This window comes from Kitasatospora cineracea, from assembly GCF_003751605.1.
Classification (GTDB): Bacteria; Actinomycetota; Actinomycetes; order Streptomycetales; family Streptomycetaceae; genus Kitasatospora; species Kitasatospora cineracea.
On the sequence record NZ_RJVJ01000002.1, the window covers coordinates 510,179 to 567,207 of the forward strand.

47 protein-coding genes and 1 pseudogene (2 of these 48 running past the window's edge) are annotated in these 57,029 nt (G+C 75.2%); 14 read left to right on the forward strand and 34 right to left on the reverse strand.

Features of this window, described 5'->3' with window-relative positions; all coding sequences use genetic code 11:
- A protein-coding gene (locus EDD39_RS28780; protein ID WP_123561670.1) for a sensor histidine kinase crosses the window boundary here: on the reverse strand, positions 1–1,980 show its 5' portion. It extends 681 nt beyond the left edge of the window; the window shows 1,980 of its 2,661 coding nt (coding positions 1–1,980); the start codon lies at positions 1,978–1,980; its stop codon lies off the left edge, out of view.
- A 376-nt stretch (positions 1,981–2,356) separates the two neighbouring features.
- On the opposite strand from EDD39_RS28780, the gene EDD39_RS28785 reads away from it, so the two are divergent.
- Positions 2,357–4,177: an AMP-dependent synthetase/ligase gene (locus EDD39_RS28785; RefSeq protein WP_123561672.1), complete on the forward strand. Its 1,821-nt coding sequence runs from the start codon at positions 2,357–2,359 to the stop codon at positions 4,175–4,177.
- A 150-nt stretch (positions 4,178–4,327) separates the two neighbouring features.
- The gene (locus EDD39_RS28790) at positions 4,328–5,443 is read left to right on the forward strand and encodes a polysaccharide deacetylase family protein (RefSeq protein WP_123561674.1); all 1,116 of its coding nucleotides are present in this window, start codon (positions 4,328–4,330) and stop codon (positions 5,441–5,443) included.
- Between the two features lie 101 nt (positions 5,444–5,544).
- On the opposite strand, the gene EDD39_RS28795 is transcribed toward EDD39_RS28790, so the two are convergent.
- Together EDD39_RS28795 and EDD39_RS28800 are read right to left on the reverse strand one after the other, a co-directional pair.
- Positions 5,545–6,342 (reverse strand): SGNH/GDSL hydrolase family protein, encoded by a 798-nt coding sequence (locus EDD39_RS28795; RefSeq protein ID WP_030462675.1) that lies wholly within the window; start codon positions 6,340–6,342, stop codon positions 5,545–5,547.
- 258 nt (positions 6,343–6,600) lie between these two features.
- Entirely contained in the window at positions 6,601–7,194 is a 594-nt protein-coding gene (locus EDD39_RS28800) for a hypothetical protein (RefSeq protein ID WP_198545062.1), read from the reverse strand.
- Between the two features lie 196 nt (positions 7,195–7,390).
- Between EDD39_RS28800 and EDD39_RS28805 the strand changes: the two genes are divergently transcribed.
- Both EDD39_RS28805 and EDD39_RS28810 read left to right on the forward strand, forming a co-directional pair.
- Complete coding sequence (locus EDD39_RS28805) at positions 7,391–8,563, forward strand: exonuclease SbcCD subunit D (RefSeq protein WP_123561677.1); 1,173 nt, start codon at positions 7,391–7,393, stop codon at positions 8,561–8,563.
- Between the two features lie 34 nt (positions 8,564–8,597).
- Positions 8,598–11,627, forward strand: coding sequence for an AAA family ATPase (locus EDD39_RS28810; protein WP_123561678.1), 3,030 nt, complete (start codon positions 8,598–8,600; stop codon positions 11,625–11,627).
- Between the two features lie 13 nt (positions 11,628–11,640).
- On the opposite strand, the gene EDD39_RS28815 is transcribed toward EDD39_RS28810, so the two are convergent.
- From EDD39_RS28815 to EDD39_RS28840, 6 genes are all read right to left on the reverse strand, one after another.
- Positions 11,641–12,072 carry a hypothetical protein gene (locus tag EDD39_RS28815; RefSeq protein ID WP_123561680.1) on the reverse strand — a complete coding sequence of 144 codons (432 nt, stop codon included), beginning with the start codon at positions 12,070–12,072 and terminating at the stop codon, positions 11,641–11,643.
- Between the two features lie 13 nt (positions 12,073–12,085).
- The gene (locus EDD39_RS28820; RefSeq protein ID WP_123561682.1) at positions 12,086–12,907 is read right to left on the reverse strand and encodes an alpha/beta fold hydrolase; all 822 of its coding nucleotides are present in this window, start codon (positions 12,905–12,907) and stop codon (positions 12,086–12,088) included.
- A 3-nt stretch (positions 12,908–12,910) separates the two neighbouring features.
- Complete coding sequence (locus tag EDD39_RS28825) at positions 12,911–13,168, reverse strand: hypothetical protein (RefSeq protein WP_148089552.1); 258 nt, start codon at positions 13,166–13,168, stop codon at positions 12,911–12,913.
- A 79-nt stretch (positions 13,169–13,247) separates the two neighbouring features.
- On the reverse strand, positions 13,248–13,670 hold the full coding sequence (locus EDD39_RS28830; RefSeq protein ID WP_030462680.1) for a secondary thiamine-phosphate synthase enzyme YjbQ: 423 nt from the start codon (positions 13,668–13,670) through the stop codon (positions 13,248–13,250).
- Between the two features lie 286 nt (positions 13,671–13,956).
- A complete protein-coding gene (locus EDD39_RS28835) occupies positions 13,957–14,232 on the reverse strand; it encodes a hypothetical protein (protein WP_030462681.1) in 276 nt (91 codons plus the stop codon).
- Between the two features lie 327 nt (positions 14,233–14,559).
- Entirely contained in the window at positions 14,560–15,462 is a 903-nt protein-coding gene (locus tag EDD39_RS28840; RefSeq protein WP_123561686.1) for a hypothetical protein, read from the reverse strand.
- Between the two features lie 629 nt (positions 15,463–16,091).
- Between EDD39_RS28840 and EDD39_RS28845 the strand changes: the two genes are divergently transcribed.
- The 3 genes from EDD39_RS28845 (at position 16,092) to EDD39_RS28855 (ending at position 19,965) form a co-directional block, all read left to right on the forward strand.
- Positions 16,092–18,272, forward strand: a complete 2,181-nt coding sequence (locus tag EDD39_RS28845) for a bifunctional glycosyltransferase/CDP-glycerol:glycerophosphate glycerophosphotransferase (RefSeq protein WP_208765678.1) — start codon at positions 16,092–16,094, stop codon at positions 18,270–18,272.
- A 237-nt stretch (positions 18,273–18,509) separates the two neighbouring features.
- The gene (locus EDD39_RS28850) at positions 18,510–19,181 is read left to right on the forward strand and encodes a lysophospholipid acyltransferase family protein (protein ID WP_030462684.1); all 672 of its coding nucleotides are present in this window, start codon (positions 18,510–18,512) and stop codon (positions 19,179–19,181) included.
- Positions 19,182–19,302: 121 nt separating this feature from the next.
- Positions 19,303–19,965 (forward strand): NADPH-dependent F420 reductase, encoded by a 663-nt coding sequence (locus EDD39_RS28855; protein ID WP_123561688.1) that lies wholly within the window; start codon positions 19,303–19,305, stop codon positions 19,963–19,965.
- A gap of 67 nt (positions 19,966–20,032) precedes the next feature.
- Here EDD39_RS28855 and EDD39_RS28860 read toward each other — a convergent pair whose 3' ends face one another.
- The gene (locus EDD39_RS28860; RefSeq protein WP_123561690.1) at positions 20,033–21,082 is read right to left on the reverse strand and encodes a nuclear transport factor 2 family protein; all 1,050 of its coding nucleotides are present in this window, start codon (positions 21,080–21,082) and stop codon (positions 20,033–20,035) included.
- A 143-nt stretch (positions 21,083–21,225) separates the two neighbouring features.
- On the opposite strand from EDD39_RS28860, the gene sigJ reads away from it, so the two are divergent.
- Positions 21,226–22,119: an RNA polymerase sigma factor SigJ gene (gene sigJ / locus EDD39_RS28865; protein WP_244257338.1), complete on the forward strand. Its 894-nt coding sequence runs from the start codon at positions 21,226–21,228 to the stop codon at positions 22,117–22,119.
- Between the two features lie 8 nt (positions 22,120–22,127).
- Here the strand turns inward: sigJ and EDD39_RS28870 are convergent, their stop codons facing one another.
- The 6 genes from EDD39_RS28870 to EDD39_RS28895 form a co-directional block, all read right to left on the reverse strand.
- Positions 22,128–23,948, reverse strand: a complete 1,821-nt coding sequence (locus EDD39_RS28870) for an ABC transporter ATP-binding protein (RefSeq protein WP_123561692.1) — start codon at positions 23,946–23,948, stop codon at positions 22,128–22,130.
- Between the two features lie 246 nt (positions 23,949–24,194).
- On the reverse strand, positions 24,195–25,790 hold the full coding sequence (locus EDD39_RS28875; RefSeq protein WP_123561694.1) for a glycerol-3-phosphate dehydrogenase/oxidase: 1,596 nt from the start codon (positions 25,788–25,790) through the stop codon (positions 24,195–24,197).
- A 158-nt stretch (positions 25,791–25,948) separates the two neighbouring features.
- The gene (gene glpK, locus EDD39_RS28880; protein WP_123561696.1) at positions 25,949–27,466 is read right to left on the reverse strand and encodes a glycerol kinase GlpK; all 1,518 of its coding nucleotides are present in this window, start codon (positions 27,464–27,466) and stop codon (positions 25,949–25,951) included.
- A 61-nt stretch (positions 27,467–27,527) separates the two neighbouring features.
- Positions 27,528–28,247 (reverse strand): MIP/aquaporin family protein, encoded by a 720-nt coding sequence (locus EDD39_RS28885; RefSeq protein ID WP_244257339.1) that lies wholly within the window; start codon positions 28,245–28,247, stop codon positions 27,528–27,530.
- 314 nt (positions 28,248–28,561) lie between these two features.
- Complete coding sequence (locus EDD39_RS28890; RefSeq protein WP_123563423.1) at positions 28,562–29,326, reverse strand: IclR family transcriptional regulator; 765 nt, start codon at positions 29,324–29,326, stop codon at positions 28,562–28,564.
- Between the two features lie 156 nt (positions 29,327–29,482).
- Positions 29,483–30,256 (reverse strand): SDR family NAD(P)-dependent oxidoreductase, encoded by a 774-nt coding sequence (locus tag EDD39_RS28895; protein WP_030462158.1) that lies wholly within the window; start codon positions 30,254–30,256, stop codon positions 29,483–29,485.
- Positions 30,257–30,753: 497 nt separating this feature from the next.
- Between EDD39_RS28895 and EDD39_RS28900 the strand changes: the two genes are divergently transcribed.
- On the forward strand, positions 30,754–32,814 hold the full coding sequence (locus EDD39_RS28900) for a discoidin domain-containing protein (RefSeq protein WP_208765679.1): 2,061 nt from the start codon (positions 30,754–30,756) through the stop codon (positions 32,812–32,814).
- A gap of 58 nt (positions 32,815–32,872) precedes the next feature.
- Here EDD39_RS28900 and EDD39_RS28905 read toward each other — a convergent pair whose 3' ends face one another.
- From EDD39_RS28905 to EDD39_RS28940, 8 genes are all read right to left on the reverse strand, one after another.
- Positions 32,873–34,006, reverse strand: coding sequence for an FAD-dependent monooxygenase (locus EDD39_RS28905; protein ID WP_123561699.1), 1,134 nt, complete (start codon positions 34,004–34,006; stop codon positions 32,873–32,875).
- A gap of 63 nt (positions 34,007–34,069) precedes the next feature.
- The gene (locus EDD39_RS28910; protein ID WP_123561702.1) at positions 34,070–34,633 is read right to left on the reverse strand and encodes a GTP-binding protein; all 564 of its coding nucleotides are present in this window, start codon (positions 34,631–34,633) and stop codon (positions 34,070–34,072) included.
- Between the two features lies 1 nt (position 34,634).
- The gene (locus tag EDD39_RS28915; protein WP_035956428.1) at positions 34,635–34,991 is read right to left on the reverse strand and encodes a DUF742 domain-containing protein; all 357 of its coding nucleotides are present in this window, start codon (positions 34,989–34,991) and stop codon (positions 34,635–34,637) included.
- Between the two features lie 65 nt (positions 34,992–35,056).
- Entirely contained in the window at positions 35,057–35,494 is a 438-nt protein-coding gene (locus tag EDD39_RS28920) for a roadblock/LC7 domain-containing protein (RefSeq protein ID WP_030462163.1), read from the reverse strand.
- The gene (locus EDD39_RS28925; RefSeq protein ID WP_244257340.1) at positions 35,491–38,100 is read right to left on the reverse strand and encodes a sensor histidine kinase; all 2,610 of its coding nucleotides are present in this window, start codon (positions 38,098–38,100) and stop codon (positions 35,491–35,493) included. Before EDD39_RS28925 ends, EDD39_RS28920 begins: the two co-directional genes overlap by 4 nt.
- A gap of 315 nt (positions 38,101–38,415) precedes the next feature.
- Positions 38,416–39,306: an SDR family oxidoreductase gene (locus tag EDD39_RS28930; RefSeq protein ID WP_030462165.1), complete on the reverse strand. Its 891-nt coding sequence runs from the start codon at positions 39,304–39,306 to the stop codon at positions 38,416–38,418.
- Positions 39,303–40,346 (reverse strand): alpha/beta fold hydrolase, encoded by a 1,044-nt coding sequence (locus EDD39_RS28935; RefSeq protein WP_123561706.1) that lies wholly within the window; start codon positions 40,344–40,346, stop codon positions 39,303–39,305. The genes EDD39_RS28930 and EDD39_RS28935 overlap by 4 nt, the downstream gene beginning before the upstream one ends.
- On the reverse strand, positions 40,343–41,893 hold the full coding sequence (locus EDD39_RS28940; protein WP_244257341.1) for a flavin-containing monooxygenase: 1,551 nt from the start codon (positions 41,891–41,893) through the stop codon (positions 40,343–40,345). Before EDD39_RS28940 ends, EDD39_RS28935 begins: the two co-directional genes overlap by 4 nt.
- A gap of 202 nt (positions 41,894–42,095) precedes the next feature.
- On the opposite strand from EDD39_RS28940, the gene EDD39_RS28945 reads away from it, so the two are divergent.
- Complete coding sequence (locus EDD39_RS28945) at positions 42,096–42,857, forward strand: MerR family transcriptional regulator (RefSeq protein ID WP_123561708.1); 762 nt, start codon at positions 42,096–42,098, stop codon at positions 42,855–42,857.
- A gap of 103 nt (positions 42,858–42,960) precedes the next feature.
- A pseudogene (locus EDD39_RS42795) lies at positions 42,961–43,614 on the forward strand (inositol monophosphatase family protein); the annotation flags it as partial.
- A gap of 177 nt (positions 43,615–43,791) precedes the next feature.
- Here the strand turns inward: EDD39_RS42795 and EDD39_RS28955 are convergent.
- Genes EDD39_RS28955 through EDD39_RS28965 form a run of 3 tightly spaced genes read right to left on the reverse strand, consistent with a single transcriptional unit; the run spans position 43,792 to position 47,465 of the window.
- Positions 43,792–44,517: a hypothetical protein gene (locus tag EDD39_RS28955; RefSeq protein WP_148089553.1), complete on the reverse strand. Its 726-nt coding sequence runs from the start codon at positions 44,515–44,517 to the stop codon at positions 43,792–43,794.
- Between the two features lie 9 nt (positions 44,518–44,526).
- Positions 44,527–46,074 (reverse strand): pyridoxal phosphate-dependent decarboxylase family protein, encoded by a 1,548-nt coding sequence (locus EDD39_RS28960; protein WP_425269770.1) that lies wholly within the window; start codon positions 46,072–46,074, stop codon positions 44,527–44,529.
- Between the two features lie 14 nt (positions 46,075–46,088).
- The gene (locus EDD39_RS28965; RefSeq protein ID WP_123561713.1) at positions 46,089–47,465 is read right to left on the reverse strand and encodes a diaminobutyrate--2-oxoglutarate transaminase family protein; all 1,377 of its coding nucleotides are present in this window, start codon (positions 47,463–47,465) and stop codon (positions 46,089–46,091) included.
- 259 nt (positions 47,466–47,724) lie between these two features.
- Here EDD39_RS28965 and EDD39_RS28970 point away from each other — a divergent pair, with 259 nt between their 5' ends.
- The gene (locus EDD39_RS28970; RefSeq protein WP_123561716.1) at positions 47,725–48,348 is read left to right on the forward strand and encodes a class I SAM-dependent methyltransferase; all 624 of its coding nucleotides are present in this window, start codon (positions 47,725–47,727) and stop codon (positions 48,346–48,348) included.
- A 46-nt stretch (positions 48,349–48,394) separates the two neighbouring features.
- Here the strand turns inward: EDD39_RS28970 and EDD39_RS28975 are convergent, their stop codons facing one another.
- Positions 48,395–49,099 carry a response regulator gene (locus EDD39_RS28975; protein WP_244257344.1) on the reverse strand — a complete coding sequence of 235 codons (705 nt, stop codon included), beginning with the start codon at positions 49,097–49,099 and terminating at the stop codon, positions 48,395–48,397.
- The gene (locus EDD39_RS28980) at positions 49,096–50,751 is read right to left on the reverse strand and encodes a sensor histidine kinase (protein WP_123561718.1); all 1,656 of its coding nucleotides are present in this window, start codon (positions 50,749–50,751) and stop codon (positions 49,096–49,098) included. Before EDD39_RS28980 ends, EDD39_RS28975 begins: the two co-directional genes overlap by 4 nt.
- A gap of 217 nt (positions 50,752–50,968) precedes the next feature.
- Here EDD39_RS28980 and EDD39_RS28985 point away from each other — a divergent pair, with 217 nt between their 5' ends.
- Positions 50,969–52,360 carry a cation:dicarboxylate symporter family transporter gene (locus EDD39_RS28985; protein ID WP_123561720.1) on the forward strand — a complete coding sequence of 464 codons (1,392 nt, stop codon included), beginning with the start codon at positions 50,969–50,971 and terminating at the stop codon, positions 52,358–52,360.
- Positions 52,361–52,394: 34 nt separating this feature from the next.
- On the opposite strand, the gene EDD39_RS28990 is transcribed toward EDD39_RS28985, so the two are convergent.
- The 5 genes from EDD39_RS28990 to EDD39_RS29010 all read right to left on the reverse strand — a co-directional run bounded on the left by EDD39_RS28990 (position 52,395) and on the right by EDD39_RS29010 (position 55,811).
- The gene (locus EDD39_RS28990) at positions 52,395–52,820 is read right to left on the reverse strand and encodes a hypothetical protein (RefSeq protein WP_123561722.1); all 426 of its coding nucleotides are present in this window, start codon (positions 52,818–52,820) and stop codon (positions 52,395–52,397) included.
- 112 nt (positions 52,821–52,932) lie between these two features.
- Complete coding sequence (locus EDD39_RS28995; protein WP_123561724.1) at positions 52,933–53,340, reverse strand: hypothetical protein; 408 nt, start codon at positions 53,338–53,340, stop codon at positions 52,933–52,935.
- Positions 53,337–53,897, reverse strand: a complete 561-nt coding sequence (locus tag EDD39_RS29000) for a hypothetical protein (protein ID WP_123561726.1) — start codon at positions 53,895–53,897, stop codon at positions 53,337–53,339. Before EDD39_RS29000 ends, EDD39_RS28995 begins: the two co-directional genes overlap by 4 nt.
- Before the next feature lie 58 nt (positions 53,898–53,955).
- Positions 53,956–54,660 (reverse strand): response regulator, encoded by a 705-nt coding sequence (locus EDD39_RS29005; protein WP_123561728.1) that lies wholly within the window; start codon positions 54,658–54,660, stop codon positions 53,956–53,958.
- On the reverse strand, positions 54,657–55,811 hold the full coding sequence (locus EDD39_RS29010) for a sensor histidine kinase (protein ID WP_123561730.1): 1,155 nt from the start codon (positions 55,809–55,811) through the stop codon (positions 54,657–54,659). The genes EDD39_RS29005 and EDD39_RS29010 overlap by 4 nt, the downstream gene beginning before the upstream one ends.
- 202 nt (positions 55,812–56,013) lie before the next feature.
- On the opposite strand from EDD39_RS29010, the gene EDD39_RS41495 reads away from it, so the two are divergent.
- Positions 56,014–57,029, forward strand: the 5' portion of a protein-coding gene (locus EDD39_RS41495) for a DUF2306 domain-containing protein (RefSeq protein WP_244257345.1). It continues 295 nt past the right edge of the window; the window shows 1,016 of its 1,311 coding nt (coding positions 1–1,016); the start codon lies at positions 56,014–56,016; its stop codon lies beyond the right edge, outside the window.

Below are 57,029 nucleotides of genomic sequence, written 5' to 3' on the forward strand. Positions count from 1 at the left end.
GGTGGCGGGCGCGGGCGGACGGCGGTGGGTGCCGGTGTCCTCGCCGCTCTGCCGGGGGGCGTCGGGGGCGGTCTCGACGGTCTCGGCGAGCAGTTCGCGCGGGACCAGCACGACCGCGGAGGTGCCGCCGTAGGGGCTGGGCCGCAGGTGCACCCGGATGCCGTGCCGGCGGGCCAGCCGGGAGACCACGAACAGGCCGAGCCGGTCGGTGTCGGCGAGGTCGAACTCCTGCTCCACGGCGAGGCGCTGGTTGATCTCCTCCAGGTGCTGCTCGCTCAGGCCGAGGCCGCGGTCGTCGATCTCCAGGCAGAAGCCGTGCGCGACCACCTCGCCCTGGACGGTGACCTGGGTCTGCGGCGGGGAGAACACGGTGGCGTTCTCGACGAGTTCGGCGACCAGGTGGGTGACGTCGGCGACGGCGGAGCCGAGCAGGCCGGTGCCGGGGAACGGGCGGACCTGGACCCGGGCGTAGTCCTCGACCTCGCCGACGGCGGCGCGCACCACGTCGACCATCCGGACCGGCTTGCGCCAGGCGCGGCCGGGCGAGCCGCCGGAGAGGATGATCAGGCCCTCGGCGTGCCGGCGCATGCGGGTGGTGAGGTGGTCGAGCCGGAACAGGTCCTCGAGTTCGCGGGGGTTCTCGGTGCGGCGCTCCATGGTGTCGAGCAGGGTGAGCTGGCGGTGCAGCAGCACCTGGGAGCGGCGGGCCAGGTTGACGAAGACGGCGGAGACGCCGCGGCGCAGTTCGGCCTGTTCGACGGCGGCCTCGACGGCGACCCGCTGGACTTCGTTGAAGGCCCGGCCGACCTGGCCGATCTCGCCGGTGCCGAACTCGAGTTGGGGCACTTCGGCGACCACGTCGACGGCGTCGCCGCGGCGCAGCCGGAGCATCACCGAGGGCAGCCGGGTGGCGGACAGGTCGGCGGCGGCGTTGCGCAGGCCGACGAGTTCGCGCACCAGGCGGCGGCCGGTGCGGTAGGAGATGACGAGGGACAGCACGACCGCGGCGAGGCCGATCAGGCCGGCCGTGCCGCCGCGCACCAGCGCCCGGATCGCGCTGTCGCGGGCCTGGGTGCCGAGGTCGGCGGCGAGCCGGGCGTTGATCGCGTCGATGTCGGTGAGGACGGCGGTCGCGGTCTCGTCCCAGTAGTCGACGGAGCCGCCGCGCACTTCCAGGGCGCGGTCGGCGGCCTTGTCGAAGCCGGTCTCGGCGGCGGTGAGCAGGCTCCAGTTCTGGCCCAGGCGCAGCGCGTTGTAGGACTGCCGGTCCTGGGTGTCGAGTTCGGCGATGTAGATCCGGAACAGGGCCTGCTGGGCGTTCGTGGCGTCGAGCGCGACCTGCTGCTTGCGGGGGTCGGAGGCGGCGGCCGCGCTGCCGGCCCGCAGGGCGCGCATCGCGGCGCTCTCCTGGGAGAGGTACTCGCCGGCCCGGGAGAGCTCGACCAGGATGGTGCCCTGGCGGGGCAGCGAGCCGGTCTGCTTGGCGATGAAGGAGGAGCGGAACGCGAACACCGGGGTGATCAGGTCGCTGTAGTCGCGCAGGGCGCCGTCCCAGCTCTGCTTGTACTGGCCGATCTGGCTGCGGATGGCGCCGAGTTGGTCGGCGACCGAGAGCACGTCCTGGTAGCGGGCGCGCTGGTCGGCGTCGAGCTTGCCGGCGTCGTGGCTGCTGCCCTGGTAGCGCAGCAGCTGCAGGTCGCGGTCGGTGGTGGTGCGGGCCTTGTCGTAGGCGGCGGCGTAGTCGGCGTTGCCGGGGGCGGCCAGCCGCAGGACGGCGGCGGAGCGTTCCTGCTGGAGGTCGTAGGCGTACTGGTCGGCGGGGTCGCCGAAGGCGGTGTAGGTGGAGCCGAGGTCGAGCTGGTTCCACACGTCGCCGGTGGTGACGAGGGTGGCGTACACCCACAGGCCGCTGAGCGCCGCGAGGGGCACCAGGAGCAGCGCGACGATCCTCGCGCGGATCGAGCTGCGGCGCAGGCGCATACGGGTCCTTAGTGGTCCTCGGGCGGGAAGGTCGTGGGACGCGGGTGGGCGCGGCCGGGCGCGCGCGGGCAGGGGCGGGTACCGGAGGGTTCGAGAGCCGCGAGCCTACTACTTCCTGACCATCCGTTCGTAGGGTGGAAGTGCATCGTGATCGGCTGTTGTCCGGATCGTCCTTTAATTTCCCCGCCGGGTCCTGGCATGGCCCCGACCTGCGGGCCTTCCTCCGGTGCGGGGTGTTGCCGGTCGGTGACTCTGGGCAGCGCCGCGCCGATCGGGTAGCTTCGCCGGTACCGCGGTCCGGCCGCCGGCCGGCCGTGCGGGCCGACCCGGCGGGCAGGGTCCGGACCGGCGGACCGGGGCGGGATCGGGGGGTACCGTGCGAGAGTTCAGCAGCCCCGCGGCGGGCGGCGCGCCGACCGGCGGCCTGGCCGACTCGGTGTTCGACCGGGCGGAGCGGGAGCCGGGGCTGGTGCTGATGTCCCGGCTGGTGGACGGCGTCTGGGAGCCGGTGACGGCGGCCCGGTTCCGCGACGAGGTGCTGGCGCTGGCCCGGGGCCTGCTGACCCGCGGGGTGCGCTACGGCGACCGGGTCGCGGTGATGTCGGCGACCCGCTGGGAGTGGACGCTGTTCGACTACGCGCTCTGGTCGGTCGGGGCGATCCCGGTGCCGGTGTACCCGACGGCCGCGCCGGACCAGGTGCGCTGGATCCTGGCGGAGACCTCGGCGGTGGCCTGCGTGGTGGAGGACGAGGACCAGGCGATGACGGTCGGCGCGGTGTGCGACGCGCTGCCGGAGCTGACCGGCATCTGGCAGCTGGACCGCGGCTGCGTGGCGCAGTTGGCGGCGGACGGCGCGGGCGTGCCGGACGCGCTGGTGCACCGTCAGCGGCTGGGGGTGTCGCCGGACTCGCTGGCCAGCGTCATCTACACCTCGGGCACCACCGGCCGCCCCAAGGGCTGCCTGCTGACGCACGGCAACTTCGCGTCGGTGGCGGACGCCGTGCTGGCGGGCTGGGACGAGGTGATCCGGGACACCGGGGGCGAGCAGCCGGCCACCCTGCTGTTCCTGCCGCTGGCGCACGTGTTCGGGCGGCTGACCCAGGTGGCGGCGGTGCGCGGCGGGATCCGGATCGGCCACCACGCGAAGCTGGCCTCGGAGAGCCTGCTGCCGGCGCTGGCCGCCTTCCGGCCGACCTTCCTGCACGCGGTGCCGTACATCTTCGAGAAGATCCACCGCCGGGCCCGGGAGGCCGCCGAGGCGGCCGGGCGGCTGGAGCTGTTCGAGCAGGCCGAGCGGGTGGCGGTGGAGTGGGCGGCGGCCTGGGAGCGCCGGGCGCACCGCACCGGCCCGGGCCCCTCCCCGGCGCTGCGGCTGCGGCACGCCGCGTACGAGCGGATGGTGTACCAGCGGGTGCGGGCGGTGCTGGGCGGCCGGGTGCGGGCGGTGATGACCGGCGGGTCGATGCTGGGCCGGGAGCTGGGGCTGTTCTTCGCGGGCGCGGGCATGACGGTGTACGAGGGCTACGGCCTGACCGAGTCGTCCGCGCCGGTGACCGCGAACCCGCCGCGGCGGCCGAAGTTCGGCACGGTGGGCCGTCCGCTGCCGGGGTCGACGGTGGCGATCGCCGAGGACGGCGAGGTGTGGGTGAAGGGGCCGGGCGTGTTCTCCGGGTACCTGAACCACCCGCGCTGCTCGGACGAGGCGCTGTGCCGGGGCTGGCTGGCCACCGGGGACCTGGGCGAGCTGGACGAGGACGGGTACCTGACGCTGACCGGCCGCAAGAAGGAGGTGATCGTCACCTCCAGCGGCAAGAACCTGGCGCCGGCGGTGCTGGAGGAGCGGGTGCGGGCGCACCCGCTGATCGCCCAGTGCCTGGTGGTGGGCGACAACCGGCCGTACCTGGCGGCGCTGATCACGCTGGACCCGGTGGCGCTGGCGCACTGGCTGCGGGCCCGCGGGCGGCCGCCGCTGGAGGTGCGGCAGGCGCTCACCGATCCGGAGCTGCACCAGGAGGTGCAGCGGGCGGTGGGGGCGGCGAACACCACGGTGTCGCGGGCCGAGTCGATCCGGGCGTTCCGGCTGCTGCCGCGCGAGTTCTCGCTGGAGGAGGGGCTGTTGACGCCCTCGCTGAAGATCCGCCGGACGGCGGTGGCGGAGCGCTACGCGGCGGACATCGAGGAGCTCTACGCCGGTTGACCGATCTCGGCCGCCTCTTGAGCGGTACCGCTTGACCGCCGGGATTGGTCCAGTCCATTGTGTGCACCGGCCTGGTGCGGCAGGGCCCCCACCGACCCCCGCCCCTCCGGGAGTCGATCCTCCGCCCGTCCCCCACACTGGAGTTGACCCGTGATCGGTTCCGCCCGCCGCCGTCTCGCGGCCCTCGCCGCCACCGCCGCGCTGGCCTCCCTCGCCACCGCGCCGGCCGCGCACGCGGACGCCCCGGCCCCCGCGCCGAACCTGGCCACCAACCCCGGCTTCGAGATCCCCACCCTGCCGCTGGCCGACTGGGGTTCGGTCCCCGGCTGGCACTGCGCGCCCGGCGAGGGCGCGGTCACCGCCGCCGCCCGCACCGGCGGCGCCGCGCTGGCGATCACCCCCGCCTCGGCCGACTCCACCGGCCGGTGCACCCAGACCCTCGCGGTGCGCCCGAACACCGCCTACACGTACCGCGCCTGGGTGCACGGCTCGTACGCCTTCCTGGGCGCGAGCGGCACCGGCCACGACGTGCCGCCCGCCTGGACGGCGTCCACCGGCGACGGCTGGCAGCAGCTGTCCACCTCGTTCACCACCGGAGCGGCCACCACCTCGGTGCAGCTGTACGTGCACGGCTGGTACGGGCAGGGGCCGGTGGCGGTGGACGACGTCTCGGTGACCGGCGACAGCCCGGCGCCCGCGGCGTTCGCCGCCGACGTGCCGACCACCGACAGGGTGGTCTTCCTGACCGTCGACGACGGCTGGTTCCGCACCCCGGAGGCGGCGCAGCTGATCGCCGACCGGAAGCTGCCGGTGACGGTCTTCCCGCTGCCGATGCCGGAGGGCTTCGAGCCGGACTACTTCAGCCGGGTCACCGCCGCCCCCGGCTCGGCGATCGAGGACCACAGCGTCTCGCACCGGGACCTGACCACCCTGTCGCCGGCCGAGCAGCAGGCCGAGATCTGCGACGCCCGGGACGCGGTCACCGCGCACTACGGCACCGTCCCGACCGTCTTCCGGCCGCCGTACTTCGCCGTGGACGCCGACGTCCTGCAGGCGGCCGCGAACTGCGGCATGACGCACGTGCTGACCGCGAGCGCCGACTTCACCTCGGGCGCCTCGACCATCGCCCACCCCGGCGGGCTGCAGCCCGGCGATGTGATCATCATGCACTTCACCGATACCCTGGCCGACGACCTGCGGCGCGCGCTGGACGCCGCCGAGCAGGCCGGCCTGCGGCCCGCGGCGCTCACCGACCACCTGCGCTGAGCCCGGGGGGACACAGACGCCGGTGGCCGGGCTCCTCGCACGAGCCCGGCCACCGGTCGTTCGTCCCCCACGGACGTCTTGCGGGCGCTACCCCCGGCAGGTCACGCCGCGGCGCTGAACGACGGCAGGTAGCCGCTCGCCTGGCCGCTCGCGTTCGGGTGGTAGCTGTCGCTGATCGGCAGCGTGGTGCTGTTCAGCCACTGGGTCGAGGAGCCGCAGATCTCGTGGCCCGCGAAGACCGTCCGGACGTCCTTGAAGGTGAACCCGGCGTTCGCCGCCTGCTTGGCGATGACCGTGTCCAGGGTGTCCGCCGCGCTGTTGATCGCGGTCCGCTTGGTGTCCGAGATCCCGAAGATGCAGCTGCCGGGCACCTGGTAGAGGTGCGGGTAGCCCAGCACCACGACCTTCGCGTTCGGCGCCTTCGACTTGATCTGCCCGTAGAGGTTGGAGAGCTTGCCCGGCAGGGTGGTGGTGGCGTAGCTCTTGGCGGTGTCCACCGCGCTCAGGCAGGAGCTCTCGCTGTTGAGCACGCAGGTCTGCATCGTCGAGGCGAAGCCCGCGTCGTTGCCGCCGATGGTGATCGACACCAGCGTGGTCGAGGTGTTCAGCACGCCCAGCTGGTTGGCGATCACGTCGCCCGTGGTCGCGCCGGAACAGGCCACGAACGAGAACGAGGTGGGGGCGTGCGCGGCGTTCCACAGGTACGGGTACGCCTTGGTGCTGCGGCTGCAGCTGCCGCTCTCGCTGGTGTAGCTGCCGGAGCCGACACCGGCCGAGTAGGAGTCACCGAGTGCGGCGTAGCGCACCCCGGCGGCGTTCGCCTGGGTGGCGGCGGCGAGGGTGGTGATGGACAGGGCCGCCGCGGTGAGGGCGACGGATACGACACGGACGCGAGACATCTGATCCTCCATGAGTGACGCAGGCCACACATTGGATACCAGCCAGTAGCCTCGGGGGGAAGCGGTCATGCCAAAGAAATTGACGAACACTCATCGAACAGCTCCCGAACGGGTGCTACGCGCGCAGACCCATCCCTGACCTGGGCTGCAGAAATAACCCGGACGATCTGTCCGGTCACCGGAACCGGTCCGCGCCCGCCGCGAGCCCGCCCCGGCCCGACGCGAGCCCGTCGCCGCCCCGCGCGCCCTCCGCCGCCGTCAGCGCAACCGGCAGCCCGCGGACGGCAGTTCCTCGATCGTCTCGTCCGCCCGCACCGGCGCCCCCCACCACGCGGCCGCCGCCGCCACCGCCGCCCGCGCCTGCCGCAGCCCGGGCAGCCCCCAGCCGAGCAGCTCCACCGCCAGCCCCGGCGCCACCAGCAGCCGCCGGTAGTGCCGCCCCGAGGCCGGGTCCGGCGCCGAGGGCCCCACCCCGCGCAGCGCCGCCGCCATCCGCACCCGCGCGCACTCGTGCCCGCCGTTGGCCGACCCCACCCGGTCGTACAGGTACCCGAGGTAGACCGGCCCGTCGATCACCGCCTGCGCCTCCTCCGCCGCCTCCCGGGCCAGCGCCCGCCCCGGGTCCCCCGCGTCCTCCGGCTCCAGCGAGCCGCCCGGCAGGCTGACGATCCCGTCCCGCGGGTTCACCAGCGTCAGCACCCGCCCGTCCGGCGCGAACAGCCACCCCCAGGACTGCTTCACCGGCAGCCCCGCCGGCACCGCCTCCCCCGGCCGCCACGGCCACCCCGCGTTCGGCCGCCGCCGCACCCGCCCGAGCAGTGCGGAGATCTCCGGGCTGTACTCGATGCCCATCCCACACCCTCCTCCGGCCGCCCGCGGCACCATCCGATGATCTTCCCCGAACACCCGACCGATGAACAGTCCCGACCGCCACCCGGGTCACCGCCCGCCGCCGCACGCGTCCGGAGCGCTGTCCGCCACCTGTGATACTCGTACCGGAGCACCGGCGAGACGAGGGGTGGCGGGACATGCTGCGGGGAGCGTCGGCGTGAGGCTGTTGCACACCTCGGACTGGCACCTGGGGCGGTCCTTCCACCGGGAGAACCTGCACGCGGCGCAGCGGGTCTTCCTCGACCACCTGGTGGCCACCGCGGCCGCCGAGCAGGTGGACGCGGTGCTGGTCGCGGGGGACGTCTACGACCGGGCGCTGCCCGGGCTGGAGGCGGTCGCGCTGTTCGACGAGGTGCTGTGGCGGCTGGCCGAACTGGGCGTGCCCACCGTCTTCGTCTCCGGCAACCACGACTCGGCCCGCCGCCTCGGCACGGCCTCCCGGCTGATCGACCGGGCCGGCATCCACCTGCGCACCGACCCGGACGCGCTGGCCGACCCGGTCCTGCTCGCCGACGCGCACGGGCCGGTCGCGGTGTACGGGCTGCCCTACCTGGAACCGGCCCTGGTGCGCGAACGGCTCGGGGTCGAGCGGGGCGGCCACGAGCAGGTGCTGGCCGCCGCGATGGACCGCGTCCGCGCCGACCTGGCCGGCCGCCCCGCCGGCACCCGCGCGGTGGTGCTCGCGCACGCCTTCGTCACCGGCGGCGCGGCCAGCGACAGCGAGCGGGACATCGCGGTCGGCGGCGTGCAGTCGGTGCCCGCCGAGGTGTTCGACGGCGTGCACTACGCGGCCCTCGGCCACCTGCACGGCTGCCAGACGCTGGCCCCGCACCTGCGCTACTCGGGCTCCCCGCTGGCGTACTCGTTCTCCGAGGCCCACCACGAGAAGTCGATGTGGCTGGTCGACCTGGACGCGGCGGGCGCCGTCGAGGCCCGCCGGATCCTCTGCCCGGTGCCGCGCCGGCTGGCCCGACTGGAGGGGCGGCTGGACGACCTGCTGACCGACGAGCGGCACGAGTACGCCGTCGACCGCTGGGTGCAGGCCACCCTGACCGACCCGGTCCGCCCGGCCGACGCGATGGAGCGGCTGCGGGCCCGCTTCCCGCACACCCTGAACCTGCTGTTCGAACCGGAGGGCGGCGAGCGGGCCGCCGAGGCGTCCTACGCCCGGCGGGTGCGCGGACGCACCGACCAGGAGGTGGTGGAGGGCTTCGTCGCCCACGTCCGCCCCGGCCGGGAACTGGACGGCGACGAGCAGTCCTGGCTGCTGGAGGGCCTGGAGTCGGTGCGCCGCGCCGCGGCCGGCCGGGCCGAGGAGAACGCCCGATGACACCCCCTCACCCCGCCACCCGGGAGCGCACCCGATGAGGCTGCACCGGCTCACCGTCACCGCCTTCGGCCCGTTCGCGGGCACCGAGCGGATCGACTTCGACCTGCTCTCCGCCGCCGGCCTGTTCCTGCTGCGCGGGGCCACCGGCGCGGGCAAGAGCAGCGTGCTCGACGCGGTCTGCTACGCGCTGTACGGCGAACTCCCCGGCACCCGCCGCAGCAACGGGGTGCGCAGCGACCACGCCGCGCCCGGCGTGCGCACCGAGGTGGTCCTGGAGGCCACCCTCGGCGGGCGGCGGCTCGAGGTCACCCGCAGCCCCGAGCAGTGGCGGCCGAAGAAGCGCGGCACCGGCCTGACCGCCGACAAGGCGCAGACCCTGCTGCGCGAGTGGGCCGCCGACACCGGGCAGGGCGAACCCGGCTGGGTCGCGGTCAGCAAGTCCCACCAGGAGGCCAGCGAGGAGCTCACCCGGCTGCTCGGCATGAGCCGGGACCAGTTCTGCCAGGTCGTGCTGCTCCCCCAGGGCGACTTCGCCCGCTTCCTGCGGTCCGACTCCAAGCAGCGCGCCGACCTGCTCGGCCGGCTCTTCGACACCGGCCGGTTCGAACAACTGGAGCGCTGGACCGCCGAGTTGCGGCTCCGGCACGAACGCGACGTGCACGGCGGCCGGCAGCGGATGCACGCCCTGGCGGCCCGCGCCGAGGAGGCCGCCGGCCCGCCGGCCGCCGACGCCGCCGACCACCGCCCCGGCGAGGACACCCCCGTCGCCGACGTGCTCGCCTGGGCCGCGATGCTGCGGGGCACCGCCGCCGAACGCGCCGAGGCCGCCGCCCTGCGGCTGGCCGCCGCCGAGACCGCCCGGACCGCCGCCCGCACCCGGCTCGAAGCCCAACACGCCCTGGCCGAACGGCAGTCCCGCTACCACCGGGCCCGGCAGGAACTGCTGCGCCTCACCGACCGGTCCGCCCGGTCGGCCCCGGCCCGGGCCCGGCTGACCTCCGCCCTCGCCGCCGAGGCCCCCGCCCTGCTGCGCGCCCCGCACCAGCAGGCCCGGGCCGCGCACGCCGCCGCCACCGACGCCGAGGGCGCCCGCCGAGCCGACCTCGCCGCCCGCGCGGCCGCCGCCGGCTGGACCGGCCCGCTCGACACCGCCGACGACCTGCTCGCCGTCGAGGACGCGGCCCGCGCCGAGGCCGCCCGGCTGGAGGCCGCCCGCGCCGACGAGGCCCGGCACGGCGCCCTGCTCGCCGAACGGGCCCGGCTGGAGCGCCGCCGCGCCGACGCGGAGGACCTCGCCGACGAGGCCCGGCGCTGGCTGGACGCCTACGAGGACCGGCTCGCCCGGCTCCAGGAGGAACGCGACGCCGCCCGCGAGGCCCGCACCGAACTCGACCGGATCGACACCCGGCACGCCGAACTCTCCCGCCGCCGGGACGCCGCCGCCCGCCACCTGCGGCTGCTCGGCGAGCACACCGCCGCCCAGGACCTGGCCCGCACCCTGACCGGCGCCGCCCAGGACGCCCGGCAGCGCGCCCTCGACCTCCAGGAACGCCGACTCGCCGGCATGGCCGCCGAGTTGGCCGCCGCCCTGGCCCCCGGCGCCCCCTGCCGGGTCTGCGGCTCACCCGAGCACCCGGCCCCCGCCGAGCCCTCGGCCGACCAGGTCACCGCCGAGGACGAACGCCGCGCCCGCGCCGCCCAGCACACCGCCGAGGCCGAACTCGCCGCCGCCACCGAACGGGCGGGCGCCCTCGCCGCGCAGGCCGCCGCCGCCGAAGCCGCCGCCGACGGCCGCACCCCCGACGAACTCGCCGCCGAAGCCGAGGAACTGGCCCACCGGCGGCGCACGGTGCTGCACACCGCGGAACGCTGGCTGCCCCTCGGCCAACAGCTCGACCAGCTCGAACACGACGGCGCCACCCGCCGCGAACAGCGCCGCCAGGCCGGCGAGCTGACCGCCCAGCTGACCGGCCAACTGACCGCCCTGACCACCGAACTCGCCACCCTGGAGGGCCGGATCGCCGCCGCCCGCGGCGACGCCCCCAGCGTCGCCGCCCGCGCCGCCGCCGTCACCGCGCTGGCCGGCGCCGCCACCGCCGCCCTGAACGCCGCCCGGGCCACCGCGCACGCCGCCGACCGCCGCACCGAGACCGCCGACGCACTGCGCCGCGCCGCCCTCGCCGCCGGCTTCGCCGGCCTGCCCGAACTCGACGCGGCCGTCCTGCCCCCCCACGAACTCGACGCCCTGAAACGACAGTTCAAGCAGCTCGACGCCGACCTCGAACTCGCCGCCGCCCAACTCGCCGACCCCGCCCTGCGGGCCGCCGCCGAACTCCCGCCCGCCGCCGCCGAATCCGCCCGCACGGCCGCCGCCCGCGCCGACGAACACCTCGCCCGCGCCCGCTCCGCCCACGACCAGGCCCGCCACCGGGTCGCCGACCTGGCCCGGATCGGCACCGCCCTGACCGCCCTGGCCACCGAACTCGCCCCAGTCCTGGACGCCCACGCCCGGATCAGCCGCCTCTCCGCCCTGCTCGCCGGCGCCCCCGCCGAGAACGCCCTGCGGATGCGCCTGGAGTCCTACGTGCTGGCCGCCCGCCTCGAACAGGTCGCCGCCGCCGCCAGCCGCCGCCTGCTCAAGATGTCCGGCGGCCGCTACACCCTGGTCCACAGCGACGGCCTGGTCTCCGGCAACCGCCGCTCCGGCCTCTCCCTCCACGTCGTCGACGCCTGGACCGGCCGCGAACGCGACACCGCCACCCTCTCCGGCGGCGAGTCCTTCTTCGCCTCCCTCGCCCTCGCCCTCGGCCTCGCCGACGTCGTCACCGACGAGGCCGGCGGCATGCCCCTGGACACCCTCTTCATCGACGAGGGCTTCGGCACCCTCGACGAGAACGCCCTCGAAGAGGTCATGGACGTCCTCGACTCCCTCCGCGAACGCGACCGCGCCGTCGGCATCGTCAGCCACGTCCCCGACCTCCGCACCCGCATCCCCGCCCAACTCCTGGTCCGCAAACACCGCACCGGCTCCACCACCCACCACACCACCCGCGAAGACACCTGACCGGCTCGCGGGTTCAGGCGGTCCAGCCGTTGCAGGGCTCGAAGCCGGTCTCCACGGTGCCGCGGAAGGCGAGTGCCCCGGAGCCGAGGCCGAGCGCGGCGAGCAGGACGGCGAGGGCCGCGTCGTGGTCGGTGACGGCGCGGTCGACGTGGACGGAGGTGTGGTCGCAGCCGTCGTCCTGGCTCAGGCCGAAGGTGGTGCGCTCGATGCGGAACATCGCAGCGCTGACCTGCCCCAGGCCGCCCCAGCCCCGCTCCACGGTCAGGCGCAGCCGGGCAGCCAGCGGTGCGAGCGGTGTCCGCAGACCGCCGATCACCCGGCAGGTGCCCAACGCGTGGGCCAGCAGGCTCTCCTGGAAGGCCGGGTTGCTGTGGGGACCCCGGAGCAGGGGGACCGCCGCATCCGCCCACTCCGGCTCGGGGCCCGGCACTTCGATCGTTCCCATCGCGCTACTCCCCCTACGCCAGGAAGTCCGCCGCCAGGCGGTCCCAGGTGCGGACATCGGCGAGGGTGCGGGAGATGTGCAGGTGGGCGTCGGGGAGGTGGGTGGCGAGGGTGTGGGCGGTGGGGAGGGGGTGGAGGGGGTCGGTGTCCCAGGCCAGGAGGAGGGTGGGGTGGGGGAGGTGGCGGAGGGTTTCGGGGGCGGGGAGGTCGGATTCGGCGGCGGCCCGGAGGGCGGCCGGCAGGAGCGGGTCCGCGAGGTCGAACTCGGTGGTGTACTGCGGGACTTCGGCGAGGACGGCGGGCGGGCCGGAGATCCTGGCGGCGGCGTCCAGCGCGCCCCGCCCGCGCCGTTCGACCAGGGTCGCGGCGGCCCGCAGCCCGTTGCGGCGGGGTTCCCGGGCGGTCCAGGCGACGGCGGGGATGGCGAGGACGAGGCGGTCGAAGCGTTCGGGGCGGGCGAGGGCGGCCCACAGCACGGTGGCGGTGCCCATCGACGCGCCGAAGGCGGTGACGGGTGCGTCCGGCGAGAGGTGGTCGCAGAGGGCGAGCAGGTCGTCCGCGAGCGAGGCGTAGCGGTAGTCGGCGGGCACGGCCCGTCCGGTCGACTCCCCGTGGCCGCGCGCGTCGTAGCGGGCCATCCGGTGCGTCGCGCCGACGGCGGCCCAGTCGAACAGTCCGGCCCGCCGCTCGTGGGCCCGGCTGGACAGTGCGCCGTGGGCGTGCACGGCGAGCGGGGCGCCGTGGTGGCCGGTGACGGAGTACGCGAGGGTGGCGTGCGGCCGCTCCAACGTCCCTGCGGCGGCGGCCCGTTCGGCGGGCGGGAGGGCGGAGGTCACGGTTCAGCCGGAGCAGGCGGCGCGCTGGGCCTGCTGCCAGGTGCAGACGGGGCAGAGCGGGCTGCCGGGCGCGTCGGCCGGGTACTCGGTGGGTTCGCCGCACAGGACGCACGCGGCGCGCTCCCCGGGGCCGCCGGGCCGCAGTCCGCGCAGGGACCGTTCGGGATCGGCGGACACCTCGCAGACCGGCACGTCCACCGGGGAGGAGGACGAGGGCGAGGAAGGGGACGGGGGCTGCTGGTCCGCTGCGGGTTCTCCCATGGGTCCCAAGGGTACGGCCCCGCCCGGCCGGGCCCCCGCCCCACCCGGCGGGCCCGGCTGTCCGGGGTGCGGGTGGGGGTCAGCCGAGGAAGGAGAGGCGGAGCTTGCGCTGCGGGTTGTCGCCGTTGGTGTCGATCAGGACGACGGACTGCCAGGTGCCGAGGGCGATCCGGCCGTTGATCACGGGCAGGGTGGCGTGCGGGGCGACCAGGCCCGGCAGGACGTGGTCGCGGCCGTGGCCGCGGCTGCCGTGCCGGTGGTGCCAGCGGTCGTCGGGGGGCAGCAGGGCGCGCAGGGTGGCGAGCAGGTCCTCGTCGCTGCCGGAGCCGGTCTCGATGACGGCGATGCCGGCGGTGGCGTGCGGGACGAAGACGTTGAGCAGTCCGTCGCGGCCGTCCGCGACTTCTCTGAGGAAGGTGTGGCACCGGTCGGTGACGTCGAGGGCGACCTCGTCCCGGCCGGTGGCGATGTCGAGGGTCTGGGTGTGGAAGGTGTCGGACATGGGGCCATCCTGGCCGATCTTGGTGCGCGCCCCGTAGGGGCACCGGCCGATCGCCACCCGACCGCCAGGGTGCTCGCCAGGGCGCGCCAGCACACCGCCACGGCGCGCCAGCCCGGCCCCGGGGAGCGTTCCGACCTGCCTCCGGGACAGCGTGCCGGCCCGCCTCCGGGAAGCGCGGACCGGCCCCGGGGACGCCGAAGGCCCGACGGACTGCCGGTCCGTCGGGTCGTGGCAGCGGTCGGTGGTCCGGCGCTCCCGGGCGCTCGCGCGCCCGGTGGGCGCCGGGTCAGCGGCGGTTGCCGAACAGGCTCCGCTTGAGGCGGCGCAGCGGGGCCATCAGGGAGACCCGGGCGCTGCGGCGCGGCGAGGCGGCCGCGGCGGGGGCGCTGGGCCCGCGCGGGGTCAGTTCCCTTATCAGGCCGAGCGCCTCCGCGGTGTCCACCGCGGAGAGCGCGGGCGCGCCGAGGACGGCCAGGTGCCGGTCGATCCGGCGGCCGGTCGTGCCGACGCCGCACTGGATCGCGGGCACCCGGGGCCGCGGCCGCACTTGCATCTGTTCCATCTGTTTCCCACCCCTACGAGGCGCCAGGGCCGTGAGGCGAAGACTATCCGGCTATGACGGCCTTCACACAACCGTCCTGGTGTTCTGCCACCGTATCGTGCGAACGCAACTGACGCTTCACCAGGGCCCGGTGGTCTCGGTCACGACTGAGCATCGGTTGATGGTGCACCATCCAAGCGCTGAAGGGGCGTCAGGCGCTGCGGCGGTCCGGGGCGTTGCCGGGGCGTGCCGGCGCCCGCGGGTGCGCCGGGCGCGCGAACGGCCGCCGGGCCCGCACCAGTTCGACCGTTTCGACCGTTTCGACCGCGGTCCGGGCGCCCGGGGCGGTCAGCGCAGTTCGACCTCCTCGACCCCCTCGACCTGGCCGGCCGCCCGCCGGGGCGCGGCGCCGGGCGGCGGGTCGAGCAGCGCGGAGAGGCCGAAGCCGCACAGGCCGAGGCCGAGCAGGGCGGTGAGCACCAGGACGGTGAGCCAGGCGCCGGGCCGGTGCCAGGCGACCAGTGCGCCGTAGCGGACCAGGCCGGTCAGGCCGAGCAGTCCGGTGAGCACCATGGCGGCCATCCCGCCGCGGACCCGGCGCAGTTCGGACTCGCGGGCGGCCGGCAGCAGGGCGGCCCCGAAGGTGAGGGTCCAGGCGCCGAGGGCGCGGACGTCGAGCGGGCGGGCGGTCCAGGGCCAGTGCGCGGCGAACGGGCCGGGGCGGACGGCGAGGGCGAGGCCGAGCAGGGCGAGCAGGGTGCCGCCGCAGGCCATCGGGGCGGCGACCCACCAGGGCAGCCGGGGGGTGCGGGCGGGGGCGGGGCCGCGGGTGCGGAGCTGGGCGGCGAGGGCGGCCAGGCCGATCGGCGGGGCGGCGAGGTGGGCGGCGAGCCAGCCCCAGGCGGCGAGGAAGCCGAGCAGCGGGCCGCCGTCGAGGTGCAGGTCGCGGCGGCCGGCCAGGGTGGTGGCGAGCATCAGCGGCACCAGCAGGCAGGTGGCGGCGGTGGTCACCCGGACCTCGGCCCAGCCGCGGGCGCGGGCGGCGAGGGCCAGCATGGCGGCGGCGCCGCCGTAGCCGGAGCCGAGCAGGGCGGCGGTGACGGGGGACATCGCCCAGGCGAACAGTTCGTCGGTGGCGCCGGCGGCGGGCCACAGGACCAGGAAGGCCCAGCCGGCGGCGAGGGCGAGCGGGGCGAGCAGGAGGGCGCGCAGGAGCGGGCTGACCGGGCGTACGGGCGCTGTGGCGGCCATCCTCGACCCACCCCCACTTGTGAGACGTGGCGTCAATATAGGAGCGGCTCGCGGGCCGGGCAATGCCCCGCACACGCCACCCCCGCAGCCAGGACATCCCGAGTTCAGAAATTGAACACAGACGAGGGATTGACGTGGCTGAAACCTCCAAGCAATATCTGTACCGACACGGGATAGCGGGGAACACCCACCCATCCCCGGTCGGGTGATTTCGAGTATGAACGAATCACCCGACCATCCCGTTACACTTCCGACACCACGGTGAGTCACTTTCCGGCCGTCTCGACGCTGCGGCGGCCCGACTCCGACGTGGTGGACGGACCGGCGGTCGATCGTTGAGGGTCGGTCGGACCGCCAACCGGGCTGCCGGTGCCGCCGCTGGTACGGCGCGGCACCGGCGGTCGCGTTTCTGCCGCCCGCGACACCCCGGTCCACCCCGACCACCTGCGCCCGGGGTGCCGCGGCCCGGCCCCTCCCCGGCTCCCCCGCCGTTCCCCGCGCCTCCGCCCGTTCCCCCGCGCCTTCCCGCGTTCCCGACCGCTCCCGGGGAGTGCCCCGCCCCGCTCGGTAGAGTGTCCGTACCGGGCGACCAGCCGGCAGCCACCCCATCCTTCGCGGAGTGAACGCACGTGCCACCCCTGCTCAGCATCGTCCTGCCCGTTCACGGCGTGGAGCGCTTCCTGCCGCAGTGCCTGGACTCGCTCCGGGCCGACGGCGCCGCCCCCGGCGAGGTCGAACTGATCGCGGTGGACGACCGCTCCCCCGACAACTGCGGCGCCCTGCTGGACGCGCACGCCGCCGCCGACCCGCGGATGCGGGTGCTGCACCTGGCCGAGAACCGGGGCCTCGGCGGCGCCCGCGCGGCCGGGCTGGCCGAGGCCGCCGGCACCTACGTCTGGTTCGTCGACAGCGACGACTGGCTGCCCGAGGGCAGCATCGACGCGGTGCTCGGCGAACTGCGCGCCGAGACGGCCCGCGAGGTGCCCGCCGACGTGCTGCTCACCGACTTCACCCACGTCTACCCCGACGGCGGCCGGGAGCCGAACCCCTGGCGCCGGGTGCTGGCCGGCTCCCCGCTGGTGTCCGGCTGCACCGCCGCCGAGCACCCCGCGCTGTTCAACGCGGTGCTCGCGGTGTGGAACAAGGTGATGCGCCGCCAGTACCTGCTCGGCCTGGACGTGGAGTTCGGCCGCGGCTACTACGAGGACATCTCGGTCACCTACCCGCTGCTGCTCGCCGCCGACCGGCTGCTCTACCTCGACCGCCCCTGCTACAACTACCGGCGCGGGCGCCCCGGCGCGATCACCGCCACCTCCTCCGCCAAGCACGCCGACGCCTTCGCCCAGTACGACGCGATCTTCGCCTTCCTGGACCGCGACGACCGGGCCGACGCCCTGCGCACCCTGGTCTTCGACCGCACCGTCAAGCAGGCCCTGACCGTCTACGACACCCCCGGCCTGGTCCCGGCCGGGCTGCGCCCGGAGTTCTTCGCCCGGATCACCGGCCACTTCGCCAAGCACCGCCCGGCCGGCTACCGCTACCCGCCCGGCGTGCGCGGCGTCCAGTACCGGCTGGCCGCCCGCGGCTCCCGGCGGGCCTACGCCGAGCTGCGCCGCGGCGGCCGGCTGCCGGGCGCGGTCAAGCGCGGGACGAGGGCGGTGGCGCCCGGGGTGAAGAAGGTGGTCCGCAGCGGCGCCCGGTTCACCGCGTACAACGCCTTCAAGCGGCTGCCGGTCGACGAGAACCTGGCCGTGTACGCGGCGTACTGGCACCGCGGGTACGCCTGCAACCCGGCGGCGATCTACGCCAAGGCCCGGGAGCTGGCCCCGCAGGTGCACGGCGTGTGGGTGGTGGAGAACGCCGAGCGGGCCGCCACGCTGCCCGCCGGGGTGCCGTACGTGATCGTCAACACGCCCGCGTACCTGAAGGCGATGGCCACCGCCAAGTACTTCGTCAACAACGTCAACTTCCCGCACACCATGACCAAGCGGACCGGCACCGTGCACGTGCAGACCCAGCACGGCACCCCGCTGAAGGCGATGGGCATGGACCTGGTGGACCGGCCGCTGGCCGCGGACGGGATGGACTTCGAGCGGCTGCGCGAGGTGGTCGGGCGCTGGGACTACCTGGTCTCGCCGAACCCGCACACCAGCAAGCACTTCGCCCGGGCCTTCCCCGGCACCTACCAGATCCTCGACACCGGCTACCCGCGCAACGACCGGCTGGCGCTGGCCACCCCCGAGCAGTGCGTCGACGCCCGCCGCGCGGTGGGCGTCGCCGACGGGCAGCGCACCGTGCTGTACGCGCCGACCCACCGCGAGTCCCGCGGCGGCTACCTGCCGCTGCTCGACCTGCCCGCGCTGGCCGAACGGCTCGGCCCCGGCTGGACGGTACTGGTGCGCACCCACTACTTCCACGAGGGCGGCGCGGGCGACCTGACCGCCGCTCCCGGCTCGGCGACCCTGCTGGACGTCTCCGACCACCCCGTCGTCGAGGACCTCTACCTGGCCGCGGACGTCCTGGTCACCGACTACTCCTCGATGATGTTCGACTACGCGGTGCTGGACCGCCCGATCGCCGTGTACGCCCCCGACTGGGAGGAGTACCAGGAGGTCCGCGGCGTGTACTTCGACCTGATGGAGGAGCCGCCCGGCGCGGTCACCACCGAGCAGGACGCGCTCACCGAGGCGCTGCTGGCCGGCGACCCGGAGCCGGAGGCCCGGCGGCGCTTCCGCGAGCGGTTCTGCCCGTGGGACGACGGCCGGGCCGCCGAGCGGGTGGTCAGCCGGATCTTCCCGGTCCGGGCCTGAGACCGACCCCCCGTCCCACTCCTTGGGACGGCGGGCGTCCACGGGCCGGGCGTGACAAGGATCGCAGCGCCGCGGCGGTCGCCGGTGTGGACGGACCGCGGGGTGCATGTCGTAGTCTGCGGTCCGTTACCCAGTGGTTTGGTTCTCGTCCGAGCCGCGTGCCTCGCCCCGCGGCGAGACCCCGGCCGGGGGCGTCCCCCGGCCTGCTCCGTTTGTCCGGCCAGGGAGGGCCACACCGTGATCGACCTCGTCACCAAGCTCGTGCTCAAGCCGCTCGCCAAGGCCCTGTACCGGCCGACGATCGAGGGCCTGGAGAACGTGCCGCGCAAGGGCGGGGTGGTCCTGGCCAGCAACCACCTGTCGTTCGTGGACAGCGTGGTGATCCCGCTGGCCGCGCCGCGCCAGGTGTTCTTCCTCGCCAAGGCCGAGTACTTCACCGGCACCGGCGTCAAGGGCGCGGTCTCCCGGTTCTTCTTCACCCACGTGATCAACGCCGTCCCGGTGGAGCGCGGCAGCGTCCGGGCCGCCACCGCCTCGCTGGACGAGGGCCTGGAGATCCTCAACTCCGGCCGGGCGTTCGGCATCTACCCGGAGGGCACCCGCTCGCTGGACGGCCGGCTGTACCGCGGCAAGACCGGCGTGGCCTGGCTGGCGCTGACCGCCGGCGTCCCGGTGGTGCCGGTGGCGCTGGAGGGCCCGCAGCACATCCTGCCGGTCGGCAAGCGGATCCCCCGGCTACGGAAGATCACCGTGAAGTTCGGCGAGCCGCTGCACTTCGACGAGCTGCACGGCCAGGCCCGCTCGGCCAAGGCCCGCCGCCAGGTCACCGACGAGGTGATGGCCGCCATCCAGGCGCTCTCCGGCCAGGAACCGGCCGAGCAGTACAACGAGTCCCCCAAGGCCGCCTGACGTCCCGTCAGGGATGTTCGCCCGCGCCGGGAACAACGGCGCGGCCGCGCCGGTTCGGCTTCCTCGTGGGCGTCCCTCCCGGCGCCCGCGACACGGACCCGACAGGCACGGAGCGCATCCCATGAAGATCGGCATCATCGGCGCGGGCAACATCGGCGGCAACCTGGCCCGGCGCCTCACCTCCCTCGGCCACCAGGTCGCGGTGGCCAACTCGCGCGGCCCCGAGACGCTGGCCGACCTGGCCGCCGAGACCGGCGCGACGCCCGTCCCGGTCGGCGAGGCCGCCGCGGGCGCGGAGCTGGTCGTGGTGACCATCCCGCTGAAGAACGTCCCCGCCCTCCCGAAGGACCTGCTCGCGGACGCGGCCGAGGGCTTCGTCCTGCTCGACACCAACAACTACTACCCGCGCGAGCGGGACGGCCGGATCGACGCCATCGAGGACGGCGGGCTGACCGAGAGCCGCTGGGTCGAGCAGCAGCTCGGCCACCCCGTGGTCAAGGCGTTCAACGGCACCTACGCCCAGGACATCCTGGACGCGCCCCGCCCGGCCGGCGACCCCGAGCGGATCGCCCTCCCGGTGGCGGGCGACGACCCGGCCGCCAAGCAGCTGGTGCGCGAGCTGATCGACGCCCTCGGCTTCGACACCGTCGACTCCGGCGGCATCGACGACTCCTGGCGCCAGCAGCCCGAGACCCCGGTCTACGGCCTGCGGGCCGGCGTCGAGGGCGTCACCGGGGCGCTCGCCGCCGCCTCCCCGGAGCGCCCGGCGAACTTCCGCGGCTGACCACCGGCCCGACCACCGGCCCGATCACCGGCCGCCGGCCCGGGGCGCCCGGGCCGGCGGCCGCCGCTCAGTAGCCGACCGCCTCGCGCAGCAGCAGGACGGTGCCGCGGGTCGGCCGCGGCGGGGCGTTCAGCACCAGCAGCTGGTTGACGGCGCTGGGCTGCCCGTACGCGGCCTCGGTGCGGGCGCTCTCCAGCGGGAGGGCGTGCTGCTCGATCCGGCGCAGCGCGGCGGGCAGGTCGGGGACGAGCTTCTGGGCGCCGACCACCCAGATCGCGTGGGCCGCGCCGCCGCCGTTGGCGGGCAGTTGGCTGCCGGAGCCGGAGGCGAGCACCAGGGCGCCGGTCTCGACCACGGCGGCGACGCTGCCGAGCACGACGTCGGGGGTGGCGAGCAGGCGGCGCAGCTCGTCGGCCTCCCGGTCCCGGTCCATGGCGAGCAGCCGGGGCTTGAGCGCGCCGGGGCGGGCGTTGACGTCCTCCTCGATGCCGGAGCGCCGGAGCGTCTCGCTGGCGGTGGTGAGCACGCTCGCGCCGGCCGGGAGGAGTTCCCCGATCCGCTCGCGGGCGGCCGCGGCACCGTCCAGGAGTTCGACCGCGAAGCCGTGCCCGGACAGCGCGGCGGCGGCCCGCTGGAGCCGGTCCTCGGCGGCGGGGGCGGTGTGCCGCCCGGGGGCGGTGGCGCCGGGGGCGGCGCCGGTCAGCGGGGTGGTGTCGAGGTAGCGGATCTCGTAGACCCGTTCGGTGAACCGCCAGCCCTGGCCGGTGCGCCGGTAGCGGTCGTGGTAGATGGCGTAGTTGAGGCCCTGCAGGCCGTCGCGCAGCCGGACCACCTCGTGCATGTGGGCCCGGCCGGTGGCGGTGTCGCCGTCGATCCGGACCGCGCCGGGGTGGGTGTTCTGCACGAAGAACTCCCACTGCTCCTGGAGTTTCTCGCCGCCGGTGCGGATCTGCTCGGGCCCGGTCAGCTCGACCGGGACGTCGGGCATCCGCAGCACCCCGTCGGGGGTGAACAGGGCGGCCAGCCGGGCCCGGTCGCGCATCATCGCCGCGTCGGTGAACTCGGCTTGCAGGGCCAGGATCTCGACCCGGTCCGCGATCTGCCGGAAGGTGTCCATCGCTCTCTCCGTCCGTCCGTTTCCTTCTGCCGGTACGACGAAACGGCGGCCCGGAGTGTGAGGTGCGGGCCGGATGTCACGTTCCGGGGCGCTGTCCGGTCCTCCTGACGGAGCGGGACGGCCCGAGCAGGAGGAGCGGAGACGTGGAGGACACCGTGGAGGACCGGCGGGACGGGGCGCTGCGCGCGGTGGCGGCCGAGCGGCGGCGGCTGACCGACCTGGCGTACCGGCTGCTGGGCTCGCTGGCCGACGCCGAGGACGTGGTGCAGGAGGCGTACGCCCGCTGGTACGCGCTGCCGCCGCAGCGCCGGGCGGAGGTGGTGGCGCCCGGCGGGTGGCTGACCACGGTGGCGGGGCGGATCTGCCTGGACCTGCTGGGTTCGGCCCGGGTGCGCCGGGAGCGGTACGTGGGCGCGTGGCTGCCGGAGCCGCTGCCGGGGGACGGCGCGGCCGGGGACCCGGCGGAGCTGGTCACGCTGGACGAGTCGGTGCGGATGGCGTTCCTGGTGGTGCTGGAGTCGATGACCCCGGCGGAGCGGGTCGCCTTCGTGCTGCACGACGTGTTCCGGTACCCGTTCCCGGAGGTGGCGGCGGTGGTCGGCCGGTCGGCGGCGGCCTGCCGGCAGTTGGCGGCCTCGGGGCGGCGCCGGGTCCGGGCGGCCGGGCCGCCGGTCGAGCCGGCCGGGGAGCGGGCGCTGCTGGTGCGGGAGTTCAAGCGGGCCTGGGAGGCGAAGGACGTCCGTTCGCTGGTGCGGCTGCTGGACCCGGACGCCACCGTGGTGGCGGACGGCGGCGGGCTGGTGCAGGCCCGGCCGGAGCCGCTGTCGGGCGGCGGGTCGATCGCCCTGGCGGTGGCGGCGTTCGCCCGGGCGCAGCCGCGGATCGAGCTGCGGGAGTGCGCGGTGAACGGGGAGGCCGGGCTGGTGGCCCGGTTGGACGGGGCGGTGGTGGCGGTGTTCGCGTTCCGCACCGCGGGGGGCCGGATCACCCACGTGTGGGGGGTGCGCAACCCGGAGAAGCTGCGGCCCTGGGCCTGACCCCCCGCTCAGGCCGCGGCGGCCGGCACCGCGGCGGGCACCGGGGGCGCCTCGCGGCGGAGCAGCGCGGCGTAGCGGCCGTCGCGGGCCAGCAGTTCGTCGTGGGTGCCGAGTTCGGCGATCTCGCCGCGGTCGAGCACGGCGATCCGGTCGGCGTCGCGGACGGTGGAGAGCCGGTGCGCGATGGTGAGGGTGGTGCGGCCGGCGGCGAGGGTGTCCAGGGCCTGCTGGACGGCGTGCTCGGTCTGGTTGTCGAGGGCGCTGGTGGCCTCGTCGAGGATCAGGATCGGCGGGTTGCGCAGCACGGTGCGGGCGATCGCCAGGCGCTGCTTCTCCCCGCCGGAGAAGCGGTAGCCGCGTTCGCCGACCATGGTGTCGTAGCCGTCGGGGAGGGCGGCGATCATGTCGTGGATCTGGGCGGCCCGGGCGGCGGCGACGAGTTCGGCGTCGGTGGCGTCGGGCTTGGCGAAGCGCAGGTTGTCGGCGACCGAGGCGTGGAACAGGTAGGTCTCCTGGGAGACCATGCCGACCGCGCGGGCCAGCGTCTCGAAGGACAGTTCGCGCACGTCCACGCCGTCGATCAGGATCCGGCCGCCGGTGGTGTCGTACAGCCGCGGCACCAGGTAGGAGAGGGTGGACTTGCCGGAGCCGGTCTCGCCGACCACGGCGAGCGAGCCGCCGGCCGGGACGGTCAGGTCGATGCCGGTCAGGGTGGGGCGGTCCTGGTCGGGGCGGTAGTGGAACTCGACGTGTTCGAAGCGCACGTCGCCGCGGACCGCGTCGAGGTGGACGGGGTGCTCGGGTTCGGCGATCTCCACCGGCAGGTCGAGGTACTCGAAGATCCGCTGGAACAGGGCGAGCGAGGTCTGCACGTCCACGCCGGTGGACAGCAGGCTGACGGCGGGCCGGAACAGGCCCTGCTGGAGCGAGACGAAGGCGACCAGGGTGCCGAGCGAGACGATCGGCGCGCCGGCGGCGGAGGCCAGGCCGGCCGCCCAGTAGATCAGCGCGGGCATCGCGGCCATCACGATCCCGATGGTGGACATCCGCCAGCGCCCGGCCATGCTGGAGCGCACTTCCAGGTCGGCCAGTCCGTCCGAGCGGTCGGCGAACTCGCGGGTCAGCGAGTCGGAGCGGCCCATGGTGCGGCCGAGCAGGATGCCGCTGACCGACAGCGACTCCTGGACGGCGGAGGAGAGTTCGGCGAGCTGCCGCTGCCGTTCGCCGGTGATCTTCTTGCGTTCGCGGCCGACCCGGCGGCTGATCCAGACGAACACCGGGAGCAGCAGCAGCGAGACGACGGTCAGCCGCCAGTCGAGCGCGACCATCGCGGCCACGCTGGCGACCACCGCGGTCAGGTTGGACACCAGCGAGGTGGCGGTGCCGGTGACGGTGGCCTGCATGCCGCCGATGTCGTTGGCGATCCGGGACTGCACCTCGCCGGTGCGGGTGCGGGTGAAGAACGCCAGCGACATCCGCTGCAGGTGCCGGTAGACGGCGGTGCGCAGGTCGTGCATGACGCGCTGGCCGACGGTGGTGGAGATCAGCGTCTGCAGCACGTTCAGCACGCTGGTGACCACGGCGGCGGCGATCATGCCGAGCGCGAGCAGGCTGAGCAGCCCGGTGCGCCCCTGCGGTATCGCGGTGTCCAGGACGGCGCGCAGCAGGAACGGCGTCACCACCGACACCACGGCGGAGGCCGCGACCAGCAGCCCGACCACGCCGAGCCGGCCGGCGTAGGGCCGGAACAGGCGGAGGATCCGCCGTACCTGGGCGGGCTGGTTGGCCTCGCCCTTGGGCGGAGTCCAGTCGATCCGGTCCGGTCGCACGGGGGCCTCCTCGGGGTCGGCGGAGCTGGCGGGCCCGATCTTAGCGAGCCTTGCTCACCATTAGCAAACCTAAGCTTCTCCGCATTCCCGCCGCCGCCCTCAGCCTCCCCTGCCCCGCCCTCTCCCTGCCCTGCTTCCCCCTGCCCCGTCTTCCCCTGCCCCGCCTTCCCGCCACCGGCCGTGAGGCCCTGGCGGCCCGCCCGGGGAGTCCCCGCCGCTCCCCGGGAGGGCCGCCGGCCCGGGCCGCTACGCCTTGCCGCGTCCGGCCAGGAAGGCCGCCACCCGCTCGCGCACCTCCGGGGTGTCCAGGCCGCGCACCGTCATGGTGGTGCGGCGCCGCAGCACGTCGTCCACCGTGTACGCCCACTCGCTGTCGGCGGCGTAGGCGACCTGCGCCCACACGTCCGGGCCGTCGGGGTGCACCGGCTCGCCCAGCGCGGGGTCCTCGGCGATCAGGCGGGCCAGGTCGAAGGAGAGCGTGCCGTAGTGCGAGGCCAGGTGGCGGGCGATCAGCGGGTCCATCCGGGAGCCGGGCTCGCGGTCGATCAGCAGGCGGTGCGCGACGGCGTTGGGGGCGCCGATGCCGGGGAGCGGGACGGTCGGCGGGATCGGCGAGACGTCCTCGGCGAGGCCGACGCCCGGGGCGTGCTTGAGCTTCTCCAGCACGACCCGGCCGATGTGCCGGTAGGTCGTCCACTTGCCGCCCGCCACCGACAGCATGCCGCCGCGGCCCTCGGTGACGACGGTCTCGCGCTTGGCGGCGGCGGTGTCGCCGGGGCCGCCGGGCAGCACCCGCAGGCCGGCGAAGGAGTAGGTGATGTCCTCGCGCCGCAGGTGCTCGTCGCGGATGGCGTGCCCGGCCTCGGACAGGATCTGGTCGACGTCGGCCTCGGTGGCGCGGACGTCGAGCGGGTCGCCGGTGTACTCCTCGTCGGTGGTGCCGAGCAGGACGTGGTCCTCCCACGGGATGGCGAACGAGACCCGGTACTTGTCGATCGGGATGGTCAGCGCGGCCCGCCACGGGCTGCGGCGCTTGACCACCACGTGGGCGCCCTTGGAGAGCCGGATCGACGGCGCGGAGCCGGCGTCCTCCAGCTTGCGCAGGTGGTCGACCCACGGGCCGGTGGCGTTCAGCACCAGCCGGGCGTCCACGCCGAACTCGGCGCCGTCCAGGCGGTCCTTGAGCTCGGCGCCGGTGACCCGGCCGCGGGTGAAGCGCAGGCCGGTGACCTCGGCGTGGTTGAGCACCACGGCGCCGGCCTCGACGGCGGCGCGCACCGTCATGACGGCCATCCGGGCGTCGTTCATCTGGTGGTCGCCGTAGACGGCCACCGAGCGCAGGTTCTCGGTGCGCAGCGCCGGGACCTGCTGGGCGGCGTGCGCGGCGGTGGAGACCCGGCCCATGCCGTCGCGGAACGCGGACAGCGCGGAGTAGAGGAAGACGCCCGCGCCGAGCTTGGGGGCGGAGTGCGGGCCGCCCTTGTAGACGGGGACGAAGAAGGTCAGCGGGTTGACCAGGTGCGGGGCCACGTCGGTGGCCAGCGCCCGGCGCTCCTTGTGGTTCTCGGCGACGAGCTTGACGGCGCCGGTCTGCAGGTAGCGCAGGCCGCCGTGGACCAGCTTGGAGGAGGCGGAGGAGGTGGCGCCGGCGAAGTCCCCGGCGTCGACCATGGCGACCTTCAGTCCGGCCTGGGCGGCGGTCCACGCGGTGGCGGTGCCGAGGATGCCGCCGCCGATCACCAGCAGGTCGTAGGTGGCGCGGCCGAGCAGTTCGCGGGTGGCGGCGCGGGAGACGGTGTGTCCGGGGGTGCGCTCGGCACCGAGGGTCGGGATGGTTGCCATGGTGTGTGTACGGCGCCCTGGTCGGTGGCGCCGTGTCTCCTTCCGGTGTGCGGTGCGGCCCCTGCTGGAGGGCCGGGCGGGCCCGGTGCGGCGGGCCCGGGGGCGGAACGGGACCGGCCGGCCGGGCTGTCGTCGCCCGGCCGGCTGGTGGTGGTGCGTCAGCTGTTGTCCTCGTCCTCCTCGACCCAGCCCATGGTGCGTTCCACGGCCTTGAGCCACTTCTTGTACTCGGCGTCGCGGGTCTCGGCGGTCATCTTGGGTGTCCATTCGGCGGCGCGGTGCCAGTTGGCGCGCAGGGTGTCGAGGTCGTCCCAGAACCCGACGGCCAGACCGGCCGCGTAGGCGGCGCCCAGCGCGGTGGTCTCCGCGACGTAGGGGCGCTCCACGGGGGCGTCGAGGACGTCCGCGATGTTCTGCATCAGCAGGTTGTTGGACGTCATGCCGCCGTCCACCTTCAGCGCGGTCAACGTCACCCCGGAGTCCTTCTGCATCGCGTCCACCACCTCGCGGGTCTGCCACGCGGTGGCCTCCAGCACCGCCCGCGCCAGGTGCCCCTTGGTCACGTACCGGGTCAGCCCCGCGATCACACCGCGGGCGTCCGAACGCCAGTACGGGGCGAACAGGCCCGAGAACGCCGGCACGAAGTACGCCCCGCCGTTGTCCTCCACGGTGCCCGCCAGGGTCTCGATCTCCGCCGCGGTGGAGATGATGCCCAACTGGTCGCGCAGCCACTGCACCAGCGAACCCGTCACCGCGATCGAACCCTCCAGCGCGTAGACCGGCTTCCGCTCCCCGATCCGGTAGCCGACCGTCGTCAACAGCCCGTGGTACGAGTTGACGATCTTCTCGCCCGTGTTCAGCAGCAGGAACGTCCCCGTCCCGTACGTCGACTTCGCCTCCCCCTCGTCGAAGCACGTCTGCCCGAACAGCGCCGCCTGCTGGTCCCCCAGCGCCGAGGCCACCGGCACCCCCGCCAGATCACCCACCGCCTCGCCGTACACCTCCGCCGAGGACCGGATCTCCGGCAGCACCGCCAACGGCACCCCCATCGACTCCGCGATCTTCTCGTCCCACTGCAGTGTGTGCAGGTTCATCAGCATCGTCCGCGACGCGTTCGTCACATCCGTCACATGCCGACCGCCCTCCACACCCCCCGTCAGGTTCCAGATCACCCACGTGTCCATCGTCCCGAACAGGATGTCCCCCGCCTCGGCCCGCTCACGCAGCCCCTCGACGTTGTCCAGCAGCCAGCGGATCTTCGGCCCCGCGAAGTACGACGCCAACGGCAGACCCGTCTCCCGCCGGAACCGGTCCTGGCCCACATTGCGCCCCAACTCCCGGCACAGCCCCTCGGTCCGGGTGTCCTGCCACACCAGCGCGTTGTGCACCGGCACACCCGTGTGCCGGTCCCACAACACCGTCGTCTCACGCTGATTGGTGATCCCGACGGCCCGGATGTCCTCCCGGGACAACCCCGCCTTCTCCAACGCACCCCGCACCACCGACCGCACCCGGGTCCAGATCTCGGCGGCATCGTGCTCCACCCAACCCGGCTGCGGGAAGATCTGCGCGTGCTCCTGCTGGTCCACGGACACGATCCGGCCGTCCGCACCGAACACGATGCACCGGCTCGACGTGGTGCCCTGATCGATCGCGGCAATGTAATTGGCAGTCATACGGGGTTCCTCGGCTCTGGGTGAGGGATGCGGGTGGGGGCGCGCGGGGTGGGGCGCGGGGTCAGAACGCGACGTGGTAGAGGCCGCCGGCCAGCAGGCCGCCGATGACCGGGCCGGCCACCGGGATCCAGGCGTACGACCAGTCGGAGCCGCCCTTGTGCGGGATCGGCAGCAGGGAGTGGACGATGCGCGGGCCCAGGTCGCGGACGGGGTTGATGGCGTAGCCGGTCGGGCCGCCGAGCGAGAGGCCGATGCCGACCACAGTGAGGGCGACGATGAGGATGCCCGTGCCGGACAGGCCGAGGCCCTTGGTCAGGCCCTGGGTGAGGATGCCGAGGCAGAGCACCGTGGTGCCGATGATCTCGGTGAGCAGGTTCTGCAGCGGGTTCCGGATCTCCGGCCCGGTGGAGAAGATGCCGAGGGTCGGTTCCTCGTTGGCCTGGAACTGGCCGAGGTAGGTGAGCCACACCAGGACCGCGCCGATGATCGCGCCGAGCAGCTGGGAGGCGAGGTAGAGCGGGACCTTGCCCCACTCGCCGCTGTCCACGGCGATGGCCAGGGTGACCGCGGGGTTGAGGTGGGCCCCGGACTTCGGCGCCGACATGTAGGCGCCGATGAGCACCGCGAAGCCCCAGCCGAAGGTGATCGCCAGCCAACCGGCGTTCAGCGCCTTGGACTTCTTGAGGGTGACGGCGGCGCAGACGCCGCCGCCGAGCAGTACCAGTGCGGCGGTGCCGAGTGTTTCGCCGACGAAGATGTCGCCGTTGGAGAACGCGGACACGAAGACTCCCTTGTCCTGATGGCCCGGAGGAGGGGGGTGGGGGCAGGTGGACGGTCGATCGCCGTGCGGGTGAGAGCGCAGTGGAACCGGTTCGAACGTCCGCCGTTCGACAATGCCGACCGACATGCGGAAGCTTCTCCCCCTGGCGTTGCCCACGTCAAGGCAGGGTTACTCAGCTGTGACTCACCGGATGCCGCCCCGGCCGGAGAGCGGGCCGGAAGGCGGGCCCGGGCGCGGCCCGGAAAGCGAAGGGGCGCGGGCGGGCGAGATCGCCCACCCGCGCCCCGGCGCGTGCGGAAGGCCGAACGGGAGGATCAGAAGCGGCCGGCCCCCAGGTCACGGGAGATCGCCCGGGCCGCGCTGCGCACCGAGGCCACCAGCGAGGGCCTGGGGAAACCGTCCTGGCAGACCGTCTCCACGGCCCCCGACACGCACACCGCGCCCACCGGGTTGCGCCGCCGGTCCTGGATCAGCGCCGCCACCGACGCCACCCCCTCCCAGGTCTCCTCCACCGCGTCCGCCCACCCCCGCTCGCGGATCAGCGCGCACTCCGCGTCCACCTCCGCGGCCCCCGTCAACGTCCGCGCCGTGTACGCCTCGAACGGGCCCTCGCCCAACTCGCCCCGCGCCACCGGGTCGTACGCCAGCAGCACCTTCCCCAGCGCGGTGGCGTGCAGCGGCTGCATCGACCCCACCTCCAGCACCTGCCGCGAGTCGTCCGGCCGGAACACGTGGTGCACCACCAGCACCCCCCGCTGGTGCAGCACGCCCAGGTACACCGTCTCCCCCGCCGCCCGCGCCAGGTCGTCCGCCCACACCAGCGCCCGCGCCCGCAACTCGTGCACGTCCAGGTACGACTGCCCCAGCCGCAGCAGTTCCGCGCCCAGCTGGTACTTCCCGCTCTCCGCGTCCTGCTCGACGAAGCCCTCGGCCTGCAGCGTCCGCAGGATCCCGTGCGCCGTCCCCTTCGCCAACCCCAGCGAGGTCGACACCTCCGACAACCCCAACCGGCGCTCCCCGCCCGCCAGCAGACGCAGGATCGCCGCCGCCCGCGACAGCGACTGGATCGGGCCGGGCATCGGCAACCTCCGCAACTGGTGGTCGATATTGTCGACCGTGACGCTTACGCCACCACTCTGCCACACCGGCGTTCCCCGACCGGCACCCTCCGGCGCCCTCCCGGCCCCGGGCGGAGGGTGCCGGAGGGCGGCGCTCCGGGTGCGGCCGGGCGGGGGTCAGGGCTTGCGGTAGTCGCGGCCCGCCGTGTTGGAGATCTTGCCGAGGCCGCCGGGGGGCAGCAGGCGGGCGGCGGTGACGGCGGCCCGGTAGCGCTTGCTGGGGACGCAGAGCGGGCGGTTGCGGGCGAGGTCGCGCAGCGAGTCGTCGACGACCCGGTCGGCGGTGAGCCAGCCCCAGCCGGGGATGGAGGAGGTGCCCATGCCGGCCCGCTGGTGGAACTCGGTGCGGGTGAAGCCGGGGCACAGCGCCTGCAGTCGCACGCCGCTGCCGGCCAGGTCGCGGGCGATGCCGAGGGTGAAGTTGACCACCCAGGCCTTGGTCGCGCCGTAGGTGCCGCGCGGCAGGAACGCGGCCACCGAGGCGACGTTGACGACGCCGCCGAAGCCGCGCTCGCGCATCCCGGGGACGGCGGCGGTGGTGAGCCGCAGCACGGCCTCGATGTGCACCTTGAGCATGTCGAGCTCGTCCTGCACGGGGACGTCCAGGTAGGTGCCGCGGTGGCCGAACCCGGCGTTGTTGATCAGCAGGTCGACGGGGCGGTCGCCGTCGCGCAGCCGCTGCTCGACGGCCTCGATGCCGGCCTCGGTGGCGAGGTCGGCGGCCAGCGTCTCGACCCGGACGCCGTGGCGGGCGGTGAGTTCGGCGGCGGAGGCGGCGAGGCGTTCGGTGTCGCGGGCGACCAGCACCAGGTCGCGGCCGTCGCGGGCCAGGCGGTTGGCGTAGGCGGCGCCGATGCCGGCGGTGGCGCCGGTGATGAGAGCGGTGGTCATGGCCCCGACCGTACCGGTCGGTAGACGGGTGCCGCACCGACCGGCCGGAGGGTGGACCGCTTCGGCCCTTCGGGCGACCCGCGGGGCGTCGGCGGCGCGCCCCGCACCGGCGTTCGTCCGATCACCCTACGGTTTCGGGCAGCGCCGCCGTCCCACGCGGCGCCCTTCCCTCCCAGGAGAACTGATGTCCGTTCGGCTCCACGCCCGCTCCATAGAAGTCGCACCGCCGGCCCGCACCCGCCGCCCCGCGCGGCACTGACGGACCGGCACCGCCTCCGCACCTCCGGGCCCGCCCCTCCCACGGGGCCGGGCCCGACGCGCGTCCGGGGCCCGGACGTTGACGACCCGTCGACGTGTCGCCGCTCCGGCCGCCGCTACTGACCGGTCAGTAAATCCGGTCCGATGCCTTGACGCCCCGTCAGGCGCTCGGGATTCTCGGGGGACCGCACCCGGAGCACCGCTCCCCGCCGCCGCCTCCCCCGAGCCGAGAGGTGACCATGACCGGGAACCACCGCGCCAGGAACGTCCTCGCCCGCCTGCTGCCGCTGCTGCTGCTCGCCGCCGCCCTCGCCGCCGGCGCCGTGCCCGGCCCCACCGCCCGGGCCGCCGACGGGTGGTGGAACCCCACCGCCCGGCCGGTGCCGGACTCGCAGATCGACGTGACCGGGGAGCCGCTGCACGGCACGGCTCCTGACGGCAGCGTCCGCGGCTTCGTCGACGCGCACAACCACCTGATGTCCGCCGAGGGCTTCGGCGGCCGGGTGATCTGCGGCTCCGCCTTCTCCGAGCAGGGCGTCGCGGACGCCCTCAAGGACTGCCCGGAGCACTACCCGGACGGTTCGCTCGCCCTGTTCGAGAACGTCACCGGCGGCGCCGACGGCCACCACGACCCGGTCGGCTGGCCGACCTTCGCCGACTGGCCCGCCCACGACTCGCTCAGCCACCAGCAGGACTACTACGCCTGGCTGGAGCGGGCCTGGCGCGGCGGCGAGCGCGTCCTGGTCAACGACCTGGTGACCAACGGGCTGCTCTGCTCGATCTACCCGTACAAGGACCGCCCCTGCGACGAGATGGAAGCCATCCGCACCGAGGCGAAGAAGTCCTACGAACTCCAGGACTACGTGGACCGGATGTACGGCGGCCCCGGCAAGGGCTGGTTCCGCATCGTCACCGACTCCGACCAGGCCCGCCGGGTGGTCGCCCAGGGCAAGCTGGCGGTGGTGCTCGGCGTGGAGACCTCCGAGCCGTTCGGCTGCAAGCAGGTGCTGGACGTGCCGCAGTGCGACCGGGCGGCGATCGACCGCGGCCTGGACGAGCTGTACGCGCTGGGCGTGCGCAGCATGTTCCTGTGCCACAAGTTCGACAACGCGCTGTGCGGGGTGCGCTTCGACGAGGGCACCACCGGGGTGGCCGTCAACGCCGGGCAGTTCCTGTCCACCGGCACCTTCTGGGCCACCGAGCCGTGCACCGGCCCGCAGCACGACAACCCGATCGGCCTGCCCACCGCGCAGGCCGAGGCGCTGCTGCCGGCCGGGGTGAGCCTGCCGACCTACGCGGCGGCCGCGCAGTGCAACACCCGCGGCCTGACCGACCTGGGCGCGTACGCGATCGACGGCATGGTCAAGCGGCACATGATGCTGGAAGTCGACCACATGAGCGTCAAGGCGGCCCGCAGCGCCTTCGAGATCCTGGAGTCCAAGGGCTACCCGGGGGTGCTGTCCAGCCACAGCTGGATGGACCTGGACTGGACCGAACGCCTGTACAGGCTGGGCGGGTTCGCGGCGCAGTACCCGCACGACGCGAACGCCTTCGTGGCCGAGGCGAACCGCACCGAGGCGCTGCGCGACCGGTACGGCGTGGGCTACGGCTACGGCAGCGACCTGAACGGCGTCGGCGGCTGGCCGGGGCCGGTCGGCGCCGGTGCGCCCAACGCCGTGACGTACCCGTTCCGTTCGGCGGACGGCGGCTCGCTGCTGGACCGGCAGGTCACCGGCAGCCGGACCTGGGACGTCAACACCGACGGCCTGGCGCACGCCGGGCTGCTGCCGGACTGGATCGAGCAGATCCGGCTCTCCGGCGGGCAGGGCGTGGTGGACGACCTGATGAAGGGCGCGCAGTCCTACCTGACCACCTGGCGGGCCACCGAAGTGCACGACGCGGGGCGGGAGTTGGCGACGGGGGCGGCCGCCTCGGCGAGCTCCTCGGAGTGGAACCCGTTCGTCTCGTACCAGCCGGGCCGGGCAGTGGACGGCGACCGGGCCACCCGCTGGGCCAGCGACTGGAGCGACGACCAGTGGTTCGCCGTCGACCTGGGCACGGCCCGGGTGGTGGACCGGGTGACCCTGGACTGGGAGCGGGCCTACGCCCGGTCGTACCGGATCGAGGTGTCCACGAACGGCACCGACTGGCGCACCGTGTGGTCGACCTCGGCCGGTGACGGCGGGCTGGACACCGCCGCGTTCACCCCGACCTCGGCCCGCTACGTCCGCTTCCACGGCACCGCCCGGGCCACCCAGTGGGGCTACTCGCTGAACGAGGTGTCGGTGCACGGCGCCTGACCGGGGGACGCCGCGGGGCCCGGCGACTGCCGGGCCCCGCGGCGTTCCCGACGGTGCGTCAGTACGGCTTGACCAGCACGTGGGCGGCGCCCGGGATGCCGATCTCCAGCAGCTCGTCCTCCTCGGGGGTGGTCGCGGTGCCGGTCTCCTGCTTGAGGACGGCCCGGGACAGCGACTGGACGAACATCGCGCGCGGGCGGCGGCGGGCCTCCCAGGCGGCCAGCGCGGCCGGGACGTCCGCGGCCGCGTCCAGCTCCTGGGCCAGCACCAGGGCGTCCTCGACGGCCATCGCGGCGCCCTGCGCCAGGTGCGGGGTGGAGGCGTGCGCGGCGTCGCCGGCCAGCACCACCCGGCCGACGTGCCAGGGCTCCTCGACGGTGACCTGGGAGATCCGCGAGTACACCACGGCGGCCGGGTCGGTGACGTGGGTGAGCGCCTCGGCGACCGGGCCGGCGAAGCCGGCCAGCCGCTCGGCGAGCTGCTCGTGGGCCCGCTCCGGGTCCGGGCGGAAGTCCTCGGCCTCGGCGAACACCGCGCCCAGGTACATGAGTTCGGGGGTGATCGGGGTGAGCAGCGCCTTCGCGGCCCGGTTGCCGGTGCTCATCACCACGCCCTGCACCTCGTCCTGCCGGGGCACGGTGACCCGCCAGTTGGCGAAGCCGGTGTACTCGGGGCGGTGGCGGTCGCCGTACAGGCGGGTGCGCAGCGGCGAGCCGATGCCGTCGAAGCCGACCACCAGGTCCCAGCGGCCGGTGGAGCCGTCGGACAGCGTGACGTCCACGCCCTCGCCGTCGTCGGCGAGTTCGGCGATGGTGGTGCCGAAGCGGACGGTCGCGCCGGCCTCGGCGGCGGCCCGGCCGAGCACCTCGGCCAGCGCCGGGCGGGGGATGCCGTTGTTGGCGGGGGCGCCGTCCATCCGGGGCTGCGGGATCTTCGCCAGCGGGTTGCCGGCCGGGTCGCAGATGGTCAGCACCTCCCACTCGAAGCCGACCTCCAGGCACTGCTCCAGCACGCCGAGTTCGCGCATCACGTGCAGCGCGTTGGAGGGCTGGATGATGCCGACGCCGAGCGCGTCGAGCTGCTCGCGGAGCTCGGCCACCTCGACGGTGTGGCCGCGCCGGGCCAGGGCGACCGCGAGGCTGAGGCCGCCGATGCCGCCGCCGTGGACGAGGACGCGCAGGGGTGTTGCCATGGTCTCTCCGTGGGTTCGGGGGACGGCCCGGGCGGGGGCGCGGGCCGTGCGGGTGCCGCGGGGTCAGCCGACGGGCATCGCCATCAGGTGGTCGACCAGGGCCAGCAGGGCGTCCCGGCCGAACGAGCGCTCGCGGACGTCGCCGACCAGCATCGGCACGTGCGGGTCGAGGTCGAGGGCGGCCCGGATCTCGGCGTCGCTGCGGGTGTTGACGCCGTGGAAGCAGTTGATCGCGACCACGAACGGGATGCCGCGGCTCTCGAAGAAGTCGATCGAGGCGAAGCTGGTCTCCAGCCGGCGGGTGTCGGCGATGACGACGCCGCCGAGCGCCCCGTTGACCAGGTCGTTCCACATGAACCAGAACCGCTCCTGGCCGGGCGTGCCGAACAGGTACACCACCAGTTCGGGGCTGACGGTGATCCGGCCGAAGTCCAGGGCGACGGTGGTGGTGGTCTTCTGGTCGACGCCGGACAGGTCGTCCACGCCGACGCTGGCGGTGGTCAGGTACTCCTCGGTGCGCAGCGGCGCGACCTCGCTGACCGCGCCGACCAGGGTGGTCTTGCCGACGCCGAAGCCGCCGGCGATCAGGATCTTGACCGCGGCTGCGGCGGCCGGGGTGCTGGTCATCTCAAAGCCTCCTCAGGCCCTCACGTACGGCGGCCAGCAGGCCGCGGTCGGCGCCGCCCGCGGCCCGGGCCACCGAGATCGGGGCCCGGGCCGTCAGGAGGCCCTGCGCGACGAGGTCGCCGAGCAGGATCTTGGTGACCGAGACCGGCAGGTCGAGGTCGGCGGCGACCTCGGCCACCGCGGCCGGGGTCCGGCACCGGTCGATGATGATCCGGTGCTCGGGCTGCAGCCGGGCGGGCCGGACCGGCGCGCCGTAGGCGTCGACCGGGGCCGGCACGCTGGTGAGCAGGGTGATCAGGGTGAAGTCGTCGCGCTCGGGCGCGGTGCGGCCGCGGGTGATCGTGTACGGCCGCACCATGCTGTCGGCGCCGTCGTCCCCGTCCTCGTAGCCGTACTCGTACTCGTCGTCCCAGGGCAGGGCGTTCACGCGCGTTGCCCGCTGCGGACCCCGAACGCGTCGAAGTCGCCGCGCTGCGGGGTGCTGAGCTTCTGGCCGACCTGCTGGACCAGGTTGTGCATGGCCAGCGACATCACCTCGGCGTCGACGTCCTGCGAGGCGATCACGGCCAGGTGGGTGCCCGAGCCGGCCGCGATGACGAACAGCCAGAGGTCGGCGAGTTCGACGATCACCTGGTGCACCGGGCCGCCCGCGAACAGCTGGCCCACGCCGCGGGCCAGGCTCTGCTGGCCGGTGGCGACGGCCGCGAGGCGCTCGGCGTCGGAGCGGTCGATGCTGCGGGAGTGGCCGACCACGAGGCCGTCGTCGGAGAGCAGCACGGCGTTCTTGGTGCCGGCCACCGAGTCCACCAAGCCGTCCAGCAGCCAGTCGAGATCCTGGTGGGTGGCGGTAGTGCGCGTCATGACCGGTCTTCTCCCGTCGGGGTGTGGTTGTTGTTCCAGCCGTCGGCCGGGCCCGTCCGCCCCTCGGTGCCGCCGGCGGTGTCGGCGGTCGGGGGGACCTGGCCGCCGCGCGCCTCGCGGGAGCGCCGCTGGAACGCCCCGATCGCTGCTCCGGCCCGTCGGGGGGCCGGTCGGAACAGCGGGTTCTCGTCCCAACGGGGCGGCGCGGGCGCTTCCTTGGGGGCGGCGGGGTCGATCCGCAGCTCGTCGGCCAGGCTGGCCTGGCGGATCCGGCGCGGCAGCGGGGGTTCGCCGCCGGGCGGCGGGTACGCCGACGCCGGGAACGGGGCGGGGGCTTCCTGGTGCCCGGCGGGCGGCGGCCACGCACCGGCCGCGGCGGGCTCGGGGTGGTGCCCGGCGGGCAGCGCGTACGGGGTGGGCGCGGGCTGCAGCGGCAGGATCGCGTCGGGGAACGGCTGCTCGTGGCCGGTCGCCGGGTACGGCTCGTAGCCGGCCGCCGGGTGCTCCCCGTGCGGTGCGCCCAGCTGCTCGTACTGCGGGTACGGGTCCCCGGCGGGGTACGGGGCGGCGGGGGCGTACGGGTCCACGGCGGGTGCCTCCTCGACCGCCGACGGCAGGCTGTACGACACCGAGACCGGTTCGGACCCGGCGGTGAGGGCGGTGACACCGGCCAGGGCCTGGCCGCGGTTGCGGGTCGGCAGGCCGCCGACCGGCTGGGCGGGGACGATGGTGGGCCGGGCGTTCGGGTCGGGGACGATCAGTTCCTCGGGGACGAGCACCACGACCCGGGTGCCGCCGAACGCGGACTGGCGGAACTCGACCCGCAGGCCGTGCTGTTCGGCGAGCCGGGAGACGACGTAGAAGCCGAGCCGGATGTCGTTGCCGCGGGCGAGCACGTCGGCGCGGGGCGGGCGGGCCATCATCTCGTTGGCGCCCTCGATCTGGTCCTCCTCCATGCCCAGGCCGCGGTCCTCGACCTCGATGGCGACGCCCCGGCTGACCCGGCCGGCCCGGACCTCGACCGGGTTCGGCGGGCGGGAGAAGGTCAGCGCGTTCTCGATCAGCTCGGCGAGCACGTGGGCGACCGGGCCGACGGCCCGCTCGGAGATCCACGGGCTGCCCTCCAGGTCGATGCTGACCCGCTGGTAGTCCTGCACCTCGCCCTGGGCGGAGCGCATCACGTCCAGCAGCGGGACGGGCTTGCGCCAGCGCCGGTGCGGGGCGCCGCCGGCCAGGATGACCAGGTTCTCCTCGTAGCGGCGCAGGCGCGCGGTGAGGTGGTCGAGGTCGAACAGGCCCTCCAGGAACTCCGGGTCCTCGTGGCGGCGTTCGAGCTCGTCGAGCTTCTTGAGCTGCTGGCCGATCAGCTGCTGGGTGCGGCGGGCGATCCGCTGGAGCAGCCGCTCGTAGGCGCGGTGCTGCTCGGCCTGGGCGACGGCGGACTGCACCGCGCTGGCCCGGGCCTGGTTGAACGCCTCGGCCAGCTTGGCGAGTTCGTCGCCGGTGCGGCCCCACGGGTCGGGGGCGACGGCCCGGGCGTGCTCCTCCGGGTCGACCTGTTCGCCGTTGCCGAGCCGTTCGACGACGGCGGGCAGCGTGGTCTGGAGGTCCTCGGCCTGCTCCTGGAGCCGGCCGATCCGGCGGCGCAGGGTGCGGGTGATCCGCCAGGAGGTGACGGCGACCACGATGACGGCGATCAGGCCGATGACGGTGGTCAGGACCAGCCGGACGGCGAGCGAGATGATGCTGCTCTTGCCGTGGTCGACGACGTAGTTGGTGCGGTACTCGAGCAGGTCGACGAGCTGCGGGTTGAGCGCGTCGACGGCCTGCCGCCAGGCGCTCTGGTCCCCGGTGAGGGCGATCCGGCCGTTGCGGTCGGCGGCGGCGGGCCTGAGCAGCTGCTGCTCGACGTCGCCTTTGGCCTTCCAGGCGGAACTGCCGTTGATCTGCTTCCACTTGGCGGCCTGGTCGGCGGGCAGGTAGGGCGCGACCTTGGTGCCGAACTGGAAGTCCTGTTCGGCGACGGCCTGCCGCAGCTGCTGGTAGTCCTCGGCGCTCAGGCTGCCGGTGGGCCAGCCGCGGGCCAGCAGGGCGTCCGAGCGGGAGATCATCTCCTTGCCCCAGAACAGGTCGACCAGCGGCGCGGAGATGGTGGTCATCTGCCCGTTGTCGACGTGGCTGAGCGCGGCGAACAGCTTGAGGTCGACCGCGATCAGGTCGGTGTAGTAGCCGTAGACCGCGGCCTGCTGCTGCTCGCTGCCGCTGTCGACCAGGGCGCGCTGGGCGGGCAGTTGGTTGATGGACTGCCGGGCCAGTCCGACGGCTTCCTTGACTTCGTCCGGGGCGTCGGAGGCGGCCACGTCGGACGCCTTCTGGAAGTCGCGGATGGCCTGGTCGGTCTTGGCGCGCTGGCTGCGCAGCGCGTCGGTGACCCCGCTGTGGGTGGCGAGGACGTCGGCGCTCAGGCGCCGCTCCTCCTGCAGGTTGTAGTAGACGATGTTGGACGGCTGGCCGGCCTCCTGCGCGAGCAGGCCCTGGGCCGCCTGGCGCTGGAAGTCCAACAGGAGCTGTCCGCTGGTGACGGCCCACAGGGCGGCCAGCGCCACACTGGGGACGATCGCCAGGACGAGCAGGGTCGCGCGGAGCGAGAGCCGGCCCGTTCTGATCCGCCGAGACGCGCGCGTGCGCAGGGCATTCTCCTTGGGGACGACACCAGTCGTTCACAACTGGCCGAATCTGACAGGACTCTGACGGACGGATACTAGTCACACGGTATAAGGACATGAAAAACCGCTGCCCAGTCCCGGTGCCCCGGCGGCCCCGGACGGTGCCCGGACGACACCGGGCGGTGCCCGGGAACGCCGGACGGACCGCCGGCTCCCCTCCAGGGCCGACGGTCCGTCCGGTCTCGCAGCGCCGGGTCAGGCCGGCCGGCCCTCCCGGGCCGCCTGGTCCGCCTGCCCGCCCGCGCCGACCGGGCCCAGCCGGGTCGCGGCGGTGGCCTTCAACTCGGGCGCCAGCCGGGCCACGTCGCGGGAGCCGACCAGCGCGATCAGGCCGGGCAGGAAGCCGCGGACCGGCTGCATGCCGCGCAGCCAGGCCTGCGCGTAGACGTGCGCGGAGCGGCGGGCCAGCCCGGCCACCAGGCGGTCGACGGCGGGGCCGATCGGGTAGGTCTTGTTGGCGGGCCAGGGCAGCTTGGCCCGCATCTGCCGCAGCACGGCGTCCTGGTCGGCGCCCCGGACCATGTCGGTGTCGGTCCAGCTCAGGTAGCCGACGCCGACCTTGACGCCCTGGTGGGCGACCTCGGCGCGCAGCGCGTGCGCGAAGGACTCGACGCCCGCCTTGGAGGCGCAGTACGCGGACATCAGCGGGGCCGGGGTCAGCGCGGCCAGCGAGGCGATCTGCAGCAGGTAGCCGCGGCTCTCGGCGAGCGCGGGCAGGAAGGCCCGGGCGGTGGCGACCGAGCCGAGCAGGTTGACCTCGACCACCCGGGTCCAGGCCCGGTGGTCGCTGTCCTGCATCGGGCCGCCGAGCGCGATGCCCGCGTTGGCGACCACGGCGTCGATCCGCCCGTACCGGTCCTTGATCCGGTTCGCGGTCTCGGTGAGCGCGTCCAGGTCGGTGACGTCGGCCTCCCAGGCGGAGGCGTGCTCGCCGCACTGGGCGGCGACCGCCTTCAGCTCGGCGGGCTCCAGGCCGACCAGCGCGACCTTGGCGCCGCGTTCGGAGAGCTTGCGGGCCATCAGCGCGCCGAGGCCGCGGGCGGCTCCGGTGATGACGACGACCTGCGAGGACAGCGGCGGGGTCATGCGGTCTCCTCCAGCGGTGCGGCGACGGCCCGCGGTTCGGCGGCGGTCGGGGACTCTGCGGCAACCAGGGGCACCGCGACGGACCGGGGCTCTTCGGCGGCTGACGGTCCAACAGATGACGGTTCGGCCGCTGACGGCTCGGCGGCCAGGGCGGCGACCCGGCGGATCTCGGCGGCGACCTCGGCGGGCCGCTCGACCGGGCTCATGTGGCCGGCGCCGGGCAGTTCGAGCAGGCCGCGCGGGTCGGCCAGGGCGGCGGCGATCCGGCGGGCGTGCACCGGCGGGGTGAGCTTGTCGTGGCTGCCCGCGATCACCGCGGTGGGGGCGGCGAGCCGGGCCAGGCCGTCGTGCACGTCGAGGGTGTCGAGCACCACCGACCAGCGGAAGCGGACCTGCGCCGGGCAGGCGTGCACCACCTGCGCGCACGCCTCGACCCGGTCGGCGGGGGTGGCCGGGCCCATGGTGGCGTACTTGAGGGCGGCCCGGGTCAGCCCGGTGACCGGGCCGAGCGGGAGCCGGGAGCGCAGGATCTGCCGGTGCAGGAAGCGGCGCAGGCCCCTGGCCCGGACGGCGGGCGGCAGCACGGTCAGTTCGGCGATCAGCTCGCCGGGGCCGGTGTTGACCAGCACGTTGGCGGCGGTGCGCCCGGCGACGGCGGGACGCCCGCCGGCCGCCATGATGGTCATGCCGCCCATGCTGTGGCCGACCAGCACGGCGCGCCGCCCGTCGGGGACGGTCGCGGTGAGCACCGCCTCCAGGTCCTCGGCGAGCTTGGCGGTGGCGTACCCGTCGGCGCCCGCGGGGGCGGGGCTGCGGCCGTGGCCGCGCTGGTCGTAGGCGACCACCCGGAAGTCGGCGGCCAGCCGGTTGACCACCGGCGCCCAGAACGCGGTGGAGCAGGTCCAGCCGTGGGCGAGCACGACCAGCGGCGCGCCGTCGGGCCCGTACTCCTCGACGTTGAGCTCGGCGCCGTCGGCGGAGCGGACGGTGCGCACGGCCGCCGGGTCGGGCAGCACGCAGTCGGCGGGGATGCGGCTCATGCGGACACGACCTCCACGGGCTTGGGGGCGGTTCGTTTGATCAGCTCGTACTCGGCGAGGTCGACGTGCCGGGTGGCGCGGCGGAAGGCGCTGGTGGAGCCGGGCCACAGCACGGTGTTCTTCCCGCTCTCCTCCAGGTACCAGCTGCGGCAGCCGCCGGTGGTCCACACGGTGCGGCCCATCTTGTGCTGGAGCTCCAGGTTCCACTGGCGCTGGGCGCGCTCGGTGGGCTGCATGGCGGTGGCGCCGAGCGAGTCGAGGGTGGTGAGCGCGTCGACCAGGTAGTTCAGCTGGGACTCGATCATCAGGATCATCGAGCTGTTGCCGAGCCCGGTGTTCGGGCCGATCAGGAAGAACAGGTTCGGGAAGCCGCGCACGGTCGAGCCGCGCAGCGCCTCCATGCCGTCCTTCCAGCTCTCGGCCAGCGAGGTGCCGCCGATGCCGAAGACCCGCTCGGCGATCGGCAGGTCGGTGACGTGGAAGCCGGTGCCGAAGACGATCGCGTCGACCTCGTGCTCGCTGCCGTCCGCGCCGACCAGGGTCGAGCCGCGCAGCTCGCGCAGGCCGCCGGGGACCACCTCGGTGTTGGGGGCGGCGAGCGCCGGGTAGTAGGTGTTGCTGAGCAGGATCCGCTTGCAGCCGATCCGGTAGTCGGGGGTGAGGGTGGCGCGCAGTCCCGGGTCGGCGACGGCCCGGTGCATGTGCCGCAGCGCGACCTGCTGGACCAGCTTCAGCAGCTGCGGGCGGCGGACGAACGCGTCGACCTGCAGCTCGCGCATGGCGAACAGCCCGGCCCGGCGCAGCAGTCCGGTCGGCGGGAGCTTGGCGTGCAGCCACTTCTCCGCGCCGCTCACCTCGCGGTCGGCGCGCGGCAGGACCCAGGCGGGGGTGCGCTGGAAGACCGTCAGACTGCCGACGGTCGGCTGGATCGCCGGGATGATCTGGGCGGCGGAGGCGCCGGTGCCGACCACGGCGACGCGCTTGCCCGCCAGGTCGTAGTCGTGGTCCCAGCGGGAGGAGTGGAAGACCTTGCCGGGGAAGGCGTCCAGGCCGGGCAGGTCGGGGATCTGCGGGTCGGCCAGCGGTCCGGCGGCGGAGACCACGGCGTCGGCGGTCCAGCTGCCGGCCGCGGTGGTGACCCGCCAGCGGGTGTGCTCCTCCTCCCAGCGCAGCTCGGTGACCTCGGCGCCGAAGCGCAGGTGCGGGCGCAGGCCGAAGGTGTCGGCGATCCGCTCCAGGTAGGCGCGGATGTCGGGCTGGCCGGAGAACACCCGGGGCCACTCGGGGTTGGGCGCGAACGAGAACGAGTACAGGTGCGAGGGCACGTCGCAGGCGCAGCCCGGGTAGGAGTTGTCGCGCCAGGTGCCGCCGACCGAGTCCGCGCGCTCCAGGATCACGAAGTCGGTGATGCCGGCCCGGCGCAGGCGGACGCCGGCGCCGAGGCCGCCGAAGCCGGAGCCGATGACGGCGGCCCGGACGTGCGGGACGGCCCGCTCCGGCCCGGGGTCGGTGCCGGGCGCGGGGGGCTTCTTGCTGCGGGCTGCCATGGGCGGGCCTCCTGGCGAGGGTGGGGGCGCTGGCTGGGGGCGGGGCGGGTGGCACCGATGCTGCCAGTAATCACTGGCGCGTTTGGCAGAGTAGCCCTTGTTGACACCGAGTGGAATAGCGCGGGACGTCGCTGTTTCCGCGCCGCCCGGCGGCCGGGGGTCGTCCGGCGTCGCGCCCGACGGGAATCGCCGGACAACCCCTATGCTGACCGGCGTGGCGGAGATCGAACAGGATCACGAGCGGCCCCGCGCCTACCGCGTCGCCGAGCTCGCCGAGGCGGCCGGCGTCAGCGTGCGCACCGTCCGCTTCTACCGCGAGCGCCGGCTGCTCCAGCCGCCCCGCAAGGAGGGCCGGATCGCCTGGTACGGCGAGGAGCACCTGGCCCGGCTGCGGCTGATCGCCGAACTGCTGGAGCGCGGCCACGCGCTGGGCGGCATCGCCGAGCTGATCGGCGCCGGCGAGGACGGCCGGGACGTCGCCGAACTGATCGGCCTGCAGGCCGCGCTGGTGGCCCCCTGGTCGGACGAGACGCCCGTCCACCTCGGCTGGGACGAGCTGCGCGCGGCGTTCGGCGACCAGCTCACCGAGGCCAACACCGCCGAGTCCGTCGCCCAGGGCTACATCACCGTCCGCCCCGACGGCATCACCCACGTCAGCCGCCGCCTGATGGACGCCACCGTCGCGCTGGTCGACGAGGGCGTGCCGCTGGCCGCCGTGCTGGCCGTCAGCCGGCGGGCCGCCGAGTACGCGGACGCGATGGCCGACCTGTTCGTCGCCCTGATCCGCGACCAGCTGCTCGGCGCGCTCACCCGGGTCCAGGACCTCACCCCCGCCGAGGCGGCCCGGCTCACCGAGCTGGTCCAGCGCGTCCGCCCGCTCGCCCGGGCCGTCAACGACGCCCAGTTCACCCTCGCCATGGACCGCCGGGTGCGCGCCGAGTACGGCGGCCCGACCGCCCCGTGAGCCGCCCCGGCGCCCCGGCACCGTCCCGCACGTCACCTGCGCACCGTCCGCACCACCACGGCATGGGAGAGTGGGAGGCGGTGAAGGGAGCACGGGCGTGTTGATGGAGAAGGTCACCGAGATCCTCGTGGAGGCATCGGCGGAGGCGGTCGAGCCGAGGTTCCGGGCTCTGGCCGAGGGCGAGGTGATGGAGAAGGCCCCCGGCGAGATCGTCACCGTCGCCGACCGGGAGGCCGAGCGGATCATCGCCCGGCGCCTGCGCGAGCTGCTCCCGGTGCCCGTCGTCGGCGAGGAGGCCGTCGCCGCCGACCCGGACCTGGCCCTCGCCCTGGCGACCGAACCCGCCGCCTGGCTGGTCGACCCGGTCGACGGCACCCGCAACTTCGTCGCCGGCAGCCCCTCCTACGCGGTGATGGCCTCGCTGGTCCGCCGGGGCGAGACCGTCGCCGCCTGGATCTGGCAGCCCTGCGCCCGCACCGCGTACACCGCCGAACTCGGCTCCGGCGCCTGGCGCGACGGGGAGCGGCTCACCCTGGGGAAGGCCACCACCGCCCCCGAGAAGTGGACCGGCATCCTCAAGACCCGCTACTTCGCCCCGCCCACCGGCCACCGCCTGCTCGCCAACACCCTCGCCCTCGGTCCCCTCGACCCCGGCCGCGGCGCCGCGGGCATCGAGTACCCCCTGGTCGCCACCGGCGAGCACGACTTCCTGCTGTACTGGCGCACCCTCCCCTGGGACCACGCCCCCGGCTCCCTCCTGGTCACCGAGGCCGGCGGCCGCAGCGCCCGCTTCGACGGCACCCCCTACCACCCCGAGGCCCCGGCGGCCCCAACGGCCTCCTCGTCGCCACCGACCCCGACCAGTGGGAGACCCTCCGGGGGATCCTGCTGGAAGGCGTCTGAGCCACCCGGGGCCGGAGCGCGGGGGCGGCCGTCAGGAGACCGTCGGCTGCGGGCTCATCGCGCGCTCGTACATCTTCTCCTCGGCCCGCTTGAGCAGGTCGGCGGCCTTCTTCCGGGACGCCTCCTCGGCCTTGTCGAGCGCACCCGGGTAGTCCGCGGACATCCCCGCGCCCGCGCCGTAGTCGACCTCGACCGTCAGGCTCAGGTTCCCGTCGCAGACGCCCGACTTGAGGGTCAGCTGGTCGACCGGCCCGGGGATGGTGTCGGTGAGCGGGTGCCGGACCGACAGCCGGTAGGCCTCCTGGCCGAGCCCCCCGGGGTCGGTCGTCTCGTACTTCCGGGTCTCGTCCGGCTTGGGGCCGCCGATCGGGGACCTGGCGATGTTTTCCTCGACCTCCAGCCAGTGGCAGCCGTGGGCCTCCTCGAAGATCGTCGCGTCGATGCTGACCCGCCAGTCCTCCGTGTCCGGGCCGCCGTCGTAGCTGCAACTGAGCGACGTGGACGGGTCGCTCGGGATGCCCTCGCTGGTCACCGGTATGGAGTCCCGCAGCTTCCCGGGCAGGCCGGGGTCGCCCACCGCCGCGCAGAGGTCGGGGACCAGGCGGTACCAGCCGACCTGTTTCGCCTTGCCGCCGCCGCTGCCGCTGCTGTCACCCCCGCCGCCACTGCCGCCGCCGGTGCAGGCGGTGAGGAACAGGAGGCCGGCCGCCACCAGGGCGGCCGGTCCGGTACGGGAGGTCAGGCTCCGACTCGTCACGGCGTCAGGCTAGTGCGGCGGCCGCGCGCGTTCACCGGTTTTCGGGTCCTTGCCCCCGTCGCGCGTGCTCGCCCCGGCTTCGACCACCGCCCGCAGCAGGGCGGCCAGTTGCTCCTGCGTGGTGTGCGGGTTGAGCAGGGTGAGTTTGAGCCGGACCCGGCCCGGGCCGTGGCCGGGGAGTTCGGTGCGGCCGACGACGGCGCGGCCGGTGCGGAGCAGGTGGCGGCGGAGTTCGGCGTTGACGCGGTCGCTGTCGGCGGGGTCGGGGACGGCGTAGCGGAAGACCACGGTGGTCAGGACGGGGTCGCAGTGGAGTTCCAACTCGGGCGCGGCGCGGACGAGTTGCGCTGCCTGCCGGGCGGCGAGGTGGCAGCGGTCGACCAGGGCGCCGAGGCCGTCGCGGCCCAGGACCCGCAGGGTGACGGCGAGTTTGAAGGCGTCGGGGCGGCGGGTGGTGCGCAGGGACTGGCCGAGCAGGCTGGGGTAGCCGGCGGCTTCGTCGTCGGCGGGGTTGAGGTAGACCGCGCGGCGGGCGAGCGAGGCGTAGGTGCGGGCTTCGCGGGCCAGGAAGACGCCGGTGGCGGCGGGTTGCCAGCCGAGTTTGTGCCAGTCGAGGGAGACCGAGTCGGCGCGGTCGAGGCCGTCGAGCAGCGGGGCGAGCCGCCGGGAGAGGAGCGCCCCGCCGCCGTAGGCCGCGTCGACGTGCAGCCAGGTGCCGTGGCGGGCGGCGAGGTCGGCGATCTCGGGGAGCGGGTCGATCGCCCCGGTGTCGGTGGTGCCGGCGGTGGCGACCACCGCGATGGGGGTGGCGCCTTCCCAGCCCGCTTCGACGAAGGCGTCGGCCAGCGCACCGGCGTCCATCCGCAGGTCGCGGTCGACGGGGACGGTGCGGACGGCGCGTTCGCCGAGGCCGAGCAGGGCGGCGGCGCGCTGGACGGAGAAGTGGGCGGCTTCGGAGGCCAGGATCCGGGGGCGGACGCCCGCCGGCAGGCCGTTGAGTTCGACGTCCGGGCCGAGGCGCCGGTCGCGGGCCAGCATCAGGCCCATCAGGTTGGACTCGGTGCCGCCGGTGGTGAGGACGCCGGCCGCCCGGGCGGGGTCGAAGCCGACCAACTCGGCCATCTCGGCGAGCAGTTCGCTCTCCAGGGCGGTGGCGGCGGGGGCCTGGTCCCAGGAGTCCTGGGACGGGTTGAGGGCGCTGACCGCGAGGTCGGCGGCGACCGCGACGGCCAGCGGCGGGCAGTGCAGGTGCGCGGCGCACGCCGGGTCGGCCGGGTCGGCCGCGCCGTGCGCCAGCACTTCGGCCAGGGCGCCGAGCGCGGCCGGCCCGTGCGCACCGGCGAGCGCTTCGCGCACCTGCGCGGCGAGTTGCTCCGGCGTCCCGGCCGGGATCGGCCCGCCGCGCCGGGCCGCGCCGGCCGCGAGCCCGGCCAGCACGTCGGCGATCAGCGGCCGCAGCGCTTCCGGTCCGGCGGCTCCGCCGGAGAGTGCGGCCGCTGCTTCCGGGTGCTGCCCGTCCATCGTCCCGCCCCTGGTCGATATCTGATCTGTCGTCATGTCTGTTGTTCTGCTCACTGGTTGCTTCCCCCCGGCTGTCGCGCGGCGGACTCGACGGCGTCGCAGAGGCGGTCGAGGACGGCCTCGGCCTGCTCGTCGGTGATGGTGAGCGGGGGGAGCAGGCGCAGGACGGCGTCGTGGCGGCCGCCGAGTTCGACGATCAGGCCGCGGGCGAGGCAGGCTTCGCGGACCCGGACGGCGAAGGCGTGGTCGGCGGGGTGGGCGCCGCAGCTGTCGGGTTCGCCGGCGGGGTCGACGAGTTCGACGCCGAGCATCAGGCCGCGGCCGCGGACGTCGCCGATCTGCGGGAGGCGGTCGCGGGCGCCGTCGAGGCGGGCGGTGATCCGGGCGCCGACGGTCTCGGCGCGGGCGACCAGTCCGTTGGCGGCGATGTGGCGGAGGGTGGAGGCGCCGGCGGCCATGGCGAGGGTGTTGCCGCGGAAGGTGCCGGTGTGGGCGCCGGGCTGCCAGCCGTCGTACTCGTCGCGGTAGACCACGACGGCGAGCGGGAGGCTGCCGCCGATGGCCTTGGAGAGGACCATCGCGTCGGGTTCGATGCCGCTGTGCTCGACGGCCCACATCCGTCCGGTGCGGCCGACGCCGGTCTGCACCTCGTCGAGGATCAGCGGGATGCCGCGTTCGGCGGTGATCCGGCGCATCTCGCGCAGCCAGTCGTCGGGGGCGGGGACGACGCCGCCCTCGCCCTGGACGGCCTCCAGGATCATCGCGGCGGGCGGCAGCACGCCCCCGGAGGGGTCGTCGAGGAGGCGTTCGGTGTAGGCGGCGGCGAGCTGCGCGCCGCGGTCGCCGCCGACGCCGAACGGGCAGCGGTAGGCGTACGGGTAGGGCAGCCGGGTGACTTCGCCGCCGCTGGGCAGCGGGGCCTTGACGGCGGTGTTGCCGGTGACGGCGAGGGCGCCGGCGGTCATGCCGTGGTAGGCGCCGGTGAAGGCGAGGGCGCCGCGGCGGCCGGTGGCGGTCTGCATGAGCTTGAGGGCGGCCTCGACGGCGTCGGTGCCGGCCGGGCCGCAGAAGTGGATCCGGGACCTGGCGGCGAACTTCTCCGGGAGGCTCTCCAGCAGGGCGGTGGTGAAGTCGTCCTTCTCGGCGGTGGCGAGGTCGAGCAGGTGCAGCGGGGCGCCGCTGTCCAGGGTGCGGCGGATCGCGTCGAGCACCACGGGGTGGTTGTGGCCGAGCGCGAGGGTGCCGGCGCCGGAGAGGCAGTCGAGGTAGCGGCGGCCGTCGGCGCCCTCGACCGTCATGCCGTTCGCGCGCACCGGGACGATCGGGAAGGACCGGGCGTAGGTGCGGGCGGCCGATTCGCGGATGCGCTGGCGGCGCAGGATCGCGTCGCCGGCCGGTGCGGCGGGGGTGCCGACGGTGAGGGTCACAGCAGGAGCTCCCTTGCGAAGTTAGGTAAGCCTAACTTTATCTCCGGGCGGTTCGGGGTGGACGCCACCAGGCCCGTTGATCACCCGTCCGGGTGAGCCCGCCGCCCCCGGATCACCCGTCCGGCCCCGGTGCTCCCCCGCCCGGCCCCCTTCGGCCCCGCCCGGCGCCCCCGCCTCCCCCAACGAGCCGGACCGCCGCCGGTCACGGCCGCCGCCCGGCCCGCCCGGCCCGGACGGCCGCCCAAGTACCCTCCCCTCCATGGACACTTCGCCGACCCCGCGGTCCGCCGCCCACTCCCGCGAACTGGCCGAGACCCGCGCCTTCTTCGCCGAACGCGCCGCCCGCTGGGACGGCAAGTACCCGGACGACAGCCCGCGCTACGCCGCCGCGATCGGCGACACCGGCCTGGCCCCGGGGCAGTTCGTGATCGACGCGGGCTGCGGCACCGGCCGGGCGCTGCCGCTGCTGCGGGCCGCCGTCGGCCCGGCCGGCACCGTGCTGGGCGTCGACCTGACGCCCGAGATGCTCGAACAGGCCACCGCCCACCGGGACGCGGCCGCGCTGCTGCTGGCCGACTGCACCCGGCTGCCGCTGCCCGACGCGGTCGCCGACCTGGTGTTCGGCGCGGGCCTGGTCTCGCACCTGCCCGGCCCGGCCGCCGGACTGCGCGAACTCGCCCGGGTCACCCGCCCCGGCGGCCGGCTCGCGCTCTTCCACCCGCTCGGCCGGGCCGCGCTCGCCGCCCGCAAGGGCCGCCCGCTCACCCCCGACGACCTGCGCGCCCGCGAGCACCTCTTCCCGCTGCTGGCCGCCAGCGGCTGGGCCCCGCTCTCCTACACCGACGAACCGGACCGCTACCTGGTGCTCGCCGAACGCACCTGAACCCGGTCACCGCCCCGGCCACCCGGCCGCCCCGGCCGCCCCCGGCTCAGTCGCCGCTCCACCGGTAGCCCAGCTCGGGGCGGCCGACCTGGCCGTAGCGCGGCTCGCGGGTGGCGTGGCCGGTGCCGACCAGGTGCTCCAGGTAGCGGCGGGCGGTGATCCGGGAGACCCCGGTGGCCTCGCCGGCGGCGCCCGCCGAGAGGCCGCCGGGGGCGGCGCGCAGCGCGGCGGCCAGGGTGTCGAGGGTGTCGGCGGACAGGCCCTTGGGGAGGCTGCTGCGGTCGCTGCCGCGCAGCAGGGCGAGCGCCCGGTCCACCTCGTCCTGCCCGAGCGCCTGCCCGGGGCGGTCCAGGTTGGCCCGGTAGCGGGCGTACTGGCGCAGCCGGTCGCCGAGCGCGGCGGCGCCGAACGGCTTGAGCAGGTACTGGACGACGCCCGCGCTGACGGCCTGCCGGACCATGGCGAGGTCGCGGGCGGAGGTGACGGCGATGACGTCGGCGCCGTGCCCGGCGGCCCGCAGCGCGGCGCACAGGTGCAGGCCGTGGCCGTCGGGCAGGTAGAGGTCGAGCAGCACCAGGTCGACGGGGGCGCCCGCGGTGCGGGTGCGTTCGAGGGCGCGGACCGCCTCGGCCCGGGAGTGGGCGACGGCGGCGACGGCGAAGCCGGGGGTGCGGGCGACGTAGCGGGCGTGCGCGTCGGCGGCGACCGGGTCGTCCTCGACCACCAGGACGCGGATCGGCTCTCCGGTCACCGGGCGCCCACCTCCGCGCGCTGCAGCGGCAGCCGGACGGTGAGCACCGCGCCGCCGGACCGGCCGTCGTGCTCTCCGCCGCTGCCGCCACCGTCGCCGCCGAGCCGGACGTCACCGCCGTTGCGGCGGGCGGTCTGGGCGACCAGGGCGAGGCCGAGGCCGCGGCCGTGCTGCTTGGTGGTCCAGCCGCGCCGGAAGACGTCCTCGGCGGCGGCCGGGTCGACGCCGGGGCCGGTGTCGGCGACCCGCAGCAGCAGGTGACCGTCGTCGGTGCGGGCCGTGACGTGGACCTCGGGGGCGGCGTGGGCGGCGTTCTCGATGGCGGCGTCCATGGCGTTGTCGATCAGGTTGCCGAGCAGGGTGACCAGGTCGCGCGGGGTGAGCCGGTCGGGCAGCACGCCGTCGTCGATCCGGCTGTCCGCGGTGAGGTGGAGGTCGACGCCGCGTTCGGCGGCCTGGGCGGCCTTGCCGAGCAGCAGGGCGGCGAGCACGGGTTCGCCGACGGCGCCGACCACCTGGTCGGTGAGCCGCTGGGCGAGGGCGAGTTCGGCGGTGGCGAACTCCACCGCCTCCCGGTGGCGGCCGAGTTCGATCAGCGAGACCACCGCGTGCAGCCGGTTGGCGGCCTCGTGGGCCTGCGCGTCGAGGGCCGCGGCGATGCCCTTGACGTTGTCCAACTCGCCGGTGAGGCCCTGGAGTTCGGTGTGGTCGCGGAGGGTGACCACGGTGCCGAGGCCGGGCCCGACCGGGGAGGTGTTGAGCAGCACGACGTGCTCGGCGGTCAGGTGCACCTCGTCCCGGACGGGTGCGGCGCTCTCCAGCGCGCGGGTGAGCGACTCCGGCAGGCCGAGCTGACGCACCGTCAGGCCGTCGACCTCGCCGGCCGGTTGGAGGAGCCGGCGGGCGGCGTCGTTGCACAGCAGCACCCGGTGCTCGCGGTCGAGCAGCAGCAGGCCCTCGCGGACCGAGTGCAGCGTCGCCTGGTGGTAGTCGTACAGGTGGGCGAGCTGTTCGGCGTCCATGCCGTGGGTGTGCCGGCGCAGCCGGGCGGCGAGCAGGTAGCTGGCGGCGGCGCCGAGGGCGAGGGCGCTGCCGGCCACGCCGATCAGGGCGAGCAGCGGGGTGCGCAGCCGGGCGGTGATGTTGTCGACGGTGATGCCGGCGCTGACCAGGGCGACCACCCGGTGCTGCCCGTCCAGGACGGGGGTGACCACCCGGACGGACGGGCCGAGGGTGCCGGTGTACGTCTCGTGCTGGGTGCGGCCGGCCCGGGCCTGGTCGGTGTGGCCGAGGAAGGGGCGGCCGATCCGGGCCGGGTCGGGGTGGGTCCAGCGGGTGCCGTCGGGGTCCATCACGGTGATGAAGTCGACGCCGGTGTCGGCCCGGACCTGCTCGGCGTACGGCTGCAGGACGGTGCTGTGGTCGGGCCGGGCGGCGGCCTCCCGGACGGTGGGGGTGTCGGCGACGGCGAGGGCGACGGCGGTGGCCTGCCGGAGCGCGGCGTCCTCGGCGCGCTGGGCGGTGAACAGGTAGGCCAGGACGGCGCCGCCCGCGACCACGGCCGCGACGATCACGACCTGCACGGCGAGCAGCCGGCCGGCCAGGCTGCGCCGGCGGCGGGGTGGCGGCGGCGGGCTGCTGGTCGGGTGCATGCCGACCAGTGTGCACTCCGGGGGGCGGTGCGCCGAAGGCCGGGGAGCGGCGCGGGCCGGCGGGCCCGGCCGGTCCGCCGTCGCGGCGTGAACGCTATGAACGCAAGCGTGCCCCGGTCGCGGGCCGGGCCGATAGTCGTGCGCAGCCCGCCACCCACGGGCCCGGCGCCCTTCCCCCGGGGGTGCCCACCGAGCCTACGGCGAAGGAGCCGCACGCATGCAGCCGACCCAGCACGAGACGCCGCCCCGGTCGGCCCGGGCCGACCGCACCCACTACCTGTACCTGGCGGTGATCGCCGCGGTGGTCGCGGGCGTGGTGGTCGGGTTGGCCGCGCCCGGGTTCGCGGTGGAGCTGAAGCCGGTGGGCACCGGGTTCGTCAACCTGATCAAGATGATGATCTCCCCGGTGATCTTCTGCACCATCGTGCTGGGCGTCGGCTCGGTGACCAGGGCGGCGAAAGTCGGCCGGGTCGGCGGCCTGGCGCTCGGCTACTTCCTGCTGACCTCGACGGTCGCGCTGGGCATCGGCCTGCTGGTGGGCAACCTGCTGGAGCCCGGCAGCGGGCTGCACCTGACCGCGGCGCTGGCCAAGTCGGGCCACGCGCAGGCCGCGGCGGGCGCGGAGTCCACCACCGAGTTCCTGCTCGGGACGATCCCGACCACCCTGGTGTCGGCGCTGACCGCGGGCCAGGTGCTGCAGACCCTGCTGGTGGCGCTGCTGGTCGGCTTCGCGCTGCAGGCGATGGGCGGGGCCGGGGCGCCGGTGCTGCGCGGCGTGGAGCACCTGCAGAAGCTGGTGTTCAAGGTGATGTCGATGATCATGTGGGTGGCGCCGGTCGGCGCGTTCGGCGCGATGGCGGCGGTGGTCGGGGCGACCGGCACGGCCGCGCTGAAGAGCCTCGCGGTGATCATGATCGGCTTCTACGTCACCTGCGTGCTGTTCGTGGTCGTGGTGCTGGGCCTGCTGCTGCGGCTGGCCGCCGGGGTGAACGTGTTCGCCCTGTTGCGCTACCTCGGCCGGGAGTTCCTGCTGATCCTGTCCACCTCCTCCTCGGAGAGCGCGCTGCCCCGGCTGATCGCCAAGATGGAGCACCTCGGGGTGAGCCGCCCGGTGGTCGGCATCACGGTGCCCACCGGCTACAGCTTCAACCTGGACGGCACCGCGATCTACCTCACCATGGCGTCGATCTTCGTCTCCGAGGCGATGGACAAGCCGATGTCGCTGGGCGAGCAGCTCTCGCTGCTGCTGTTCATGGTGCTCGCCTCCAAGGGCGCGGCGGGCGTGACCGGCGCGGGCCTGGCCACCCTGGCCGGCGGCCTGCAGTCGCACAAGCCGGCCCTGGTCGACGGCGTCGGCCTGATCGTCGGCATCGACCGCTTCATGTCCGAGGCCCGCGCGCTCACCAACTTCGCGGGCAACGCGGTCGCCACCGTCCTGATCGGCCACTGGACGGGCGAACTCGACCGCACCCGGCTGACCGCCGTCCTCTCCGGCGCGCTCCCCTACGACGAGAGCGCCACCGCCGAGCCCGGCGCCGCCGACCTGCCCGCCCAGCCCGGCGCCCCGGCCGCGGAGCAGCCCGCCGGGACCGCCGGGACCGCCGAGTAGCCTGCCGGGCCCGCCGAGTGGCCCGCCGGGCCCGTCACCGGTTCCTGAGCCACTCGAAGTACGGCGGGCCGAACGGCCAGCGCGGCATCGGCTCGCAGTCCGGCTCCACCCCCGCCGGGACGTCCGCCAGGCCGCCCATGCCGTACGCGTACAGCGCGCCGAGCCCGTACCCGACCAGCAGCAGCACCGGCCACAGCCACCAGGCGCTGCCGGTCCGGCGGGCCAGCGGGGCGGCGAGCAGCAGCATCAGGGCCACGCAGATGCCCGCCAGCACCGTCTTGGTGAGCAGCCGGCCCGGCAGCGCCTCGTGGTCCTGCACCAGGCACCAGTGCCAGGCGTCGTCCGAGGCGCCGCTCCCGCGGAGCGCCGCCCAGATGCCGGCGCACACCGCCAGCGGCACCCAGGCGCAGCCGTTCGCCGGGGTGCGCCAACCCCGCCAGGACCCTATCCCCGTGCCCATCGGACCTCCGCTCGTGTGGTGATCAACAACCTTCACGCGGGCGGGGGTTCGGCGGTTCCGGGAGCGGTTCCTGGAGCGGGTGCGGTTCCGGGTGCCGGCGGGGGCGGGCCGGTCAGGCGGGTTCGGGGGTGGTGCCGGAGAGGGCCCAGGCGAGGCCGGTGGCGGGGTCCTCCAGGGCGAGGTGGAGGTGGCGGAGGTCGTCGGCGGGTTCGGTCCAGGCGAGGCAGTGCAGCCGGGCGACCAGGGCTTCGGTGCGGGGGCGGGAGGGGGTGGCGGCGCCGTCCATCGCGGTGAGCAGCTGCCAGACGGCGAGCCGTCCCTGGGCGGTGCCGCGGTCGGGGCGGGCGGAGGCGAGGTGGACCAGGGCGGGGTAGAGGGCGGCGAACGGGAGCCGGCCGCCGGTGACCTCGGGGCCGCCGGCCAGTTGGGCGGCGGCGTCGGCGGCGCGGCCGCGGACGCAGACGGCGGTGGTCCAGTCGGCCAGTGCGGCGAGTGCGGCGGTGGCCGGGAGGCCGGTCAACCGGCTTCCGGGGTTGGGGAGTTCGAGGACGGCGAGCCCTTCGCGGGTGGGCGGGGCGAGGTGCAGGGCGCGCCGGGCGCCGCCGCCGGGCAGGTACTCGCGGACCCGGGTGTCGCGCTCCCAGCCGCCCTCCTCCAGGGCTGCAGCCGGTACGGCACCCCGGCCGGGTCGAGGTCGGCGCCGGGGTCCTCGCCGAGCAGGGCGCGGGTGTGGACGGCGAGCCGGCGGATCGGGGGCGGCAGCGGGAGGGCGTCCAGGACGGCCCGGGGGTGGCGGGTGGCGAGCACCTCCCAGAGCGGTCCGGCGTCGTGGTCGGCGGCGGTCGCGGGGGCGCCGGGCCCGCCGTCGGGGTCGAACAGCCGGGCGGCGAGGGCGGCGGGCGCGCCGTACGCGAGCAGGTGGCCGAGCGGGCCGGAGAGCGGGTCGCCGAGGGCCCTGGCGAGCCGGAAGCGTTCCAGCAGTTCGTCCCACCGGCCCTGTTCGGCGAGCCGCCGCCCGGAGGGGCCCCACCCGTAGCGCTCCGGCCGCCCGGCCCCCGGCCCGTTCTCCACGATCATCCGGTCAATGTACGACCGTACCGGCGCGTTCCCCTGACACCCCGTCAGTGGCGGAGTGTCACGGAAGGCCGGGCCCGGCCGACCGGTACGGCTGCGGGCCCATCAGCCCGTGCCGGTACGCGGCGGCCACCGCCTGCGAGCGGTCGCGCGCGCCGAGCTTGCCGAGGATCCGTTTGACGTGCGTCTTCACGGTGGACTCGGCGAGGTGCAGGAGCGCGGCGATCTCCTCGTTGGGGTGCCCGTCGGCGGCCAGCCGCAGCACCTCCCGCTCGCGGGCGGTGAGCGCCGCCAGCGGGCCGCCGGCGTCCGGCGGCGGCTGCGGGGCGGGGGCGGCCAGCAGGTGGCCGAGCAGGTCCCGGGTGACGGCCGGGTCGAGGACGGCCTCGCCCGCGGCCACGGCGTGCACCGCGTCGATCAGCCGCTCCGGCGAGGCCCGCTTGAGCAGGAACCCGGCCGCCCCGGCCCGCAGCGCGCCCCACACGTACTCGTCGTGCCGGAAGGTGGTCAGCACCAGCACCCGCACGCCCGTCCCGGCCAGCCGCCGGGTCGCCTCGATGCCGTCGCAGCCGGGCATCCGGACGTCCATCAGGACCACGTCGGGCCGCAGGGCGCGGGCGAGTTCGACGGCCCGCAGGCCGTCCTCGGCCCGGGCGACCACCTCGATCCGGTCGGCGGTCTCCAGCACCACGGCGAGCCCGGCGCGCAGCAGCGGGTCGTCGTCGGCGATCAGCACCCGGACCGGACCGGCGGTCGGGGCGCTCACCGCTGCGGCCCGGCGGGGAGGGTGACCCGGACCAGGAAGCCGCCGTCCGGGCCCGGCCCGTGCTCGGCGGTGCCGTGCAGGCGGGCGGCGCGCTCGGCGATGCCGGTCAGGCCGCGGCCGGGGCGGTGGCCGGGCGGCGGGCCGGAGCCGTCGTCGGCGACCTCCACCACGGTGACGCCGTCCTGCCGCACCACCCGGACGGCGGCGTGCCCGGCGCCGGAGTGCCGCAGCGCGTTGGTCAGCGCCTCCTGGACCACCCGGTAGGCGCAGCGGTCCTGCTCGGCGGGCAGCGACGGGGTGTCGCGGTGCAGGTCGACGGCCAACCCGGCCCGGTCCATCCGCTCGGCCAGGTAGGGGAGTTGGTCGAGGCCCGGCTCGACGGCCGGTGCGCCGTCCGGGTGCTGGGGCGCGGCGCCGCGCAACAGGCCCAGCACCCGGTCGAGTTCGCCGAGCGCGTCGTTGCCGGTCCGCTCGACCTCCAGCAGCAGTTCGCGGCTGCGCCCGGGGGTGCGGTCGAGCAGCCGCCGGGCGGCGCCGGCCTGCACCAGCATCAGGTTCAGCGAGTGGCCGACCAGGTCGTGCACCTCGCGGGCGATCCTGGTCCGCTCCTCGGCGAGCAACTCGGCCCGGACCCGCCGCCGTTCGACCGCCTGCGCGGCCAGCCGGTGCGCGTCCGTCCAGCCGTACGTCCACACCGCCAGCCACAGCGCGAGGAGGCCCACCGGCATCACCACCTCGACGTCCTGCCCGGCGAAGTACCCCACCACTCCCGCCACCACCAGCGGCGGCCCCCACCCGGCCCGGCCGCGGCCCCCGTACCGGCCCGCGGCGTACGCGCCCAGCAGGTTGGCGTACGGCGAGACCGGGCTCGGCGAGACCAGCTGCGCCTCGACGATCAGCGCCAGCGTCGCCACCAGGTAGGCGGCCATCGGGGCGCGGCGGCGGAGGGCCACGGGGAGGGCCAGCAGGACGGTCAGGGCCAGCGCGACCGGCATCCGGTCGCCGATCCGGGCCGCCGCCCCCAGCCGTTCGACCAGCATCGCCACGCCCAGCACGACGGCGGGCGCGGCGTCCGCGACCGGGGCCGGGAGCCGGTCCAACCAGCGGGCGAGCACGGGGAGTCCGAGCCGGTCGGCGACGGTGAGCAGCATCGTGCGGTGTCCTCGGTGCTGGTGGGCGGGTACCGGGCCGAACCCCCGGCGGCCGGGCAGAACCTACCCGAACCGGCCCGTCCCCGACCCCGGCGTCCACCGGTCTCGGGGACGGAGCAGGGTCGCTACCCCCGCTGGGGTACGCCGGCCGCCCCCGCCGGGGGGACGCCGCGGGCCGCGGCCGCTCCGTAGCGTCCCCGGCATGACACCCCACCGCCCCTCCCCGGCCGAACCTGCCGCGCCGACCGAACCGCCCGCGCCCGCCGGACCGTTCGCCCCCTCCGAGATCCCCCCGCCGACCGAACTTCCCACGCCTGCCGGACGATCCGCCCCCGCCGAACCTGCCGCGCCGACCGAACCGCCCGCGCCCGCCGGACCGTTCGCCCCCGCCGAGATACCCCCGCCGACCGAACTTCCCACGCCTGCCGGACGATCCGCCCCCGCCGAACCTGCCACCCCTGCCGAACCGCCCACGCCCGCCGGACGGTCCGGCGTCCTGCACCGGGCCGGCCGGACCGCCGTCGCCGTCCTCGCGCTGCTGGTCGCCGCCGTCTCCGCCCGCTACTTCACCCTCGACCCCGACACCTTCCTCGTCGACCAGCGCACCGTCTACCTCGCCCACCTCGCCCCGCTGCTGCTGCACATCGGCGGCGGCGTCACCGCGCTCGTCGTCGGCCTGCCCCAGTTCCTCCCAGGTCTGCGCGCCCGCCACCCCGCCGTGCACCGCTGGACCGGCCGCCTCTACGTCCTGGCCGCCGCCGCGACCGGCCTCGGCGGCCTGCTGATCGCCCCGCACGGCCTCCACCCGCCCGTCGCCCCGCTCGGCTTCACCGTCCTCGCCCTGCTCACCCTCACCACCACCGCCCTCGGCCTGCACCACGCCCGCCACGGCCGCGTCCCCGCTCACCGCCGCTGGATGCTCCGCTCCTACGCCCTGATGTTCACCGCCGTCACCTTCCGCCTCTGGCTCCTCCTGCTCGCCCTCACCCCCTCTCCCCCGCCGCCGTCTACGCCTCCGGCGCCTGGGCCTCCTGGCTCCTCGACCTGGCCGTCGCCGAACGCCTGCTGCGCCGCCACTCCCGAAAAGTTGAACGCGTTCAGTTTTCCTGACAGGGTGTTCCCGCACGGCCCGCTCCCCGACCGACCGGCGCGGGCCCGGAACGGGAGGTGCCCGGTGGCGGGCGGAGACAGGCGACGCGGGTGGGCGGCGGCCCTCGG

Coding starts and splice junctions, on each gene's coding strand:
- EDD39_RS28795 (WP_030462675.1), bottom strand. CDS start 6,342: ATGTCTCGCGTCCGTGTCGTATCCGTCGCCCTCACCGCGGCGGCCCTG.
- EDD39_RS28800 (WP_198545062.1), bottom strand. CDS start 7,194: ATGGGCATCGAGTACAGCCCGGAGATCTCCGCACTGCTCGGGCGGGTG.
- EDD39_RS28810 (WP_123561678.1), top strand. CDS start 8,598: ATGAGGCTGCACCGGCTCACCGTCACCGCCTTCGGCCCGTTCGCGGGC.
- EDD39_RS28815 (WP_123561680.1), bottom strand. CDS start 12,072: ATGGGAACGATCGAAGTGCCGGGCCCCGAGCCGGAGTGGGCGGATGCG.
- EDD39_RS28825 (WP_148089552.1), bottom strand. CDS start 13,168: ATGGGAGAACCCGCAGCGGACCAGCAGCCCCCGTCCCCTTCCTCGCCC.
- EDD39_RS28830 (WP_030462680.1), bottom strand. CDS start 13,670: ATGTCCGACACCTTCCACACCCAGACCCTCGACATCGCCACCGGCCGG.
- EDD39_RS28835 (WP_030462681.1), bottom strand. CDS start 14,232: ATGGAACAGATGCAAGTGCGGCCGCGGCCCCGGGTGCCCGCGATCCAG.
- EDD39_RS28840 (WP_123561686.1), bottom strand. CDS start 15,462: ATGGCCGCCACAGCGCCCGTACGCCCGGTCAGCCCGCTCCTGCGCGCC.
- EDD39_RS28855 (WP_123561688.1), top strand. CDS start 19,303: ATGAAGATCGGCATCATCGGCGCGGGCAACATCGGCGGCAACCTGGCC.
- EDD39_RS28860 (WP_123561690.1), bottom strand. CDS start 21,082: ATGGACACCTTCCGGCAGATCGCGGACCGGGTCGAGATCCTGGCCCTG.
- EDD39_RS28875 (WP_123561694.1), bottom strand. CDS start 25,790: ATGGCAACCATCCCGACCCTCGGTGCCGAGCGCACCCCCGGACACACC.
- glpK (WP_123561696.1), bottom strand. CDS start 27,466: ATGACTGCCAATTACATTGCCGCGATCGATCAGGGCACCACGTCGAGC.
- EDD39_RS28890 (WP_123563423.1), bottom strand. CDS start 29,326: ATGCCCGGCCCGATCCAGTCGCTGTCGCGGGCGGCGGCGATCCTGCGT.
- EDD39_RS28895 (WP_030462158.1), bottom strand. CDS start 30,256: ATGACCACCGCTCTCATCACCGGCGCCACCGCCGGCATCGGCGCCGCC.
- EDD39_RS28900 (WP_208765679.1), top strand. CDS start 30,754: ATGACCGGGAACCACCGCGCCAGGAACGTCCTCGCCCGCCTGCTGCCG.
- EDD39_RS28905 (WP_123561699.1), bottom strand. CDS start 34,006: ATGGCAACACCCCTGCGCGTCCTCGTCCACGGCGGCGGCATCGGCGGC.
- EDD39_RS28910 (WP_123561702.1), bottom strand. CDS start 34,633: ATGACCAGCACCCCGGCCGCCGCAGCCGCGGTCAAGATCCTGATCGCC.
- EDD39_RS28915 (WP_035956428.1), bottom strand. CDS start 34,991: ATGGTGCGGCCGTACACGATCACCCGCGGCCGCACCGCGCCCGAGCGC.
- EDD39_RS28920 (WP_030462163.1), bottom strand. CDS start 35,494: ATGACGCGCACTACCGCCACCCACCAGGATCTCGACTGGCTGCTGGAC.
- EDD39_RS28930 (WP_030462165.1), bottom strand. CDS start 39,306: ATGACCCCGCCGCTGTCCTCGCAGGTCGTCGTCATCACCGGAGCCGCC.
- EDD39_RS28935 (WP_123561706.1), bottom strand. CDS start 40,346: ATGAGCCGCATCCCCGCCGACTGCGTGCTGCCCGACCCGGCGGCCGTG.
- EDD39_RS28940 (WP_244257341.1), bottom strand. CDS start 41,893: ATGGCAGCCCGCAGCAAGAAGCCCCCCGCGCCCGGCACCGACCCCGGG.
- EDD39_RS28945 (WP_123561708.1), top strand. CDS start 42,096: ATGCTGACCGGCGTGGCGGAGATCGAACAGGATCACGAGCGGCCCCGC.
- EDD39_RS28960 (WP_425269770.1), bottom strand. CDS start 46,074: ATGACGACAGATCAGATATCGACCAGGGGCGGGACGATGGACGGGCAG.
- EDD39_RS28970 (WP_123561716.1), top strand. CDS start 47,725: ATGGACACTTCGCCGACCCCGCGGTCCGCCGCCCACTCCCGCGAACTG.
- EDD39_RS28980 (WP_123561718.1), bottom strand. CDS start 50,751: ATGCACCCGACCAGCAGCCCGCCGCCGCCACCCCGCCGCCGGCGCAGC.
- EDD39_RS28985 (WP_123561720.1), top strand. CDS start 50,969: ATGCAGCCGACCCAGCACGAGACGCCGCCCCGGTCGGCCCGGGCCGAC.
- EDD39_RS28990 (WP_123561722.1), bottom strand. CDS start 52,820: ATGGGCACGGGGATAGGGTCCTGGCGGGGTTGGCGCACCCCGGCGAAC.
- EDD39_RS29000 (WP_123561726.1), bottom strand. CDS start 53,897: ATGATCGTGGAGAACGGGCCGGGGGCCGGGCGGCCGGAGCGCTACGGG.
- EDD39_RS29010 (WP_123561730.1), bottom strand. CDS start 55,811: ATGCTGCTCACCGTCGCCGACCGGCTCGGACTCCCCGTGCTCGCCCGC.